This window comes from Alteromonas sp. Cnat3-28, assembly GCF_022348265.1.
GTDB classification, from domain to species: domain Bacteria; phylum Pseudomonadota; class Gammaproteobacteria; order Enterobacterales; family Alteromonadaceae; genus Alteromonas; species Alteromonas macleodii.
On record NZ_JAKREY010000022.1, the window covers coordinates 1 to 57671 of the forward strand.

Sequence of the window (57671 nt, forward strand, 5' to 3'; positions counted from 1 at the left end):
TCAGGCAAAACTGACACTGCGCAGTAAGAAACCTGAGATGGTTCGACAGGAACTCTGGGGGCTGTTGGTAGCCTACAACCTGATTAGAATGATGATGCTGGATGCCGTAAAAGACATGCCGGAATTATCTCCTTCCCGCCTTAGCTTCGGTCTCTGTATGAGACATATCATTGTATTCTTCCTGACCACATTGCCGGAGACAGTAACTAAACTGCCCGCTCACTATGAATACCTAATGGAATCGCTGAGGATGATGAGGCTCCCTGACAAACGACCTGACAGGTATTACCCCAGAGTAGTGAGGAAAAGACCGACTAAATACCCCACAAAGAAAAATGCCAGTCAGCTTAACTGACTGGCATTACACAATCAGACGGCTTTAGTCATTGGCCATATTTGTTCAACCTTGGTATCTGCTTTCGCGCACCAAGGTTGAACACCCCCCCTGTTTTGGTGCACCAAAACGAATTCATTCTCACTTTTCTCTTACCTCAATAGTGTAAATGTTCATAAATTTTAATGGCTTACATTTCTGGCACGATGGGTGCTAATTAATCCGTGCAACAGCAACGTTGCTGTACAAAGCAACGGGTGCAAACACAAATGCGATGGCAGAGTGGAGTGCACAACACTTACCATAGGGTAAACAAATAGGATTCAGCGGAGAACGGTAAGGAAGCATCATCATCTCCGGCATTTATGGCAAGTGCATAATAATAAAAAATAAAGATGGTTTTATAAGCTAAAGCTTTTAATAAACCTCCCTTAAAGATGAGGTGTGTGAGCGGGAATTCCTGACTTACCATTAACAACTTGATGTGTTTGTAAGAACTCCGATATTACAAACACGGCAACGAAGCCCACCATGCTCGACGGTTAAACGTCGTACGCTGGTGGGTTTTTTTTTGGCTACGAGGAACACGTATGACTGGGTTAAAGACAACATCACTGCTAAAACGCTTTCGAACGGCGAGTGCTGGAGTATGTGCAGCACTTGCCGTCTCTGTAGCAAGTTTTTCTGCGAGTGTGGCAGCACAAGCGCCAGCGGTAGGCTGGCCTGAGAAGGAAGAACTTAAGTTTGGTTTTATCAAGCTAACTGATATGGCACCGCTTGCTGTGGCGTACGAAAAAGGCTTTTTTGAAGATGAGGGCCTCTACGTTACATTGGAAGCGCAAGCTAACTGGAAAGTGCTGCTTGATCGCGTAATCGACGGCCAACTAGATGGCGCTCATATGCTGGCTGGCCAACCCCTTGGTGCGACCATTGGCTTCGGCACGGAATCGCATGTGGTAACAGCGTTTAGTATGGACCTCAATGGTAATGGAATTACCGTTTCTAATGAAATTTGGGACAAAATGAAGGCCCATATTCCACAGGAAAATGGCAAGCCAGTTCATCCTATTAAAGCTGATTATTTAAAGTCAGTGGTTGATGAATACCGCAATGCTGGAAAGCCGTTCAACATGGGAATGGTATTTCCAGTTTCTACACACAACTACGAGTTACGCTATTGGCTTGCGGCAGGTGGAATTCACCCTGGATATTATGCGCCGCATAAAGGCGATACCGCGGGCCAAATAGACGCTCAGGCTCTGTTGTCAGTCACTCCCCCACCGCAAATGCCAGCGACGATGGAAGCCGGCACCATCTATGGGTACTGCGTAGGCGAGCCATGGAATCAACAGGCAGTATTCAAAGGTATTGGTGTGCCTGTGATCACCGATTACGAAATTTGGAAAAATAACCCTGAAAAAGTGTTCGGCGTAAGCCAAGGCTGGGCAGAAAAATACCCTAATACGCACATTCGCGTGGTTAAAGCACTCATTCGTGCGGCAATGTGGCTGGATGAGAATGACAATGCTAACCGCCCTGAAGCGGTAAAGATTCTTGCCAAGAGTAACTACGTAGGTGCGGATGAAAACGTACTGGCTAACAGCATGACAGGTACTTTCGAATACGAGAAAGGTGACAAGCGCGACGTACCCGACTTTAATGTGTTCTTCCGCTACAACGCTACCTACCCCTATTACAGCGACGCTATCTGGTATCTCACACAAATGCGTCGCTGGGGCCAGATTTCAGAAGCAAAGTCTGACGATTGGTATAAAGAAACAGCTAAAAAAGTCTACAAACCTGAGGTTTATGCTCAGGCAGCTAAAGCACTAATTGCCGAAGGTAAAGCTAAAGCGTCTGATTTCCCTGAGTTTGGAACGGAAACAGGCTACAAGCCGCCTCAGAGCGAATTCATTGATGGCGTGACGTTTGATGGAAGCAAACCTAACGCATACTTAGAGCAATTTAAGATAGGACTTAAGGGCGACACTGTACTGTAAGTGTCAGGTTCAATGGCCCCGCCTTCAGTTCTAACTAGGGCGGGCATAAACCGCGCAATAGCGCACATCATGTGTCAGGAGCAAGCAATGAGCAAGATGACAACCATTCTTCGCCTTCCATCGTCGCCGTCAAACGCCAACTCTTTGTTGAGCCGTTTATATCAATCCACGCCTGCGTTGCTGTTGCCTGTTATCGGCTTGCTAATGTTCTTGGCGATTTGGAATGGTGTTGCAAAAAGTATCGACACGTCGCTGGGGCAGTTCCCAGGGCCAGCACAAGTTTTTGAGCAGGCCGGTGCGTTAATTGACGAGCATATCGCACAGCGTGAAAAGGCGGATGCATTCTATCAACGTCAAGAAGCAAGAAATGCAGCGCGTGTAGCGCAAGACCCCACTTATCAGCCAAAAATCAGAGAGTTCACCGGTGCGCCCACCTTCTTTGACCAAATTTGGACAAGCCTTTACACCGTCATGGTGGGGTTCCTTATTGCATCGGTTATAGCGGTTCCTGTGGGAATATTATGTGGTTTAAGTAAATCTGCTTACACCGCAATAAATCCACTTATCCAGTTATTTAAGCCAGTGTCTCCATTGGCATGGCTGCCGCTGGTGACTATGGTAGTAAGTGCCCTTTATGTCAGCGATGACCCGGCGTTTTCTAAATCATTTGTCACCTCTGCCTTTACGGTTTCGCTTTGTTGTTTATGGCCAACTCTTATTAACACCGCTGTAGGCGTTTCCAATATTGATAAAGACCTAATCAACGTAAGTAAAGTATTGCGTCTTACGCCCTTTGCTCATCTCACCAAAATAGTACTTCCATCTTCTATTCCCATGATTTTTACAGGACTTAGATTGTCGCTTGGTATTGGCTGGATGGTACTGATTGCGGCAGAAATGCTTGCCCAAAACCCGGGCCTAGGAAAGTTTGTGTGGGATGAATTCCAAAACGGAAGTTCGGAGTCGCTAGCGAGAATCATGGTAGCAGTGCTCACCATTGGCGCTATTGGCTTTGTGCTAGACCGCTTAATGTTATCGATTCAGCGCGCTGTAAGCTGGGACAAGTCGAGCGTACTACGCTAATTTTGAGGAAAATTTTATGCACACTAAACACTTAGAGTTAGAGCAGGTAGGTATCGACTTCCCCACACCGAAAGGGCCATTTACTGCGCTTCAAGATGTGAATCTTAAAATCAGTAAAGGTGAATTTGTGTCGTTAATTGGCCATTCGGGCTGCGGTAAATCAACGGTGTTGAATATCGTCGCAGGTCTACATCAAGCTACCACGGGCGGCGTAATTTTAGATGGCGCAGAAGTGAAGCAGCCTGGACCTGAGCGCGCTGTAGTCTTTCAAAACCACTCTTTATTACCTTGGCTTACGGTATACAAAAATGTTGAACTGGCCGTGAAATCTACCATGCGAGACAAGAGTAAAACCGAGATGCGTGACTGGATCATGCACAACCTAGAGCTTGTGCACATGACCCACGTCCTTGATAAATTACCCAGTGAAATATCAGGTGGTATGAAACAGCGAGTAGGCATTGCGCGAGCATTGGCAATGGAACCAAAAGTGCTGCTAATGGACGAACCGTTCGGTGCGCTAGACGCCCTGACTCGCGCTCATCTTCAAGACTCGCTCATGGAAATTCACGCTGACTTGGGCAACACGGTTATTATGATTACCCACGATGTGGATGAGGCAGTATTGCTATCTGACCGCATTGTTATGATGAATAACGGCCCAGCGGCCACCATTGGCGAAATTCTAGATATTGAGTTGCCGCGTCCACGAGATAGATTAGCACTTGCAGATAACAAGCAGTACAACCAATACAGACATGAAGTCTTAACCTTTCTTTACGACAAACAAAAGAAGGTTGAAACCGTTTCGTCACGCGCAAACCAAGCGCCAACTACTAACAAACAATCGCAACAACAAGCAAAACCCAGCGGGGTGTCATCTGAAAAAAAAGACGCTAAGAAATCAGATGCCGCCTAGCTTTATCGGCACCTGACTAGGGCGGAAGCCTTTTCCGCCACCAACCAAAACCAGTACTTTTCAACCGGCATTCTAATGCTGGCTGGGTAAGTTTTGACTTCTGGGCCTGTTGGCCTTTGTTGTACAAGTTTTGGTCTAAATGGAAGCCTTTTAATCGCGAAACAGTCCTGCAAGCCTAGTGGGCTAAGTTAAAGGACTGTGACAAAGAGTAAAAGGCTTCCATAACGACCCCTTCGGGCAGCGCCTGTGTGCCATCTATACTGCGTTGAATGTTTTCGATTTAGAACCACTAAACCGTCAAACATCCGCCTTGCCTAGATGGCACACAGACCGCTGCAAAAAATGTACAGCAAAAGCCAGCAGGCCCTCATCAATACCAATAGGGGATACACATGAATACGTTACAAAACTTTGGCATCAAGATGCTGGCGGCATCTGTTATGACAGTACTAGGCGGCAGCGTAATGGCTGCCGATATTCACGCCGCCCTTAGTGATTCAAAAGCATGGGCGGACCTGAATTTACGTTATGAATCTGTTGATCAAGACAATGCATTAGAAGATGCAAGTGCACTGACTTTGCGCACCCGTTTGGGCTTTAGCTCGGGTAGTGTTAATGGCTTCTCGTTTACTGCCGAGGTTGAAGATAGCCGCATTGTATTGGGGCAAGATGAGTTTACTGTGGGGCCTACTGGCTTTAACGTGGGTGAGTACTCGGTCATTGCCGACCCTGAAACCACCGAAGTTGACCAAGCTTTTATTCAATATAAGACGGATAATTTTACCGCCAGAGTAGGGCGCCAAGTAATTACACTTGATGACCATCGATTTGTTGGCCACGTTGGCTGGCGACAAGACCGCCAGACCTTCGATGCGGTAAGCGCAAAATATGCGGCGACCGACAATCTAGCGCTATTTTATAGCTATCTGTACAAACGCAACCGTATTTTCGCAGAAGCGGCAGATTTAGATTCTAAAGATCATATTCTTCATGCCACCTATACATCTAAAATCGGTAAATTTGTGGCTTATGCTTACCTATTAGAGGTGGACAACGATACAGACAACGCGTTGGATACATATGGTGTGAGCTATGATGGAAAGATGAAAAGTGACAGCGTGAATTGGGCTTACGGTGGTGAGTTTGCCACGCAATCAAGCGAAGCTGGCGCGGGCGAAACGGCCACCGACTTTGACGCCTCCTATCTAAATGCGTATGTCGCAGCCACGTTTTCTGGTGTGACGGCTAAGGTCGATTTCGAAATACTAGGTTCTGACGATGGGTTGTACGGTTTTGCAACGCCGCTAGCTACGCTGCACAAATTCAACGGTTGGACTGATCAGTTCTTGGGCACGCCAGCACAGGGCTTAAAAGATCTTAAGTTATCTCTATCAGGTGGGCTAGCCGGTGGTAAATGGCTTTTGGCTTACCACGATTTCAGCGCTGACGACAGCAGTAACGGTGCTGACGATTTAGGCAGCGAAATTAATGTGCAGTATACGAAGAAGTTTGCAGGTAAGTACAATTTTGGCATTAAGTACGGTACTTACGATGCGGGAGATATAAAGGTGGATACCAATCGCTTCTGGATGTGGATTGGTACACGCTTCTAATTGCAATACACTATTACAACGTTATGTTGTAATTAATACTACAGGTCTGGCTGAGTCGTTACTGACTTAGCCAGCCTTTTTCAACGGCCACATCAAGCTGCTGCATAACGTAGTCCCATAAAGCCGGTGCGCAAGATTTAAGGTGAGCATTACGCTTCTCAATTTTCTCCCTTGCAATACCGTGACGCTTCCAGCTTCCTCCGTTGTCTTTCATATTTTGAAATACGGGAAGTACGCGGTCCATTGATTTTGCAAATTCTGCATCGGCGGTTTCCGCTGCTTCAAACTCAAGCCATAAATCGAGCATTTCACTACTAAGTGGACTCGGCAATAAACCAAAAATGCGCTTAGCGGCAGCTACTTCTTTCTCGGCTTGTGCGTCGTGATCTGTTTGATGATTGAAAGCAAACATGTCGCCAGCATCAATTTCCACAATATCGTGAATAAGGATCATGCGAATAACGCGGGTCACATCTATGGGTTTAGCCGCATATTCGCTTAGCATATTTGCCATTAATGCAACATGCCAGCTGTGCTCTGCGGAGTTTTCCTGTCGATAGTTATCACAGGGGAGGGTGATCTGGCGCTTAACTGCTTTTAGCTGGTCAAGTTCACAGATAAAGTCAGCAAAGTCACTTACTGCATACATTGGGATGCTCCAAGGCGTAAAAATGGGCGCCTGAGCGCCCATTTAATTATTCAAGGTCTAATGAGTGTATTGGTTATTAACCAAATTATTTTTGCTCAGATAGCCACACGATTAGGTCAGCGATGTCGTCGAAGGTCATGTCAGCAGTGAAAGTAGGCTGATATTTACCGTTGATAATAAAGCTTGGCACACCAGTTAGGTGCTCACGATACTCATCAATTTGCTGTTGATTCTTGCGCACCATGCTATTTACGCCGAAGCTTTTAGCCATTTTGTCAAACTCTTCACCGTCTACACCGTTTACAACGAAGATATTGCGAAGGTCTTTCAAGCCAGTGATAGATGCACGTTGCTTGTGGATATAGTTAAAAATAGCGCCGTTCATCGCGTCTTCTTGCTTCATAGCGCGCGCAATTAGCATGGCTTTAGTTGCATCGTCTTGAACTTCTGGTCCAGTAAAACGCATAAAGTTTACATGCACCTTATTGAATTTCGTGCCGTCGCTTTTCTTTTCTTTAATTTGCGCAACGATAGGTTCGAACTGGAAGCAGTGAGGGCACCAAAATGAGAAGTACTCAGTAATAACAGGCTTATCTGTGGCTTCTTTATCAAGCACAGTATAGTGCGTACCTTCTTTCCATTTAGACGCTGGCTCCTGAGCGCATGCTGTTAGTGGCAAAAGCATTGCCATGACAAACATTACTGCAAACTTTTTCATGGAATATAATCCTATGTTCAAAAAACTATTATCGATACCGAGATTATCACAGGCTTGTTCGCTTAACTAGGACCTGTTCTACTTCAATGCCTTACTACGCGACAAGCTCACTAAAAAACGCGACTCAAGTTTTAGGTAAATGCAGTATTTTATATACGCATGATGAACAGAGTCTGAATCATCAGGTCCTAACAGAAACTCAAAGAAAAAGGGCTATAACCATGTATAGCCCTTTATTGTTTGTTGATTTCACGTTGAGTTTTGCCTTTAAGCAACGCTCAACAGAAGGTTCATTAACGTTACATCACTTACATGCTGTAGTTAACTGAAAGTAGAGCGCGACGCTCTTGGCCTGCATAACCTACAATGTCTTCATAATCAGTATCAAATACATTGTCGACCTTCAACGAGACCTGCCACTGCTTATCTATCTGATAGCCTAAATTAACGGTTGCAAGCGTATAGGCTGACAGCGCCAGAGTCTGAGACGAATCAGGGAAAGGAGGGAAGAAGGTGTCGTAATGACTCCCTGTGTAAGCTAGCTTGGTGTAAAAGCTGAACTTCTCCGTTCCAAAGTCAGTGTTGTAGGTTAATGAGCCTTGGTGACGGGCACGACGCAGTTCAGTGGTGGTTATACCATTGTCGGTTTGTTCCGCATCTAGATAACTATACGCTGCGGTAAAATCACCATAGCCACTGTCCCAGTTAAGTTCTAGATCAATACCTTCTCGTGAGCTTTCACCGTCGATATTATCGGCACTATATGCACCCAAGTCTGACACAAATACGAAGCCATTGATTTCATCTTCAAGGTCGGTAGTGTATGCGCTGATTTGTGCAGACAGTGATTTCCAGTTTGCCTTAACGCCTATTTCCCATTCTTCACTGGTTTCAGGTTCTAAGTTTGGGTTGCCGATGAAGCTTGCAGGGAAGTAGCCAAAGCGCTCGGTGAAGGTGGGGGTTTTAACAGCTTTACCATAGCTGGTAAAAACAGCGTAGTAATCGTTAAGCTGCCACGTAAGGCCACCGCGATAACTTACGGCATTGTCGAACTCACTGTTGTTGTCGAATCGTGCGCTTAGTGTTGCGGTTAGCGACTCGGTTAGCTGGCCATTTGTCTCGGCAAATACGCCATAAGTATTGTCGTGCTGCTTCTGGTTCGGATCGCCAAATGCAATTGGGCCGCGCTGGGTAAAAAGGCGCTGTAGGTATTCAACACCGCCAGCAAAATCCCAGTTATCCATGGTATAGAAACCTGTCCAGTTTAACTCTATGCGCTCACCAGTGGTGCCGCCAGTGTCTGCACCTGACTCGGTGTTATCGTTATTGTCTTTGCGATAATGCGCACTTAGCGCTGAGCGATAACCTGTATTTTCCGGAGCAAATTCCCATCTTAATTTCGCACTAATTTGTGAACCATCCGTCACGTTATCTGAGTCAGCAGGAAGGCCTGTCGTCACAAAATCAGTGCCGTCGTAATCATTCTCGTACTGAACCGTGCGAAGGTTAGCTATTAACGTATGCTCCGACGTTGCGGCATAATTAATATTAATACCAGCGGTCATGTTATCGTAGCCATCATCTTCGTTACCAACACGAGATACGTTGTCGCCGTCGGTGCGAATGTAGCTGGCGTATGCTGAAACACCCACGTTATCGCTTTGCGAGCGCGCGTTCATGCTGCCCTGCAATGTACCTTGTGTGCCAACGCCAGCAGAGAAGTCTACGTGTGACGCATTATCGGCAAACTGGCCTGACTTCGTAGTAATGCTCAATACACCACCGATAGCGCCGCTGCCCCATCTTGCGCTTTGCGGGCCTCGAAGAAGTTCTATGCGCACCACGTTTGTACTAGTTAAGTGAGCAAGGTCAACCAGGCTTCCTTGGCCTACGTCGTTGGCAACAACGCCATCAATTAAAACAAGTAGATGGTTGGTTTCACCGCCGCGCACGCGCAGCTCTGTTAAGCCACCAGGACTGCCTGACTGAGACAAGCTAACGCCAGGTAGGCCGCGAATTAGATCGGTAAGTTGAAGTGCGCCCGAAGCTTTAATGTCGCTTTCAGTTAGCACCGAAACTGAACCAGGAAGTTTGGTTAACGAAATAGGCAAACGCGTGCCTGTTACTGTTAAGGTTTCAATATCTTGGTCAGAAGTTTGAGCAAAGGCAGGTGTGCTTAAGCACGAAATAACTGCAGCGCTAAGGGCTGCTTTAGTAAAATGTGTACGCATGGTTTTTATGTTGTCTTTGATGCGCTCCACCCGAGCACATGATTAGGGAAAGTGCACGTTTTTGCTTAATTATGGATGTGAGCAAGCAAACGACACCATGAAGTACAGGCCGGTATCCGGGCTTACTCACCATTACTAAAAATGTAATAGCTCTTTTGCCTTCCCATCTAATGGCGTTAAATACCTAACGCATAAAAGACAGTGGCGTATGAAAAGAAAACGACAACGCGTTGAGTTTACCGTTGCGGGGGCAGCATCAGTTTTTCACTGATTTCCCGTTTAACCCTTGTCGCCGTAGTTAATACCAATCCGCATAGATAATTGCCCACTCAGAAGGCGCTGGCAAGCTTCATAGCAAAGCGTGGGAATTCAGGAATGGCTGTTCCCTTTCAAATTCCCAGAATGCAGCTAGGAAGCTTGCCAGACCTTCCCGAAGGGCGAGTTTAAAATGTTCGTACTCTTTGTTGTGTTACCTTGATGTAGAACCACTATACCTACGGTAACACGCCGCGATTACGAACATTTTAACTCTCGCTGAGTGGGTAATTATCTATGCGGACTGGTATAATACGGAGCTAGACAAGAGCACCTACACACTGTCGATTATATCTAAGTTAAAAAGTGATAGCGAATACGGTTTCTTATACCTTACGCTTTTTCGTAACCGCCATAAGATTATCGACAACGGTCATCGAAAAAGCGTTTTTTCAGCAGTAAAGGAGCTGGCTCAATATCCTAATTTCAGTGGAGGCTCTTGAAGGGCCGATAGCTGTTCTTTCAGAGCAAGTATTTGGCCTTCCCAGTATTTGTCTTCAGCAAACCAAGGAAATGCCCGCGGAAAAGCAGGGTCTTCCCAGCGTCGTGAAAGCCATGCCATGTAATGCACCATTCGCATAGCGCGCAGGGGCTCAATAAGTGGCAACTGTGCAGTGTCAAACGGGTGAAACTCCTCGTATGCTTCAACCAAAGTATCGAGCTGCAATAGCTGTTGCTGACGGTCACCGCTTAACATCATCCACAAATCTTGAATAGCGGGCCCCATACGGCAATCATCAAGATCAACGAAGGTCGGACCGTCGCGCCATAGTATATTGCCCGGGTGGCAGTCACCGTGGAGTCGAATACTCGATGTTGGCTTGTAAGCTTTTTGGGTGGCTTCAATCACAGGATTAAGTATGGCGAAAAAAGCTGTTTTTAAATGCTCTGGCAATAGTGTGCTTTGAGCAAGAACTTGCTTTGGCTCGTTGAGATAACTTTCAATGTCAATCGAAGGGCGGTGCATAAAACCTTTCGCTGATGCAACGCGATGAATACGGCCAATGAAACGCCCCATCCATTCGAGTTGATCAAGGTTGTCATTTTCGAATTGTCTACCGCCCACCGAAGGAAATAACGCAAATCGATAGTCAGTTTCGGCCACGGTGTGATGATGCAGCGTGCTGCCATTGAGAGAAATGGGCGCAGCCAATGGAATTTCGTTATCGATTAGCTCTGCAGCAAACGCGTGTTCTTCAAGAATTTGAGCGTCGGTCCATCGACCTGGGCGATAGAATTTTGCTACATAGCGCTGACCGTCTTCAGCCAAAAACTGGTAGACGCGGTTTTCATAACTATTTAGTGCTAGCAAACCGCTTTGAAGAAAAATGCCCTGACTTTCCAGGGCATCTAATATGGTATCTGGGCTAAGCCCAGAGAATGAAAAATCTGTCATCGATAAAGGAACTTAGTTGGCTCATCAACGGTAACCGTTTCGCCATCAATAGTGGTGGTTACACTGATAAAAATATCGGTAACCGTATCTTCCAGATTATAGGCGTCAGTTGCAACTGAAATTGGCGTGCTATACACCGCACCGCCTTCAACTGTTACAGTTTGCTCACCAATGTACTTGTAGTCAGGCAAACCTTTTACAGCAATAGAGTAGGTTTGGGTTTGCTGAGTTTTGTTAAGTACTTTTATTGTATAAACGTTCTCAATTAGCCCTTCATTCGTTTCGCGGTATAGCGAGTTTCTGTCGCGGATAATGTCAACTTCGGTGGGGCTGCGCATCCAAATATTGGCAAACAGCAAGCCTATCATCACCACTAAAACCACAAAGTAACCAATTAACTTTGGACGTAAAATGTGAGTCTTACCGCCAGCTAGTTCTTCTTCAGAAGTAAAGCTGATCAGGCCTTTAGGATAACCCATTTTATCCATAACACCGTTACAGGCATCAACACAGGCGCCGCAGTTGATGCATTCGTATTGTAAGCCATTTCGAATATCGATACCGGTTGGGCATACCTGAACACACAGGTTGCAGTCTATACAGTCGCCTAACCCTTTTTCTTTTACTTGCTCGTGACTAAGTTTGCGTGGTCGCGGGCCGCGTTGCTCTCCACGCTTTGCATCGTACGATACAGTAAACGTGTCTTTGTCGAACATGGCAGACTGAAAACGCGCATACGGGCAAATGTGCGTGCACATGATTTCGCGCATGTAGCCAGCGTTTCCGTACGTACATACGGCAAAGAAAATAACCGATAAACCTGCCCAGAAGCTGGTGTTAAATGTTACAAAATCGATAAACAGTTCATCAATTGGCGTAAAGTAGCCAACGAAGGTTAAAGCCGTTAACAGCGCTACCAATACCCAAGCGGTGTGCTTAGCTGTTTTACGCAAAAATTTATCTGCATCCATTTTGCGTGCATCTAGCGCTATACGCTTGTTGCGCGGGCCTTCGAATTTCTCTTCGAACCACGTATAAATGTATACCCACGTTGTTTGAGGACACATAAATCCACACCACACTCGACCAGCGAAAGTGGTGACGAAGAACAGCGCAAAGGCGGAAACAATAAATATATAGGCCAGTAAAGTGAGATCTTGAGGCCATAAGGTTAGAGAGAATATAGTAAATCGCTGCTCACCAATATCGAGTAGCACGGCTTGATGCCCGTTGTACTGAATCCATGGAATGATGGCAAAGAGGCCCAAAAAGAAAAGGCCAAACATGCGTCTAAACGTCTCCAGAGGGCCTTGTACAGCCCGCACATAAATACGGCTACGAGAGTCGTGGCGTTTACCCTCAGGTCCACCTTTGGGTTTATGTACTTTTACCGGTGTAACGGTCTTTACCGGTATTTGTTCATTCATAGCTTAACCTTATGTGACGTAACGAACTGCCTGTGCAGTATAACTGCGTTCAAAACGTCATATTAAATGTAGATCAATAATGCGGCGTATGGTGTATCTTTTTAAAGTTTCAGTCAATACTGAAACTTCAGAACGTAAGTCGTTTTTTGTTTTGATTTCCTCAGTCTATGTAACTTTGTAAATAGTTAAATACAGCTACGTGAATAATGAGGATTAATATAACGGCCAGATGCCATTTGATGCCCAACATCGACGATTAGGCTTTACCTACTATACATGAGTATAGTTTGCTGTATTTACAGGTAAACCGATATGACCCTATTATCGTCGATAATAATGTGGTCAATTACCGTTTGAATCGTGTACAGTGAGCATTGTGAAAATGTAAATTGGCAAAGTGTAGTTGAGCACATAGTGAGAAAGGTGCTAAAAAATTGGCGCTATTTGTAGTAAACGTCTGTCAAAGTTAGCTGAGAAGTCATGTTAAGGTTCTTTATCATCGCTGCTGAAATTATTGTTTTGGTAATTGTGCTGCGGTCTCCTTTTGTTCAGTATCTCTTTGAAGATATCCAGAACTCGCTTTCTGAATGGCTAGTTTCAATTGCCACCTTACCGGAGCGAGAAGAACTGCGTAGTTTACAAGATAAAATTAATATCCAGCTGAGTCCCTTAAAGCCTTACCAGCAAACATATGTTCAGCAAATCACCGCTGATAGCGCAAGCGTTAAACGTTTTTATCACACCTATTGTGAAAAGGACGATATAAACCCCAACTTTACGGGAACTAAACGCGTTCAACTATGCCTAATCATTAAACAGTCGTCAGTTATGCAAGTAGCAAAGCGAGACTAGCCAATTTTAACAAGGCTGGTTAAATATAAAGCTGATATAAAAGCCGACAATTGCTGCATGCTAAGCTTTCTCTAAATGTCTTGCTAACTCATAGTTTAAACGACTGAATTTAGGAGCATAAAAGTGAATAAATTACGTACTTTTTCTTGTTTAAGCTGCGCCACAGCGGTGGGACTCCTTACCGTTTTTGCTCCCACTCAAGCCGCTGAGGTGAAGATAACGTGGGAAGAACCTGAGTCTTATAGCGATGTAAGACCAACCAATGAATCTCGTAAACGGTTCCGCGAACGAACGCTACAAGAGCTTGAAGAACATATTGTAGATTTGGCCAGTGATTTACCTGAGTCGCAAGTGCTGTCAATGACAGTAACAAATGTTGATTTAGCTGGCCAAGTTTGGCCAAGCCAGTTTGTCGGTTTCGGTAACGGCGCCGGTAGCGACGTCCGTATCATTAAGCGCGTTGATATTCCTAGAATGACATTTAGCTACTCGTTGGCTAATGCCGACGGTCAGGTCATTTTAAGTGGTGAAGATGTGAAACTTAAAGATATGGATTTTATGGAGTCGAATATTCGTCGCAATCGCACGGAATCGCTTTCTTATGAAAAAGCGATGCTTAACGATTGGTTTTCAGATACCTTTTCAACCCAAGTAGCAGCGAACGACTAATAGTTTCGTTCAAGTCATAATAAAAAAGGTCACATATAGTGACCTTTTTTGCATTCATAGCCCATATTTCACGGGCTATAGCAATATAAGCTGCCTACAGATAATCAAACTCATTACCTGATATTGCAAGGGTGCTTTCAGGGCCAGCTTTATAAGCGGCTTTGTGCGCATCGCGACGTACCAAGATACGTTCCATATAGAAGTCACGTGTCTTCATCTTAGACGCTGCAAGTACCGCATTACCTGATGCCTGCGCTTTGTCAGCCATGCTATACCACAGTACCCCAATCAGTGAATAGGCGCTGTACGCCAAATAATCACAGGCAGCTGCCGCAGCAGTGGTTGCATCCATACCTAAGCAATCGGCTGAAGATGCACGCCAGTCATCAAGAATTCCTTGAGCCAGACCCTTCGCCTCACTGTCTTGAATGTCGCTAACTAAAGCGTTAAACGCATTATAGGTCGCTTCCATCATTTGACCGCCATCTCGGGTAAGCTTACGACCAATAAGGTCTAGCGCCTGAATACCGTTGGTGCCTTCATATAACATAGCAATGCGCACGTCGCGCATAAGTTGTTCCATACCCCATTCACGAATAAAGCCGTGACCACCAAATACTTGTACACCTAGGCTGGTGGTCTCAAGGCCCATATCCGTCATAAAAGCTTTGCAGATTGGAGTTAAAAACTGAAGTATCTTGTCGGCATCTTCTTTTTCTTGACCTTCACCAAGCTTCTCAACGTCCATAAACTTGGCATAGAAAAGTGAAAGTGCACGGCAGCCTTCAATCAGTGATTTCTGCGTAAGTAACATACGCGCTACGTCAGGTTGAAAGACGATTGGGTCTGCTTTGCCTTCTGGATTTTGAATACCCTGAGGTGCGCGAGACTGAACGCGCTCGCGGGCATAGGTCAGCGCGCCTTGGTAAGAGGCTTCTGCCGCCCCTAAACCTTGCAGACCTACTTGGAAGCGTGCATCGTTCATCATGGTGAACATGCATGCCAGCCCTTGGTTTTCTTCACCTACAAGGTAACCCGTTGCACCGTCAAAATTCATCACACAAGTCGGGCTCGCTTTGATCCCCATTTTGTGTTCGATGCTTCCCACTGACAAGCTGTTCGCCTCACCAGGCTCATTGCTGGCATCTGGAAGGAACTTGGGCACTAAGAATAAGCTGATGCCTTTAACGCCTTTAGGGGCGTCAGGTAGACGAGCTAGAACAAGGTGAATAACGTTCGAACTCCAATCGTGATCACCTGCGGTAATAAAGATCTTATTACCGGTGACTTTATAGCTGCCGTCGCCTTGTGGCTCTGCTTTGGTACTAAGCAAGCTCAAATCTGTTCCTGCATGAGGTTCGGTCAGGTTCATGGTACCTGTCCACTCACCGCTGATTAGCTTAGCAAGGTAGATATCTTTTAATTCTTTACTGGCGTGTTTAGTAACCGCAAGTGTTGCGCTTTCAGTAAGCATGGTGGTTAAACGCCAGCTTAAGTTCGCCGCGTTTAGCATTTCGTGAACAGGCACAGCCATGGTGTACGGCAAGTCCTGCCCGTCGTACTCGGCAGTACCTAGCATTGCATTCCAGCCGTTAGCAACATATTCCTGATAGGCATCAGCGAAGCCTTTAGGCGTGGTAATGCTGCCGTCTTTTAGCGTACAGCCTTCTTCATCGCCTTCACGGTTAAGAGGGGCAACCACATCCAAAGCAAACTTTGCACCCTGTGCAATAATTTCGTTGGCAAGTTCGCTATCAAAGTCGCTGATACCGAGCTTTTCGTAGTGAGCATCAAGTCCAAGCCAGTCTTTTAACAAGAACTGAAAATCAGTCGTAGGGGCGTGGTACAGAGGCATGGATGACTCCTTTTTTCAAACAAGTGTTTTAATTTTGTCTATTATAGTCACAAAAAGCGTAGTCCGAATAGTCCGTTAAAGGAAAGTTAATAATAAATTTGGATGATGTGGGTAATGATCTATGCGGACTGATATGAGAGAAACACATAGGTTTACCAAGATTCGTTGACTTTTAATGCGCAGCAAAGGTCACACAGGCTCTGGTGATGATGTCTGACGCATTGGTGTTAATATAGAAAAGTGAACTCAAGTAGTAAGCTCGCTTGCAATCCAAATTTTCACTGGCATGCTTAGCCTACATTGAAATAACCCGTTCACATACGCACAAGCAACACGGTACATAAAAACATGAATTCAGAAAGCGCGAAGAAAAACCTTAAATATAGCAGTGATGATGCGCAGAGCCCGGTTTGCATTGTAACGGGGGGAAGCTTGGGTATCGGTTTTGCGGTATGCAAGCTGTTTAGTCAAAACGGTTATCAAGTCATTAATTTAGATATCAGAGACTTTGAGCAAGCGTTACCTAATGCTATCTGGAAGCCGTGTGATGTAAGTGTTGTGCGTAATATTGAAGCCGCGGTGAATGAGGTTATTAGTTCTTATCAACGCATAGACGCATTGGTATGTAATGCCGGTATACATGTTTCAGCAACCATTGAAGACACTGATGAAGCGCTGCTTGATAAGGTACTAAACTTGAACGTAAAAGGAGCGTATGGCGCGATTAAGTCTTGCCTGCCAACCATGAAAGAGCAGGGCAGCGGCGCGATTGTGGTGATGGGCTCAGATCAGTCCTTTATAGGAAAGCGCAATTCGTTCGCCTACGGTGTCAGCAAAGGTGCGTTGGCGTCTATGGCGAAAACCACCGCGCTTGACTACGCACCCTATAATATCCGCGTTAACGCGGTCTGCCCGGGTACCATCGAAACACCTCTATTTCATAACGCCATTGATAAATATGTGGCACGTTCCGGGGCAGATAAAAATGAAGTGGTAGCTGAAGAAGCCGCTGCACAACCTATTGGACGTTTGGGCCAACCCGAAGACGTAGCTGAATTGACTTATTTCCTATGCAGCAACAAAGCGTCGTTCATCACGGGTAGCTTGTATGCGGTGGATGGGGGCTACACAGCACAATAGAAAGAGCTGAACAGAAAAGCAACGCGAAATGCCTTATCAGCAATAGTATAAACCAAGGTTTTATAAACAAAGATGAGCAAGCCTTCAATCAATTGGATAGACCCTCATATTCACTTCTTTGCCTTAAACGAAGGGCACTATAATTGGCTGAAACCAGCCAATGCCCCTTTTTGGCCAGATAAAAAAGCGATTGCAAAACATACTACAGAGCACATGCTCTATTGCGCGTCGTTAGGGCAGTTAGGCGGTTTTGTTCACATTGAAGCGGGTTACGATAACGAAAGACCCTGGCGTGAAATTGCGTTCTTGGAGCGTCATTGTACGCTGCCATTCCGTTCAGTTGGGTGTATCGATTTAACAGGAAATAATGTTGGCAGTCATATCGATAAGCTAAAGCGGTACCACTCAATACGTGGGCTTCGTCACATATTAGATGACGATGCTAAAGTACTTTTACGCACCCCTAAAGTTAAATGGGGAGTTCATCATATGGCGTCGCAAGGCTTGTCTTTTGAAGCGCAGTTAAATCTTACAGATAGCAATGCTGTGCATGCGTTGCTAACGGTACTAGAACAAACACCCTCGCTAAAAGTGGCTATAAACCATGCCGCAATAGCGCCGATTGATGTAAATAGCTTTGCGTTTAAAACATGGCGGCAGAGTATTCGCGACTTGAATGAAACGCAGCAAGTTGTGTTTAAGTTCTCAGGATTAGAAATGCAAGATCGCCGTTGGCTGTGGCAGCGTGCGTCTTATATTTTTGAAACCTTGCTGGACACCGTTGGCACAGATCACATGATGTTTGCCAGCAACTTTCCGCTGTGTCAGTGGCGAATGCCGTATGCCGCGCTTTGGCATGGATTCATTGATATGACAACGCCGCTTTCTGTAACTCAAAAAGCGGCGCTGCTGTACGAAAATGCGAAGCGATGGTACGACATCGCATAAAGCTAGCTTAGTTGAGCTGCTGAACTAGCCTAGGGTTTATTGCCTTCAATAAACCCGTTGGGTTTCAGCTTTATTTAAGCTCAGTTACCGTCATGTGCGGCGAGCGATAAACCACCTCATCGTTTAGATCGATACCAATTCCCGGTGTGTCAGGCGCTTCAATGAAGCCGTTTACTGGCTGAGGATCTTGAATGCAAAGTTCACGGTTCCAATCTTTAATAGCGTAGGTATGGTGCTCGTGAATTAAGAAGTTTGGAATGGCCGTTTCTAGATGCAGGCTTGCCGCTGTCGCTACAGGGCCTCCGCAAACGTGAGCCTGAATACGTACATCGTAAATGTCGGCATAATCACACACCTTTTTCGCTTCGGTGAAACCACCACAAAGGCCAACGTCAGGCTGAAGTACATCAATAGATTGGTCTTCAAGGTAAGGGCGTACATCCCAGCGGTGGTACAAGCGCTCACCGCCCGCAATAGGCACATTCACGTTCTTCGCTACTTTGTCGTGAAGCTTCGAGTTAAGGTAATTCACTGGCTCTTCGTAATATAGACAGCCAATTTCTTCAACGATGTCACCCAGCTGGATAGCCGTTGATGCACCTAATAAGCTGTGACATTCAAAGATGATGTCGCCATCTTCGCCCATTGTGTCTCTAATCGCCTGAAGACGGGCTTTGAAAAGTTTAAGCTCGGGCTTAGTGAATAGTTTGGTTCTGTCGAAATGGGTGTTGCCGTCTTTATCGTAAACGATGGGGTCAACTTTAACCGCATCGTAACCATCTTTAAGTGCTTTTTCAGTGGCGCGAGCATAGTCAGCGGGGTCGTTAAGCTTGGTTACTTCTTTGTCCCAATCAAACTGTAGCTGGCTAGCGTAGCTACGGAGCTTGCCATTAGTTTTGCCACCCAGTAATTCGTAAACCGGTAAGCCAAGCGCTTTGCCTTTAATGTCCCAAAGTGCTGTATCAATAGCGCTCATCGCAGCATAAATAACCGGGCCGCCGCCTAATCCCCAAAAGCCTTCGCGCAGCATTCTCGACCACAGCAGTTCAGTGTGAAAAGGATTAAAGCCAATCAGCATGGCTTCGGCAATTTCTTTAATCATGTGTGCAGCGGCGCTGTGACCCCAATCATAAGCCAGTCCTGCTTCGCCCACACCGGTAATACCTTCGTCGGTGTAAACGCGTACGAAAACCGGGTTCCACTGAGGGCGCTTAGGGCATTCGATATCAAAAATTTCTACTTTGGTGACTTTCATAATGTATAAACAATTCCTGTTTGAAATAAGTTGGCGTTTAGCTGGCTAAGCTAAATTATTCGCAGAAGCCCGGGTCTAGTTTGTAAGCTTTGCGAAGCATGGCAGGCCATGCTTTTTGGCCGCCTGTTTCGCCGCTGTGAACCACATTAGCCTGTGCGTATATGCCATCAATAATGCTTTGCGGTATCTCGATAACCTCTTCATTAGACTGCATCAGGGCAAGCTGAATTTCGCACGCACGCTGCAAATCGTAAAAGCGCATAAAGGCGTCACCGACGGTGGGGCCAAGGGTTAGACCGCCGTGATTAGGCAAAAGCATGTGATTAGTGTCGCCAAGATCGTCCTGCAAACGTTTCTTTTCACTATCATCAACGGCTAAACCTTCGTAGCTGTGATAAGAAAGTGATGGTAGCGAAAACATTGAATACTGGCTCCAGGGCTTAAGCCCGCCTTTAACAGATGCGACTGAGATTGTGGCTAGTGTATGCAGGTGAATAACGCATTGGGCATCGTGGCGCACTTCGTGGATAGCACTGTGAATGGTGAAGCCAGCGGGGTTGATGCCGTAAGGTGTATCGTCAAGGATGTTACCCTCTAAATCGACCTTAACCAGGTTAGAGGCGGTAACCTCGTCAAACGTCAGGCCAAAGGCGTTAACCAAGTAATGATCAGTGCCCGGTACCTTAGCTGAGATATGCGTGTAAATAAGGTCGCCCCATCGCATATCTGCCACTAACCGATAGCATGCTGCTAAATCGACACGAGTTTGCCATTCTTGTTCAGATACTTTGCCTTTGAGGCTTAAGGTTGGCAGTGAAAACAAGCCACTTCTCCTATTCTTTTCATGGTGACAATTTACCAATACCCGCAACAATGAACAATGCTTTGTCAGTGCTGCGTTATATCGAATTGGGTATAGCCATCGCGCAAGGGAATAAGATCGTCAGCGAAACGCATTGCGTCGTGGTCAAGGGTAAAGGGGTCGGCTTTTACGAGTTTTTTTATCTCTAATTTGGCCCAAGGAGGCGCATCGAAGGCGTCTTTAAGGGTCTCAATACCAGCATCTAAATCACAACCAAATATAGCCAATCCATTAGGTGTGGTGGATAAATATTGGGTAACTTCAACATTGAACCCAGTTTCTTCCCACGTTTCTCTGTGTGCAGTACAGGCGACCGACTCATGTTCAAGCAACCCTCCACCAGGAAAATCCAATTTACCTGAAAGACGGTGTTCTACTAACAGTACCTTGTTATTTGTTTTGACTAGGCACGCGGCAGCAATCAAAGGGGCTGGACTGTTTTCTCCGACTTGGTTTTGTTGAGATAAAAGCCTATCGGAAACGCGACAAACCGGCGCGTTGGGTGAAGACTGTGAACATGCGAAAAGCGTTAAAACAGCGAATATAGCTGATAAGCGAAATAAGATGACCATCGATTTGGGTAAAATACTCTAGAAGCTGTTTGTGATTGTTTTAAAAATAATCAATATTAAACGACAGACTCTACGCAAAAATAACACAACTAACAATAATAACGCAGTACACAATCTTAACGTATAGCGGCGCTTGCGAAGAATCGTAAGCGGATTTTGTGTACTTGAGTATCCTAAACGTTTTGAAAAATACGTGATGGGATACTTTTTTACCTATAGGAAAGGTTATGTCTTCACGATTATCTTTATCGCCTTTGTTGCTTGGCGTAGTACTACTTGCAGGTGTTGTAGTGTATTTGAATATGCCCGAAGAAGAGAGCGCGAGTAATAGTAGCGTGCGGGCGACGCCGGTAAAAACAGCCTTGGTATCATCACAGGCATTCCCCATTACGATTGAGTCATTAGGTACTGCTACCGCCAATGAGTCGGTGAATATTACCGCACAAGTCACCGATACCGTAAAAACGATTAATTTTGAAGACGGCGATAAAGCCACCGAAGGCGAGTTACTGGTTCAGCTAAACAATACGGAAGAACGCGCCAGGGTAGAGGAACTTAAGGCGAATATTGATGAGGCCAAACGCCAGTTCACGCGAATTTCTGACTTGCGTCAGTCAAACGCTACCTCTGAACAACTTCTTGACGAGCAGCAAGCACGGGTTAAAGCCTTACAAGCTCAGCTAGATGTTGCGCTAGCTCAGCTAAATGACTTGCAGATACGCGCTCCATTTAGCGGACTATTAGGTAATCGCGAAATCAGTATCGGCTCTTTGGTGCAACCTGGTGACACTATCACTACTTTAGATGACATCAGTCTAATTAAGGTCGATTTCAGTATTGCTGAAAATCACCTTGCAAGCGTGGCGAAAGGGCAGACATTAAGTGCATCTTCGGTGGCTTACCCTGGAGAAGAATTTACAGGGAAAATCACCAACATTGATACGCGCCTTGACCCAATTAGCCGCTCTATTCGTGTGCGTGCCACAATTGACAATAAAGACAATCGCCTGCGCCCCGGTATGCTGCTTACTGTGGTGGTAGAAAAGCGCGTGCTTAACACCTTGGTATTGCCGGAAAAGGCACTGGTTCCTGTACAAGACAAGCAATACGTGTATGTGGTTAATGATAACGTTGCACAGCAAACCGAAGTGGTGATTGGAGAGCGTCGTCCTGGGCTAGTACAAATTGTGAGTGGGCTAAACGAAGGCGACGAAGTCATTACCGAGGGCACACTTCGGGTGCGCGACCAATCTCCGGTTAATGTGTTAAACCGCTAAGGGAGCTTGCCGTCATGTTACTGTCAGACGTTTCTGTAAAGCGCCCCGTTTTTGCAACAGTTATCAATTTACTGCTGATCATTTTCGGTATTGTCGCTTTTACCATGTTGAGTTTGCGTGAATACCCTGATATCGACCCACCGATTGTCTCGGTGAGTACGACCTACACAGGGGCATCGGCTAATATTGTTGAGACTCGGATCACCCAGCTATTGGAAGATAGAATATCGGGTATAGAGGGGATAAAAAACGTTACCTCGACCTCTCGTAATGGTCGTTCAGACATTACTATTGAATTTAAGCTCTCTCGTGACATTGATGCTGCCGCGAATGACGTGCGCGAGCGAGTAAGTCGCGCACTCAATAACTTGCCTGACCAAGCTGATCCTCCTGAGGTGTCTAAAGCAAATTCCGATGAAAGCGCCGTGGTATGGTACAACCTGCGAAGCACAAACCTAAATACCATGGAGCTAACTGACTACGCCGAGCGCGTATTAGTGGATAGGCTTTCAATTGTCGATGGTGTCGCCCGAGTTCAAATTGGGGGAGGCAGGCGCTATGCCATGAAAGTGTTCTTAGACCGCAATGCAATGGCGGCAAGAGGTATTACGGTAAACGATGTAGAGCAAGTCATTCGCGCCGAGAATGTGGAATTACCGGCGGGGGAAGTGGAAAGTACTGACCGTAACTTTGAAGTACGGGTTGCGCGAACCTTTCTTACACCTGACGACTTTGCCGCGCTGACGGTTGCGATAGGCGACAACGGCTATCTTGTGCGGCTTGGCGAAATAGCCCATGTTGAATTAACCGCCGAAGATGACGAAACCGAGTTTCGTGGTGATGGGGTCAATATGATTGGACTCGGTATTATTAAGCAGTCCAAAGCCAACACCTTAGACGTTGCCCGTGCAGCGAAAGCGCAAATTGAAAGAATTGAAGCCACCCTTCCTGATAATATTTTTATTGTACCCAGCTATGATTCGTCGGTATTTATTGAGGCGTCGATTGATGAAGTATATGAGACTTTAGGTATAGCGATGCTAATGGTGGTGATCGTTATTTACCTTTTCCTAGGTAATATTCGCGCCACGTTGATTCCGGCAGTTACCGTACCCGTTTCTATTATTGCCGCTTTTATCGTGATGTATGCACTGGGGTTTTCGATCAACCTTCTTACCCTGCTTGCTATGGTGCTAGCCATCGGTTTGGTGGTGGATGACGCCATAGTTGTGCTTGAGAACATCTACCGACGCATAGAAATGGGCGAACCACCTATTTTGGCCGCCTACCGCGGCGCTAAAGAAGTTGGGTTTGCGGTTATTGCAACAACGCTGGTGCTTATTTCTGTGTTTGTACCGTTGGTTTTCCTTGAGGGCAACATTGGAAGGCTATTTACGGAGTTCGCATTGGCCATAGCTGCTGCGGTAGCGTTTTCAAGCTTTACCGCACTTACGTTGTCGCCTATGATGGCGTCGAAAATCCTTAAAAAAAGAACCCGATCATCTGGCTTTGGAAGTTGGATGGACAAGCAGTTCTCTAAACTTGAGAACTGCTACTTCAATACGCTAGGTAAAACGTTGCATCAGCCTATTTTGATGCTCCTTATGCTTGCTATTGCTATCGTTGCATTGGTACAGCTTTCTGAAAAAGTGCCTAGCGAGTTCGTTCCCAAAGAAGACAGAGGCAATTTCTTCATTTTGATGAACGCGCAGGAAGGGGCTAGTTTCGAAAGTAACGCAAAGAATCTCGAAAAAATTGAGAGTATCTTAATGCCTTACCGCGAGAGTGGGAAAATTAATCGCCTTTTGGTTAGAACACCTGGTTTCGGCGGTAATGCGGGTATCGCAATTGTGGGGTCTGCAGACTGGGATGAGCGAGATTTCAGTACATTTTCGCTCATGGATGAAATTAGCGCCAAACTTAACAGCGTGCCTGACGTTCGTGCTTTTGCCATCATGCGCAGCGGGATTTCCGGAGGAGGCCTCGGCCGTCCTGTTCAGTTTGTCTTACAAGGCGATACCTACGAAAATCTGGTTGAATGGCGAGACATTGTTCTACAAAAGGCAGCGCAGAACCCAAGGCTCATTCGACTAGACTCCGATTATAAAGAAACCTCTCCACAGCTATTGGTGAATATTAACCGCGACAGGGCCGCTGATCTTGGGGTATCAATTAGTGATATTGGCGGCACACTGGAAGTGATGCTGGGTCAGCGTAGGGTGTCAACATTCCTTGATAGGGGCGAAGAATACGATGTCATCATGGAAGGTATAGAGGAAGATTTTCGAAGCCCTAACAGCATAGAAAATTTGTACGTGCGTTCATCCCGTACTGGCGAGCTCATTCCTATGGACAATTTACTCACGTTTGAAGAGCAAGCCACGTCAGCACAGTTAAATCGCTACAACAGAATGCGTGCTGTCACTATTTCCGCCAACTTGGCGGACGGTTATACGCTAGGGCAGGCACTTGAATATTTAGAAAACATTGTAAGTACAGAACTGCCTGACAATGTATCAATAGATTACAAAGGCGAGTCACAGCTGTATCAGGAAGCGGGTAATTCATTTGTATATGTATTTATGCTGGCACTCGCTGTCACTTACTTAATATTGGCTGCGCAATTTGAAAGCTGGGTGCACCCGCTAGTCATCATGCTGACCGTGCCGCTGGCGCTTGTTGGAGCCTATATCGGGCTATTCTTTAGCGATATGACGATCAATATATACAGTCAAATTGGTTTGGTTATGCTAATTGGACTTGCCGCAAAAAACGGTATTCTTATTGTCGAGTTTGCAAACCAGCTACGGGATGCCGGTATGGAGTTTGAATATGCGCTTAAACGCGCAGCCGCGCAGCGCCTACGTCCTATCGCAATGACCGGCTTCACTACGGTATTTAGCTCCTTACCACTTGTACTCGCGTCTGGACCAGGAGCAGAAAGCAGAATGGTTATTGGTATGGTCATTTTCTCTGGTGTTCTCGTTTCTGCCTTCATGACACTTTATGTTGTTCCCACCGCTTATAGTTGGCTGGCAAGAAACACCGGTTCTCCACTTCAACGAACAATGGAGATAGAGACGCTGGAGCAGTCAATCCCTTATAAAAAAGGCGAATCGTAACCATTATAGCGGGTTAAAGCCCGCTTAGCCTTTATTTTCGTTAATACACGCTCAACAAGGGTTGATTAAAAAATATACAGGAAGGGGCTATAAGGGTTATCTTTCCGTATGTTTTTACATACGTAAATATCAGCGCTTATCACTAAGTGTTTTGTGGTGAAACCCCTTAACTTACTGAAAAAGATAAAATAATTTTCTTTTCACTGCTCTCATCATAAATTCTTATTTGTGGTCATAATGCATAAAGGAATGTATTAGACATTTGTATAGTTGCTTAACTTACAACTTCTTCTACACTTCACGCCAAAATCAAACGCTTGTATAAGTCATTAATTTTTAAATGCTAAAATTTTCACGCTCAAATTGGCGAATATGGCAATTGTGACCAATACTTACCCCGTTGTATGAGTATGAGCACACACGCACATGTTTGTCGCAAGCCGTTTAAAAGCTCCACTTTCCGTGCAAACGGGTTAGCAAGAAAGTTAAAAGCGAAGAGCAAGCATTCAACAGACTCTAGAGGACATATCATGAAGAAATGGATACTTGCAGCAGGATTGTGCTGTAACGTAGCTTTTGCCGATGTAGCAGTTATTGTTCATCCAAGTAACGCTGACACCCTCGACAAAGATAGTATTAGCCGTTTATTTCTAAATAAAGCAAAGGCGTTTCCAAGTGGTACGCAAGCCGAGCCAGTTGCGTTAGCTGAAGGCCAATCTGCCACTGATGAATTTAACGGCAAGGTATTAAACAAAACCGCAGCACAATTAACCGCGTTTTGGTCAAAACTAGTATTTACCGGTAAAGGTCAACCACCAAAAGCTCTGGGTAGCGATGCAGAAGTTGTATCTGCTGTAGCCGGAAACCCTGGCGCAATTGGTTACGTCGACGCTGGCGCTGTTAACGACAGCGTACGAGTAGTCGCTACCTTTTAACTGACCGTTTATACAAAGAATTTAAGGAACACGCATGAAAACCAAACTTGCTATCTTATCTATGGCTGGCCTGTTAGCTACTCCGGCACTGGCTGATATTCAAATCAACGGCTTTGCAAACCTTATTGGTGGTATGACACTAGACGATGACGAGTCAGTATACGATTACGACAGCGACTTTAACTTCGACCCTGCAAGTGTATTTGGCCTTCAGGTTCGTGGTGATGTTAGCGATAAGCTCTCTGCGACCGCCCAGCTGGTTGGTCGTGGTAGCGAAGATTACGACGCCGATTTTGAATGGGCGTACATGACCTATATGTTGAACAACAACTTCAACATCAGTGCAGGCCGTCTTCGCATGCCTTTATTTAAGTATTCTGCTTCATTAGATATCGGTTACTCGTATCACTGGCTTACACCACCAGATGCTGTATACGGCATTGACTTCAACAACATTGACGGTGTTCGTGTTGACTACATGAACTACTCAGGTGACTGGGAATATGGTGCACAGTTTACCGTTGGTCGTACTGAGGCTGATACCACCATTTCAGGAACACCTGCTGCGTTAGAATTGGAAAACGTGGTCGCTGTTTCATTTGAAGCAACACGAGATTGGTTCAGTGCGCGTACTTTGCTTGCACGTGCTAAAACAAGTGCTGCGAATGCTGACTTTGACACATTTGTTGGTGGTTTAAATCAATATGGTGCCTTTATTCCTGCGGCGTCTTTAGCCGCTGAAGGCCTGAGTGTTAACGAAGATACAGGTACCTTCTTTGAAGTGGCTGTTGATATCGATAAGTACGATTGGTTTGTGGGTGCAGAATTTACCCAAACAGAAGTTGATGGCTCTGTTATTGCCGATAATAAAGCATGGTACGTTACGGCGGGTATGCGCTTTGGCAAGTTTACACCACATATTACTTACGAAGTTGAAGAAGCGGATAATGGTACTCAGCTAGGTTTAATTGCTGCATTACCAGCTACGATTGCGACAGGCGATGCCGTGGTAGATGCTACGTGGAACGGCGCAAATGGCTCGCCGGGTATTTACCAAACTGCGGCAGGTATTGCTGCTCAACAGGAGCTAGACGTGTCTGCAGTTACTGTTGGTCTTCGTTACGACGTTGAGCCAGGTTTTGCACTTAAAACTGACGTGACTTGGTATTCAGATGATCTAAACGATCTAAATGATGCAACACTGCTTAAAGTAGGCGTAAACTATACGTTCTAACTACTCGTTATGGCCTTGCATTTTGGTGCGAGGCCATAATTTCATTAAAGATTTTAGCTAATGGGTAGATAAATTAGATATGATGTTTTTTCAGGTGAAACTGAAACGTAGTTAAGCAATTATAAAAAACAGTGGGATAGCTGATGAACTTTCTAAAAAAAATGCCAATTGCGACAAAGATTTTCCTCATTCCGGGGATCGCAGCGCTAAGTTTTATTATTTACTTGCTTATCACTGTCTATACCGCACTCAATAATGGTGCAACGCTAGAAAAAGTTCAGAAAGTTCAATTTCCTGCCCTTCAACTATCAGCATCGACCTTGGTTGATATGCAAAAGGTTCGCGATACCCTTGCGAGCGCAGTGACCACTGGTGATGAAGACACCCTTACTATGGCGCAAGAGCTCGCCGAAGAAGCAAAAAGCGGCTTAAACCACATTGCTTCTATTAGCCCTGAGTTTCGTAGTGAGATTTCCCGCATCTCCTCAGGCTTTGATAATTATTTCGATGTTGCCTACGACGTATCACAGTCTATGGTCAAAGGCACTGCCGACTTCAGTCGTTTAGGCGAACTCTCAGCCCAAATGAATCAGTCTTACGATGGTGCCATCGCTGCGATGTCTCAATTTCGTGATGCTCAACAGGCGGCATTTGAAGAAGCATTTAAAAACACAGACAGTGCCAATACCTCGCTAATTAGTACAGGCGTCATTTTAGCCGTGGTTGTGACTATATTGTTGTTTGGGACCGCGGTACCTATTGTTCGCGGCATTAAGCAAAGTATTGATGACGTGGTTCGTTCCCTGAAAGATATTGCTCAAGAAAACGGTGACCTAACGGTTCGTATAGAAACCAAAAGCGAAGATGAAATTGGCGAATTGGTGTATTGGTTCAACCAATTCATGGACAAACTGCAAGGCGTAGTGCGTGATGTGGTAGAAGCGAGTTTACCGCTATCAAACCTAGCGCAGAACTTACGCGGTGTAACGGAAGAAACTCAGCGCACTATTGATGTACAGCAAAAGTCCGCAACCAATGCTAAGCGTGCGGTAGATACGATGAGTGGCTCTGTTGACGGTGTTGCACATAGCGCAGCGCAGGCGGCAAGCGACGCTAACAAAGCGACAACAGCGGCCAGTGAAGGACGTCAAATCGTACAGCAAACCGTTACCAGTATTCAGCAGCTTGCTGAGAACGTACGCGAAACCGCTGACGTTATAGCCCGTTTAGAGTCTGATTCTAATAAAGTTGGCTCGGTGCTGGATGTGATAAAAGGTATTGCAGAGCAAACCAACCTGTTAGCACTAAATGCCGCCATTGAAGCCGCAAGAGCGGGTGAGCAGGGTAGAGGCTTTGCGGTAGTCGCAGATGAAGTGAGAACGCTAGCATCGCGCACACAGCAGTCTACGGAAGAAATTCAAAGTACTATTGAACAGCTTCAAAATGCTGCTCACTCAGCGGTAGAGGTAATGTCTCGTGGTACCGAACAAGCAACTAGCAGTGTAGAGACGGCTAATAAAGCGGGAAGCAGTCTAGAAACCATTACCAGTACTATTGGGCGCATCAACCAAATGAACGAGCAAATTGCGCACAATACCGAAGACCAGCGCACTGTAGCGGTTGACATAGTTCGTCACGTTGATGAAATTCATGAGCGTACCGAGCAAACAGCGAGCCGTTCAGGTGAATTAGGCAGCATGTGTAATGAGCTTGCTGACCTGGCGCAGCACCTTGAGTCAATTGCGAAGCAATTTAGAGTATAACACCTTATCAAATGCTATTTAGGGCCTCCGCAAGGAGGCTTTTTTGTAGGCGCCAATTACATTTCAAAAGTCATTGTTACTAGCGTTAAGCGGAATTAGGATAAAACGAAGGCATAAAAAAATCCCCAGCCAAGGCTGGGGATTTTTAGTCAAAGCAATGCTTTTTCTATTCGTCTAAGAAGCTGCGTAGCTGCTCAGAACGGCTAGGGTGGCGAAGTTTGCGAAGTGCTTTCGCTTCAATTTGACGAATACGCTCACGGGTTACGTCAAACTGCTTGCCTACTTCTTCAAGGGTGTGGTCAGTATTCATGTCGATACCGAAGCGCATACGAAGTACTTTTGCTTCACGGGCTGTTAGGCCTGCTAATACTTCCTGCGTTGCATCTTTCAAGCTACCGCCAGTTGCTGAGTCGAGGGGCTGAATAATCGTGCTGTCCTCGATAAAGTCGCCAAGATGTGAATCTTCATCATCACCGATAGGGGTTTCCATCGAGATTGGCTCTTTAGCAATTTTAAGTACCTTACGAATTTTGTCTTCAGGCATTAACATGCGCTCTGACAACTCTTCAGGAGTAGGCTCACGACCCATTTCCTGAAGCATTTGACGAGAGATACGGTTAAGCTTGTTGATCGTCTCAATCATGTGAACAGGGATACGGATAGTACGCGCCTGGTCAGCAATAGAGCGAGTAATCGCCTGACGAATCCACCACGTTGCATAAGTTGAGAACTTATAACCACGACGGTATTCGAACTTATCCACCGCCTTCATTAGACCAATGTTACCTTCTTGAATAAGGTCTAGGAATTGAAGACCACGGTTGGTATACTTCTTAGCAATTGAGATAACAAGACGTAAGTTGGCTTCAACCATTTCTTTCTTCGCGCGGCGTGCTTTCGCTTCACCGATTGACATGCGACGGTTGATGTCTTTGATATCTGCGATCACCAAGCCAGTTTCCTGTTCAACTTGGTTCATCTTGCTAATACAGCGCTCAATTTCTTCCTGATTTACAGCAAGGTCAGCGGCGTATGGTGCACCTGATTTAACTGCTTCATGTAACCATGCATTAGACGTTTCGTTGCCCGCAAATGCTTTGATGAAGTCTTTCTTCGGCATTTTTGCGTTAACCACGCAGAACTTCATTACTAGGCGCTCTTGAATACGCACTTTGTCCATCATCTCACGCATGTTCTTAACCATGCGATCGAACTGTTTTGGAACTAGGCGGAATTCTTTGAAAACATCGCTTAATGCATTGATTTGCGTGCGAGAGTCAGCATGAGCTCGGCCTTTCTTCTCGATAACTTCACGAGTTTTAAGGTATTGCTCACGAAGCTCAGTGAAACGCTCACGGGCTAACTCTGGGTCAACACCGCTATCGTCTTCGTCGCTATCGTCATCATCTTCATCGTCGTCTTCATCATCTAACTCTTCTTCAGATAATTCAGAACCAACGTGAGTAGCCGTTGGAGCAAGGTCTTGCTCATCGTTAGGATCAACAAAGCCAGAGATGATGTCGCTCAAGCGAATTTCTTCTGCTTCGTAAAGATCCCACTGGTCTAATAGATAAGTGATAGCTTCTGGGTATTCAGCAACTGAACATTGTACCTGGTTGATACCATCTTCAATTCGTTTAGCGATTTCAATTTCGCCTTCACGAGTAAGAAGTTCAACCGTACCCATTTCACGCATGTACATGCGAACTGGGTCAGTCGTACGGCCAATTTCACTTTCTACAGTAGCTAGTGCCTGAGCTGCCGCTTCTGCAGCATCTTCATCAGCATTCGCTTCTTGCATGAGAAGTTCGTCTGCATCAGGAGCTGATTCAGAAACTTGAATTCCCATGTCGTTAATCATGCGGATTATGTCTTCGATTTGATCAGAATCGACAATATCTTGCGGCAGGTGGTCGTTTACTTCTGCAAAGGTTAAGTAACCTTGCTCTTTACCTTTTGCAATCAGGAGTTTAATCTGAGACTGCTTGCTTTGCGCCATATAACCTACACTTCTCACATTCAATTAGTTTGCAATAGAAAAGACAACATACGTCTAGGTATGTTCCCCGTTCTGCTGTAGTACTGCTTTTGTATCAAGGCCGTTAATGCTCGATGCCACGCTGGTCTAAACCATTATGTTGCGATGCACATCTGCTCGGGTTCGGATCTGCCCGTTATGTTCGGCTATATCTTTGCTACTCGTGCTGCTGTATTTTTGTTCACTTTATAGTGAATGAGACACGTTTATCTGTGCCCACAGCGAATTAGCCAGTATAGCAGAATAAACGGTGGTTTTACCAGATTGATGGCCGATTTTTTAGCCAGTGTTTTTAAGCTATAAAACAGCGCGTATTCCAGACAGCGCGTATTCTTGCTAAAATAATCTCGTTAACTCAATCTCACTAACATAAGCGTTTAAAAAAAGCCTTATGCAAAAGCCTACAGAAGAACAGGCTAACCTCTAGGTCAGTTTGCCCAAGGTTAACTCTTCTGTCTTTCCCTCATAAGCAGGTTCAATTCCTGTTTTTCCGCCTGTGTCAGCGGCTGAACCCGCGAGCGTGAAATTAAGGTTTCAATGCGGCTATCGAAATGCCCGTCCAGTAAGCGAGCGAAGCTGTCGTTGTAAACCCGTTCAGCATCCTCGTCTTTAACCAAGTGTTCTTGTAACAATAATTTCGCGATAGTAGAAGAATGGGGATGGTCGCGGAAATTTTCAACAAGCTGCGCGGTTTTTGCTTGAGGGTGACTCACGCAATAGCGATGCACATCGCGTAATAAATCCATGCCAGCAGCGTTGCTGCCCGCAAAAATATCAATTTGAACGTCTTCACATAGTGTGGCTAATTCAGGTTTATCAAGCAGCAAGCGTATCAGCATGCGGAGCGGTGATAGTTTAGGCTTGTTTACTTGATTGCGATTCGGAGAATAAGCTTGCTTCGAACCTTGATTGGCTTTGGTGATATCTTGCTGAAGTTTAAACCGATCGAACTCGCCAGTGTGCTTGGCTAGTTCTTCCAGCAGCATTTGCTTTTGATCATCACCTAATGTGCTTTCGATAAGCGGCATTGCCGCTTTCTTAAGGGCAATTTTACCTTCCGGCGTGCCCACATTGTGCGTCTTTAATAAGTTTTCAAAGAAGAAGCGGGATAACGGCATAGCATCATCTAGCATTTCCATAAACGCATCTTTCCCCACCTGACGCACCATAGTGTCAGGGTCCTCGCCGTCGGGTAAGAATAAAAACGATATGCGCACGCCATCTTTTAGCGCCGGTAAGGCGTTCTCTAGCGCGCGCCATGCAGCTTCGCGCCCTGCGCGGTCGCCGTCATAACAGCATACAATATGAGACGTAGCACGAACCAGCATTTGAATATGTTCAGGCGTGGTAGCTGTACCTAAGGCTGCGGTAGCAATATTAATGTCGAACTGACTCAATGCCACAACATCCATATAGCCTTCAACAACAACAACCGTATCTAGCGTTCTATTATTCTGGCGCGCTGAGTAAAACCCGAAAAGCTCGCTGCCTTTATGAAAAATACGGGTTTCTGGTGAGTTTAAGTATTTAGGACCGCCATCATCTAAAACACGACCACCAAAGCCGACAACGCGACCTCGTTTATCCCTGATAGGAAACATTATGCGGTCGCGGAAGAAGTCGTAGGTACGTCCTTGGTCGTTTTTATTGACAAGCTTTAAATCGACCAGCTGCTTGATGCGCTGTGGGTCTTTACCAAAGGTATTTAGCAGCGCATCCCAGCTGTCAGGGGCGTAGCCAATTTCCCATTGCTTGACGATATCACCACTTAGCCCACGGTTTTTTAAATAGTCGATGGCTTTTTTACTATTTCCGTTTTGGCGCAACTGGTGCTGGAAAAAGCGTGTGACTTGTTCCATCACTGCATAGTCGTCTTGCTGTTGCTGCTTTTTCTCTTCGCTCATGGCAGGCCGACTGCCTTTTTCACGGGGGACTTCAAGCCCGTGATAACGGGCTAGCTCTTCAATCGCCTCGACAAATTCTAAGCGGTCGAATTCCATAATAAACGAGATAGCGTTACCGTGAGCGCCACAGCCGAAACAGTGGTAAAACTGTTTGTCTTGACTAACAGTGAAAGATGGCGACTTTTCGTTATGAAAAGGGCAGCACGCTTGGTAGTTTTTACCTGCTTTTTTAAGTTTAACTCGGCTATCTACCACTTCTACCACATCGGTACGTGACAGCAAGTCGTCTATAAAATCGCGAGGTATCTTTCCAGCCATGAGGGTACTTTCAACAAGAGTAAGTTAAAAAAGAATTAGAAAAGTACAAGTCGCAACAGCGTTTGAGACGACAAGTTACAACGTAATAAAAACAGTGAAGTACTGTAACAGGGAAGTGTTAAAATGAGAACAATGAAGGTGTGACAATGCACACCTTCAGGGTAATTCACTTTGACAAAAGTGCCGAGTTTAAGCGTTCAAGCGCGCTTTAATTTTTGCACTCAAAGCGCCCATGTCGGTGCGGCCTTGAACCTTGGGTTTCAAGGCGCCCATTACTTTACCCATATCCTGCATGCCCGATGCGCCGGTCGCTGCCATGGTTTCGTCGATAAGTGCATTTAGCTCATCGTCAGTCAAAGGCTGGGGTAAGAAATCTTCAATGTAAGTGATTTCTTCACGCTCTTTGCTAGCTAGGTCGTCGCGGTTTGCTGCGTCATATTGTGCAGCCGCGTCTTGGCGCTGCTTAACCATTTTGGTTAGTACTGCTAAGATTGCGCTGTCGTCTAGCGTAATTTGTTCATCGATTTCTTTTTGCTTAATGGCTGCCATTGCCATACGAATAGTACCAAGACGTACTTTTTCTTTTGCACGCATCGCATCTTTTTGCGCTGCTTTTAGATCATCAATTAGTGCCATGATGTTTCCTGATTTTTTATTAGTAGATTGAGCTTATATCAATCCGCATAGATCATTGCCCACTCAGAAGATAATGATCTATGCGGACTGGTATTATTAAGCCCCAGGTTGAAAATCAAATGCAACCATTTGAAAAGGAAAAAATGGAGTCGATAAGAATAAGGCCAAAAAATAGAGGCCCAGAAACGCGAAAGGTGCTGCAATTGCAACACCTTTCAGACTCGTTACTTAACCCTATATTAGTAGAGTTTTACGCGACGTGCGTTTTCACGAGCTAGCTTCTTAAGATGACGCTTCTTAGCGGCAGCTTTCTTGCGCTTGCGTTCCCAAGTTGGCTTTTCGAAGAATTCACGACGACGAACTTCAGAAAGAACACCTGCTTTTTCACAAGAACGCTTAAAACGACGCAGCGCCACATCAAACGGCTCGTTTTCTCTAACTTTAACGATAGGCATTAAACACTCACCTCAAAACTTTTACTGTGTAAATCCGGGTAAAATTGTGCGCTAAAAAGGCCACCCGGGTTAAAAATGGTGCGAAATTCTAATCATATCTACAGAGAAAGTAAAGGATGAATTGCCAAAAAATAGCCAATATTGTGCATTTACCGTTCATTTACCTGTTCACTGGCATTCCATGAATGCAGGATTAAAGGTAAACTCTGCGCTCGTTAAGCACCGTGTTGTTTAACTCGGCTTGTATAAGCGCCCTTTTCAGAATGTTTTCTTGCTCAATTCCCTTTTGAAAAATGAGTGATCAAAAGTGTGGAATCAGATGATCCTGACTAGGGTAGTGTTATGATCGCGGCGGGATCATAAAGATGATCGCATCAGATCGCCAGAATTATTTTCTCAGTTTTTGATATTTGCTTAGTCATTATGGTTCTCAACAATTGTGTGAACACGTGTTGTGATAAAAAGGCGACAGCAAATCCAAAAACGAAGCATTGAAGTTAGTAGTAAAAGGGTTACTCCCCATGCGTATTTTAGGAATAGAAACATCTTGTGACGAAACTGGCATCGCCGTTTACGACGATGAAAAAGGGTTGCTGTCGCACGAACTATATAGCCAAGTAAAGCTGCACGCAGACTATGGTGGTGTTGTGCCTGAACTTGCGTCACGGGACCACGTGAGAAAGATCATTCCTTTAATTGAAAAGGCTATGGAAGACGCTAACACCCAACCATCAGAGATCGACGGCGTTGCTTTTACCCAAGGCCCCGGTTTAGTGGGCGCATTGTTAGTGGGTTCGTCTGTCGGGCGTTCATTGGCCTACGCTTGGAATGTGCCAGCAGTGGGCGTTCATCATATGGAAGGGCATTTATTAGCGCCTATGCTTGAAGACGACTCTCCTGAATTTCCTTTCGTTGCTTTATTGGTTTCAGGTGGCCACTCAATGCTAGTTAAAGTCGAAGGCATTGGTCAATATGAAGTACTTGGTGAGTCTATTGATGATGCCGCTGGTGAAGCCTTTGATAAAACCGCCAAGTTACTTGGCCTTGATTACCCAGGCGGCCCTCTTTTAGCAAGATTGGCTGAAAAGGGAGAAGCGGGACACTATAAGTTTCCTCGCCCGATGACCGACAGACCAGGACTAGATTTCAGTTTCAGTGGTTTAAAGACCTTTGCGGCGAACACCATTCGCGATGCTGACCTAACCGGTGGTGATGCTGAGCAAATAAAAGCGAATATTGCCTATGCGTTTCAAGAAGCCGTCGTTGATACGCTTATTATAAAATGTAAGCGAGCATTAAAGCAGACTGGTATGAAGCGTTTGGTTATTGCTGGCGGCGTAAGTGCAAATACAATGTTGCGCAGTGAGATGAAAGCCCTGATGCAAGAGCTAAAAGGTGAGGTGTTTTATCCTAGCTTAGCGTATTGTACAGACAATGGTGCCATGATTGCCTATGCGGGCATGCAGCGTTTGAAAGCTGGGGAAACCTTGGCCTTGTCTTCACAAGCCAAGCCGCGCTGGCCCCTTGATACTTTATCGGCGATTTAGATATTCATAAAAAACCGGTAATTAGGCGCCACACCTCGTTGTAAACGCTACTATGTCTTCCCTAAGTTCACTGGGGAAATATTGAGCATAGCAAGCAGGTAAAACAAAAAAGCATAAATAAAAGGCAATGGGAGCGCATTCCATTGCCTTTTGTTTTACTAAAATGAACATTGAGTAAGGACGTTAAACACCATGCGCTTAGCAACAGACGGAACAAAACAAAATGCACCGCTATTCTATTTAGCATTGTCGTTATTTATTTTCCTTACCTTTGCAGCGCTCACTGCGTCCAATGCATTTGCATCAAGCAAAGCACCCTTGAATGACTTTGTAAAAGGCCTGAAGCAAGAGCAGCAAGATCAGTATGTCGTGCTCATTTCTCTTGATGGATTTCGCCACGACTATATCGAATTACACAACGCGCAACACCTTGGTGCTATTGCAAAAAAAGGGGTAAGAGCGTCGTCTATGACCCCTGTTTATCCTTCAAATACCTTTCCCAACCATATTTCACTTATCACTGGGTTATTACCGAAACACCACGGCATCGTGAACAATCGATTTTTTGATAAGTCTCGCCCAACGAAAGAAGGCTACGCGCAGTACAAGCTGGGTTACGGCGGCATGGACAGCACGTGGATTACGGCAACGCCGCTATGGAACTTAGTGGAATATCATGGCATGAAGGCAGCTACCTTCTTCTGGCCAGAGTCTGATTCACGCATATCAGGTACCTTGCCTAGCTACTTCTATCACTACTCTAAATACGCCGATTACCAGCAGCGGGTAGATCAAATTATAACTTGGTTGAAACTGCCTGAGGTGTCGCGCCCTCGCTTTATTGCGGGTTATTTCTCGCTTACCGATTCGGTTGGACACGACGAAGGACCTTTTGCCGACAAAACCAATGATGCGGTGCAGGAAGTGGATGCGCTTATTGGTCAACTTTATGAACGCATTAACGCATTAGATTTGCCGGTAAACTTGGTAGTGGTGTCGGATCACGGCATGACACCCATTGATGAAAGTCAGCTTATAGAAGTTGAGTCTTTATCTATACCTGATAGCTTCATTATTGAAAATGAGGGAGCGCAAGTTCATCTTTACGCCAAAGTGGGCGTGAACGATAAACAAATCACCGAAGAAACAGAACGTCTTACCCATATAGCCGAAAACCGTTACATTGTGCTTAACGATACCCAGCGCGCTGAGCGACATATGGAAGTGGGAAATAGAACTGGCGATATTATTATTGAGATAGCCCCGCCAGCACGCTTTAAAAACGCCAACAGCATGCATATTAGCAAAGGTGGGCATGGCTACATGAACACGCTGCCTGATATGGGGGCGACGTTTGTTGCAGTGGGACCTGCGTTTAAAACGAATACCACCCTACCTGTGTTTAGCAACCTGGAGGTTTATCCTGCGTTGGCCAAAATACTTGGCATTGCGCCGGTTACGCCGATAGATGGTAAGTTAGATGTGCTGGAAAAGGCGCTTACTCTTTAACTTTTCCCTTATCCCATACTTTACTTTCATTGCCCGCTAAAAGACGGGCAATGTTGTCTTTGTGGCGTAGAATGATAAGCAGCGAAAGCATTGCCACGGGCACGGTATATAAAGGCTTAATCAAAAATGTAAATAACGGCGCAAGAGATACTGCGATAAGCGCGCCCAATGAAGAATAGCCTGTAAGAAACACCACTACTACCCAACTCAAAATAAGCAAACCTGCTAAATCGAGCCCAATAGGCAGCATAGCGCCAAACGCAGTGGCGACGGCTTTTCCACCTTTGAAACCAAAATAGAGCGGAAAGATATGCCCTAAGCACGCAAAAATAGCAATGACGCCTAACATAATTGGCTCTATGCCCAGAAAGTAACTGCCGTAAACGGGAATAGTGCCTTTTAGTATATCCATGACAAGCACGAGGAGTGCTGGAACACGACCGCCTAGTCGATATACATTGGTAGCACCTGGGTTTTTAGAGCCGGCGGTTCGGGGGTCTGGTAAACCAAACAGCTGGCTTATTACCACAGCACTTGAAAGTGAACCGAAAAGATAGGCAACAGCGATCATCAAAAGAGTTAGCGAAATCATTTTGTCATTCTAATTATTAAAAATATTGCCTTTTATTACGTTAAATTTGGTGTGTGCAAGTTCAACGGGGGGGTAGTCGCATTAAATTGTGAAACCTTGGTTGCTCCCAGTTGTCATACAGCGGTATAGTTGTGCCACACAAGCGTAAAGCTACTCCATCCAAACGCGATATACCACCGTTTACCAGCAATATGTGGGTGAAAGCGCAGTAGTAAGACCAGTAGTAGGACCAATAAAAACGGCGAAAAACTGGTTTGATAACAGTACAAGATGAAAAATTCCATGGGAAAAATTTATATAACAGGGCTTGAAGTAGACACCCTGATTGGTGTTTATGATTGGGAGCGAGTAAGAACCACCCAGCTACTTCTTGATGTAACACTTGATGTTGATTTAAGCGCTGCGATGCAAAGCGACGATGTTGCAGACACTGTAGACTATGCAAAAGTGGCAGAGTGTATTGTAGAAGTAGGCAAAGAAAGCACATTTGAGCTACTTGAAGCTCTAGGTAATAAAGTGATGGACGCCGTTCTTGATAATTTCACCGTTGCGTCAATAACGCTTAAAATTGTTAAGCCTAATATCCTTCCCAATGCGCAAACGGTTGCTGTTGAAATGCGTAAAGAGCGCAATTAATGTCACAACACACCATCTTAATCAGCATTGGCTCTAATATTGAACGTGAGCATTACACCAAGCAATCTTTAGTTGCCCTGAAACAGCACTTCTCAGATGTCGCAGTGTCTTCGGTCTACGAGAGCGAAGCGGTGGGCTTCAATGGAAGCCCTTTTTATAACGCCGCTGCTCGGGCGACGACGTCAAAAAGTATTGAGGAAGTGTGCGCAATTCTTAAAGCCATTGAAAAAGACAATGGCAGGGTGCATACAGACAAAAAATTCTGTGCCAGAACCCTTGATCTCGACTTGCTTACCTATGATAGTAAGGTGACCACAACCCCTGTGGTTTTACCTCGCGAAGAGATTTGCTACAACGCGTTTGTGCTTTGGCCGTTAGCTGAACTTGTTCCCAACGACATTCACCCTGAAACGCAAGAAACCTATGCCAAAATGTGGCAAAACTTTGATAAACAGAAACAGCAATTATGGCCGATTGACTTTACTTGGAGTTAAGCAAAGGAATGACACTTTTTGAAATTATTATTTTAGCAATTATTCAGGGCGTTACTGAATTTCTTCCTATCAGCAGCTCTGGACACTTGTTGTTGCCCGCTGAACTTTTTGGTTGGGTAAGTCAGGGCTTAGCGTTTGATGTCGCCGTTCATGTGGGAAGCCTGCTTGCGGTTATGATCTATTTTCGTCAAGAAATCGCTCAGATGACCGTAGCTTGGGTAACACAAGGGTTTAGCAAACAACAATCTACCGACAGTAAGCTTGCTTGGTACGTTATTGTGGCAACTATTCCAGCGGTTATTATTGGCTTTTTAATGAAAGGCTGGATAGAAGAAAACGCACGTACGGCGCTGGTAATAGCGGGTACCACTATTATTTTTGGTTTGCTGCTATGGTACGCCGATGCCACTGCAAAACGCGAACAAGAGCTTGAAGGACTGACACTTAAGCAAGCCATCTATATCGGGTTAGCCCAAGTATTGGCACTCATTCCTGGTACATCTCGCTCAGGTATTACGATGACCGCAGGTTTGATGTTAGGCCTTAAGCGCGAAGCGTGTGCACGCTTTTCCTTTTTGCTGTCTATTCCAGTTATTTTAGGCGCGGGGCTTTTAGCCACTCTCGACCTGCTTAATGCCAACGAAGCGGTAGACTGGTATGCGTTGCTTTATGGCGCGGCGTTTTCATTCGTAAGCGCCTACCTTTGTATCTATTTGTTCCTAAGCTGGATATCGCGTATCGGCATGCTGCCTTTTGTTATCTATCGCTTGGCGTTGGGCGTAATACTACTGTGGTTTGTTTTCGCTTAAGTAAAGAAAAAGGGCGTTGTCCTTCGTATGAGGGGGCTTCGTATGAGGGTGCTATTAGCATGAGATGCCCCTGCGCCGCACAATAGCACTTAATTTTTAATTATGTTCGCAGGCAAATGTTTTAACACTGCTAACATAATTGGTAATCACCTAATTGGTAAGGGAAGTGAGATATGGCAGAAACAATATTTGACAAAATCATCAGCAAGGAAATTCCAGCGGACATATTGTACGAAGATGAATTGGCGCTGGCGTTTAAAGATATAAACCCTCAGGCACCGACTCACTTTCTGGTTATTCCGAAAAAGCAAATTGCAACGGTAAATGATATAGCCGAAGAAGATCGCGAAGTGGTGGGGCACTTGTCATTTGTTGCAGCAAAAATTGCAAAGGAGCAAGGGTTTGCTGACCAAGGCTTTCGTACGGTAATGAACTGTAATGAATACGGTGGTCAAACGGTATATCACATTCACCTTCACGTGTTGGCAGGTAAACCGCTAGGCTGGCCTCCTTACACTGAAAATATGAAGCAACACGTAGAGTAGCGTGGAAAGATAAGAATACAAAAATGCCGCCCTTGATAGTTATCTCAGGGCGGCATTTTTATTTTATGAGTACAGTACTTACTTAGTTAGCAAGCCCCAGTACTTTCTTACCTTGGTTGAAGTGAATATCAACTGGAATGCTCGCTGCCTCTAGGCGCGCTAAATCTGAAGCAAGATCGGGTTTAATTACACCCATAGTTTCTACTAGCTTCGCTACGCCATCGTAATCGCCGTCACCTTGTAACGTAAGGATTAGTTCAGATAGTGCTTCTACTGCGGCGCCCATCTTCTCCATATTTACGCGATACATGCCGTCTTCTGTTTTCTCGAAGGCGCCTTGCTGGGCAAAGAAGTTAAAGCGGATCATGTTCGCTTTTCCGTGTGCAGAGCTTGCGCCGAAGCGCACAGAACGGAAGATGCCAGCCATAAAGGTAACGTAATAATCTTCTAGTGTACCTTCAGTGATTTCACCTTTTTCAAGAAGACTTTGTACCATGTACAAACCTAGAATATCCGCTTTGCCTTCTTCAAGAGCCGACGCATGCTCTTTAAGTGCTCCGCGCACAGTCCCTGAACCATCTAGAGTATTCTTAATCCCTAAACCGTGTGCCACTTCATGAAACATGGTGTTCGCGAAAAAGGCGTCGAACGTAATGTGTTCACGTTGCTCTGGTACAATTAACGTATCCGCAATAGGCACCAAAATTGTATCGAACTTTGCACGCATTGCGTTTTTAAGCTGCAGACGGCGGGTACCTTTTTCTAGCTGTACTCGCTCGTCATTGGGCAAGTTAATTGCAATGGTCTTACTGCCTGCATTAGAGTGGCCGGCATAATAAATAACATCATAAGCGTTAAGGTCTGCATCAGAACCTGGCATTTCCGCTTTATATGCCTTAGCAACCGGAAGGCCTTGCTGTAATTCAGGTAAGAAGGCCGCGTATTTAGCTAGCTTTTCACTCCATGCTAAGTCTTTAATAAGTACATAGGCTTCAAACGCTGCGCGATAGCCAAAGAGTTGATCTTCGTAGCTTTCAATAGGACCGATAACCAGCTCAACCGGGTTGGTTTTCATATCCATCCACGCCATGTCAGAAGCCAGGTAGTCGTTTGATAGTAGGGCTTCAGAACGCAGCTGCAAATATTGTTTAAAGCTTTCATCTTCAGCAAGCTCTGACGCTTTTTTAAGTAAGTCAGACGCCTTCATTAATTCGCTTTTAAAGGCTTCAGAATAAGGCATCGAATAAAGGTTGCCCGCTTCATCGCGCTTCACCATGGAATAAAGGCCTTGTTTGTCGCCAAAATCTGCCGTGGCAAATTCCTCTTTTTCCATATCATGGGGGTAGAACTCAGCGCCCAGCGCTTTGTCTTCATAGCCACTTAAAAAAGGTGTATCGCCATTTAAGCGATCCCAAGGTCCATAATTTATCGCTGCAAAGTGGCGAACTTTTTCGTCACTAATTGACGAAAGAAATGCATCTTTATCTTCAAAGAACGCTTGTTTCCAGAACAAGTCGTCCATGATTTTCGATGCATCAATTAACAGTGAAAGCATTTTGTGTTGATTGTCACTAAGGTGTGACAAATCGCTGGTAAGATCTACGCCGTGATAAATAGACAAGCGAGACTCATCAACAAGTAAGGTTTGCTCGGAAGCGGTTTCAGGCTTTGCTGTCTGAGTTGGTGTTGTATCGGCGCTTTTGCTGCACGCGGTCAGCATAAATAAACCCGCTACTGCAGCTGCAATAGGAGAATAAGTTGTAATTGTTTTTTTCATAATGACTCTTACCGTGTGGTTTAACCGCATTGATTTACAGTATGCGGGGCGGTGAATAGATAGCTCACTATAGCTATGCTTTTGATTTAATACAAAAGTATGAAAAATATTTGCTTAATATCAATAGTGGTTTGCTACCAGTTGACTATACTTTAAAAAAAGCTCTGGTGGTTCTACCGTTGCTAATAATTCGCATCGACACTGTATTTTTTTAGTTGGTCGAAACTAAAGAGCTACTATAGTATGGTGATAGAAATACCATAATAAAACAATAAACGGTTTGTATTTTAGCGTGAAGCATAGAGGCCTATGTAAGTTAACGCACGGAATGCAACGCACAAACATCGAATCTATTTTAGTCATCAGTTTTGCTGGTGGTCGAGATGATTAACTGGTAAAGCAACCTATCGCCTTCACGAGGCTATTTGGAACTTTCTAAGGGTAGAAATATGTCTACACAGAACGCGCTTTCAACCATTTTGGTTGAAAAAATTAACAATGACACACTCGTCCTTCCCACGCTTCCTGCTATTGCATTGAAAGTCCGCAAAGCGGCAGACGATCCCGATATTAACTTAAACGCGATGGGTGATGTGATTGGTCAAGATCCATCACTTAGCGCAAGAATGATCAAAATTGCGAACAGTGCTTATATGGGACGTAGCGTAAAAGTTACTTCTATCAGCCAAGCGGTGACTCGAATTGGTTTACGCCAAATTAAAAACATCTCTACTGCACTCGCTATGGAGCAATTATTCGTCTCTAAAAACGATGTAGTTGCACGCTATTTACAACAAGAGTGGGCAAATACAGTTAATATCGTGGCTAACTCTATGGCGGTGCTTCAGCTTTACATAGCGCGTACCAAAAAACGTGAAATGAGCATGGATACCATGACACTAGCGGCACTGGTTCACAACATTGGTGTTCTGCCTATTTTGACCGAGGCTGAGCGTCACCCTGAAGTCTTTGCGAACCCTTCATTCCTTGAAGTGGCAATCGATAAATTAGCTGGCCGTATTGGTGCAAGCATTATGACAGAGTGGGGCTTCGGAGAAACCTTCGTTAACGTTTCAAAAAATTGGAAAGACCTAAGCTACATGCCAGAAGAGTTAACCTACATTGATTTCGTTCGTGTTGGCGCTGCAGTCTCAGGTGCGGTAGACAGTCAAAAAGATGCGATCTTAAACTTAGCTATTCAGCGCGGTGTGGTTGAAGATATGGGCGAGCTTCACTCTGGTGAGTTTGAAGAGCTTGCAAGCGCAGCGAAGCAAATCTTCTTGTAAGTATTTTAAGCGACAAAATACTGCAAAGGCCGGTACAGAAGCACAACTTCAGTACCGGCCTTTTCGTTAGGGGAAGCTGACAAATGAAAAGCTGACAATGAAATAGCACAAAGCAAACAAATGCTGCTACGCGCTAACAGGCTTCTTTTGAACGTAAAGCAGCAATAAACCTAACCCTAATCCCCACACCGCTGAAGTCATGGAATATAAACTAAATCCTGACGCCGTACACAGCATGGTAAGCAACGCAGGAGCCCTGTGGTGCTCTACTTCCATGGCGCGAACCACCGCTCCTTGCAGCGTAGCTAATAGGGCTAGTCCAGCAAGCAGATGAATAATGATACTGGGCATACTCACAAATAGCGCAACGACCACAGACGCTAATAACCCCATGAACAAATACGCCACCCCCGCTGCTATAGCGGCTTTATAGCGCTGCGACTTTTCATTATCCGCTTGCTCGCCCATGCATAGCGCTGCCGTTATCGCCGCTAAGTTAAAGGTAAAACCACCGAAAGGTGCCAATAAGGCTTGAACAATGGCAATGCCTGAAAAAATGGGTTTGTGGTCGGGCGTATAGCCATGGGCGTGATGAATAGCTATGCCTGGCAAGTTTTGAGAAAGCGTGGTGATAAGAAAAAGGGGAAATGCTAATCCAATGGCAGCACTCAGTGAGAAAGTGGGCGTTACCCAAATAGGCTCGGGCAGAGTGAATATTGATGGCAGCCCTGGTGAGTCGCTTGATAGAGCAACCACACCATCTGCACTACTCATAAACAAGCTAATGGTCACCGACATGACCAGCAACAACAGCATAAGATAGCGGGGAAATAGTCGGCTTCCTACTAAATAAGCCGCGATAAATAACGCAACTAAGTACGGTGCGTCATTAACATCACTGAATATCGCAAGGCATATAGGTAAGAGAATGCCGGCCAAAAGCGCCGATGAGATTGCAGGGGGAATCCGACTTATTTGTTTAAGCAGGTTACGGCTTTGCGCAGTTACAAGAGAAAGCAAGGCACATAGTATAAATGCACCAATGGCTTCACTTAAACGGTAGTCACCGATACTGGTTAACAAAAAGGCCGCGCCAGGGGTAGACCACGCGGTAACAACGGGCAGTTTGGATAGCCACGAAAACAGAATACAGGTAATGCCCATACCGAGCCCAAGCGCCAACAACCAACTCACTACCATGTCGTCGCTGGCGCCGGCTTTGCGCGCTACATCAATGATAATGACAACAGAACTACTGTAACCTACTGTAACCGCGGTTAGCCCTGCGCTGATATGACTTAACTTCCACTTGCTCATGAAAACCCTCGTGATGGAATTTCGATTTGGAATCGACCGAGCGATGAAACACGCTTTTAGTGTCTATCGAATGTGCTACTCTACCTTTTTGTGCGCTATAACGTACAATAGCTAACTTAACATCTGTGCGTTATAGCGCACAACTGGTTTATTAAACTCAGCGTCAAAATAAAAGGCCTTCATTACATGACAAAAGCAAATGCGCAGCCTTCTGCTATTTCAAGAAGTATTGCACACCACCTGCAGTCTGTTCGTAAAGCTCGGGGGCTTTCCCTTGATAAAACCGCGCAGTTGACGGGAGTGTCTAAAGCCATGTTGGGGCAAATAGAACGAGGCGAGTCTAGCCCCACAATCGCTACCTTGTGGAAGATAGCAACCGGTCTTGCGTGTTCTTTTTCTTCTTTCTTGTCAGGTGATGAAACCGCACCTACGTCCCAACATGCCGACAACAAGTTCGCTAACGACCCAAACGTAACCATAAAAACGCTATTTCCGTTTAACTCAGCCACCCAGTTTGAAATGTTTGAACTATGCTTAACGGACTTTCATGAGCAGCACTCTTCGGCGCATCAAATAGGCGTCACCGAACATATTCACGTACTACAAGGAAAGTTAGGGGTTTTGCAAGATGGTCAATGGCAAACTTATCAAGCGCAAGAGCAGTGTATATTACGCGCAGACCAGCCCCACGGTTATCGAGATGAAGTAGGAGAAACGCGCTTTATTGTGGTTATTCACTATCCCACTTAAAGCGGTTGGGCAACTTTCTTGCAAAAGCTAGAAGAAAGGCTAGGAAAAAAGCTAAGAAGTATTAGCGCTAAATGACGGTTGCCAGTTCAAACAAGCAAGTTAATTAACAGAACCTAATAAAAAGCCTAATTACCCCAAGGTAATTAGGCTTTTCGATAGCGCTAGGCTATCTTTTTCATCGGCTTAATATTTATTTGCCATAAGTTTATAAACTATCGTCGTTAAGATTAAGCGCACCACGAAGGAAGTTAAGCAGTGTACAAATTTCGGCTGACATAAGCGCGAACTCTGCATCAAGGCGCGCTTCAACCTGATCTTTTGGCACATCGTCAGTTTCTTCTTTAATGCGATCGGTGAACTTAACACGTTTAATGGCGCCATCCTCACACATAATAGCCGTCAACGTCTCTGCATATTCGAATGCAACCTTTTGAACCAGCTTACCGGCATCCAAATGAATACTAATTTCTTCGCTGTCTAGCGGCTGGTTCTTACAACGAATAACGCTGCCAGTGTCATCGGTAGATTTAAGCTCAGCTTCTTCAAGTAGACCTACACCTTCTGGTGTTGACTCAGTAACCCAGTGCGTAAGCTCGCTTTGAAGGCTTCTGCGCGTAAATGGCACTACTGGAAGTGAGCCTATGGCTTTTCTTACCATGGCCAAAAAGGCTTCGGCTTTGCCATCAGATGATGCGTCAACTACGACTAAGTTGTCAGCAAGCGAAATAAAGCCGTGAGTGTAGGTGTTTTTTGTAAATGCCTGGGGCAGCAAACGGGTTTGAATTTCTTGTTTAAGATCTGCTTTGGCTTTTTTACCAACTGGCGAACCGGTTTCCATTTCAATTTTGGCCACCATTTCATCAAGCTCGGCATTTACCACTGCGCCGGGCAAGATCTTTTCCTGTTTTTTTAGGGTTATCCAAAAACGCTGTTGAACAACATGGAACATGGTGCCTTGCTTACCCGCCTGAGAAAACGGAGAGGCGAACCCCATGGTTGCTAAGTCCTGGCTACCGCACGGGCGAAAAGCGTGTTCGTTAAGGGCACGTTCTAAATCGCCCTCGTTTAGCGATAACGGCTGAGTAATTTGATAGGCTTTTACATTTTTAAACCACATAGTGTAAGCATTCTCTTGATAAAAATAGGGCGCAAGCCTACCAACGTAAGACTCGCGGTGCAATTGAATAAAAGGCCCTAGAAAGCGGGCACCTTAGATGGATAGTGGCAAGAAAGGTTAAGCACTCTTTTTCGGAAAACGAATGGTGTACTGTAAGCCGTTGCCAAGCGTACTGTCGGCCTCTATATGCCCATGCAGTGACTGTGTAACCAGGTTGTACATAATATGTGTGCCTAGACCGCTACCACCTTCTCCGCGTTTGGTAGTAAAGAAGGCATCAAACAACTTACTGAGCTCTTCTTCGCTTAAACCTTTTCCGTCATCTTGGTAGTGGATCACAACATTATTACCATCTTCTTTTACATCTAGTGTTACAGAGCCGGCCGCTTTGCCTTCAAAGCCGTGCGTAATTGAGTTAACCACCATATTGGTAACGATTTGAGCGATAGCGCCGGGTGCACAGGTCACAACTAAATTGTCGGGGCAGGATACGTTAATTTGATGTTCAGTATGCTTAAAACTTGGCTTAAGCGACTGAATGATCTCGTTAATATAGTCGCCCAACACAAATTCGCGCTCGGTTTCACTGGTCTGGTCAACGGCCACCTGTTTAAAGCTGGCGATAAGATCAGATGCGCGCTCCAGGTTACTTAAAAGTAATAGCGCAGTTTGTTCCGCTTCATCGATGAAGCTTGCCATGTTCTTACTGGTCAGGCTTTTATCTTCGAAGTCGGTCTTTAAATTGTTCAGTCGCTCTTGTAGAAAGCTGGCTGCGGTCACACTCACGCCCAATGGCGTGTTTACGTCATGCGCGATGCCGGCCACCAGACCGCCAAGCGACGCCATGCGCTCCGACTCGACTAATTGCTCTTGCGCTTGATGAAGTGTATCCATCGAACTGGCTAGCTCTTGGTTTCGTTTGCGCAGTTCGGCTTCTATATACTGACGATTTTCGTTTTCTTGGCGAAGCTCTCGCTGGTGGGCAATAAGCTCGTCTTTTTGCTGCTCTAAGTCGAGCATGATCTGAGACAACGACGCTGTTTTCTTTGCCACTTCTTGTTCTAAAATCAGGTTTTGGTCGTCTAGCTTCTTGTTGGCAAGAGTGAGTTCATTCTGCGCGTCTTTCAGCTTATTGTTTGAAATAATAAGGTCGTCAATAACGTGGTTGTAAGATTCCTTAAGCTGTAATAGCTCGTTGTCATCATCGAGCTTTATGCTGAGTTTGCTCTCTTCTGGGTGCTGAGGATCGAAATTACCCATTTGCTCAGTAATGGTTTGCAGCGGTTCAGAAAGCATGGTGCGAAATGCGGTCATGAACAAGAAGACCAGAAAGGTGGTTTTTACTAACGCATTACCGATAAGAAAAAATACGCCTACTTCAATACGGCTAAAAATAGTATCAAAGCTAGAATACAAGGTAACGTCGCCAACCGTAGATTCGCGACCTGAGAATTTAAATACTAGTGGGAAGCTGTAGCTAAATACGCCGCCGGGATGATCTTCAATTATTTCACGGTCAACCGGAGCAGGAGAGCGCTGAGCACGGATGCCGTACTCGGCAATGTAGTTACCGTTTTCACCACGAACTTGAAGCCCTTCAACAATAGGCAATGACATAAGGCCTTCGGCGATGGCACGCACTTGGTCGTGGTTAAGTTCCCACAAAGCGCGGGTCAGGCTAGAAGAAAAGGTGTTTTTTAGCGTTTGAAGCTCGCCTTCAACGTGATTTTTCGTGCTGAGGTATTCTGTAAAGATCTGTCCAACCGTCACTAGCAGCGTGAGAGAAAAGTACACTGACAACACTCTGGCTAAGAGTTTCCTTGATAACCCTGTCTTGACCGCAGCCATCGATAAACACACCCCTGTTACATCAGACCTTTTAAATCACCGACAACGCTTGGTAGTTGCTCACCTTTGCAACAATAACAGTCGGTTTTATGTAATTTCAAGAATATGCGTAATCGTATGAATAAACAAGATTATGTATTTAAACTTTGGAACAAGCTTGTATTAAACTTGACACATAAATGTAATCGTTTTAATAAAACTGTCACAGACCACATTAATAATAACGGCGTTTAAAAATGAGCAGGAATATTACGATGTCTCGTACAGTGTTGGTGGTTGAGGACGAAGCGCCTATCCGTGAAATGCTTAAGTTTGTGCTTGAGCAATCTGGTTTTAACATTATTGAAGCCGAAGATTTCGACATCGCGCAAGAAAAAATTTGCGAACCTTACCCAGATTTAATCTTATTAGATTGGATGTTGCCGGGAGGAAGCGGTGTACAGCTAGCTAAAAGTTTAAAGCAGCACGAGTTTACTCGTGACATTCCCGTCATCATGCTTACAGCCCGTGGCGAGGAAGAAGACAAAATTCGCGGCCTGGATGCAGGTGCTGATGACTACGTTACTAAACCATTCTCGCCGAAAGAGCTTGTGGCAAGAATAAAAGCAGTGATGCGAAGAGTTACGCCTACATCAAGCGAGGAGCCCATTGAATTTAATGGTCTTAAACTTGAACCGGTATCACATCGCGTAATGGCGAATGAAGAACCGTTAGACATGGGGCCGACTGAATTTAAGTTGTTGCACTTCTTTATGACGCACCCAGAACGTGTCTATAGCCGAGAGCTACTGCTAGATAATGTTTGGGGAACCAATGTTTACGTTGAAGACAGAACGGTAGATGTACATATTCGACGTCTACGCAAAGCTATCTCTCGCCACGGACATGATGCTATGATCCAAACAGTACGCGGCGCGGGTTACCGTTTTTCTACTAAGCTGTAATAGATGTAGTGTTTAGGGAGTAACATGGTGTTATTCCCTTGATGTCGCTGCGCCATCTGGGCATGCGCCCAATTCCACCTTTAACAACGCGAGCTATTTCATGTATTACCCGTTCTCTTGGTTGAGAAGTACATTGCGCTTAGTGCTATTCCTTGTGGTTTTTGCGCTAGTCGGGTGGTATCTAGATGATATGTTATTCGCCGTTGCTATTGGCGCAACCCTGCTACTGCTATTTAACTACTGGCATCTTTACAAGCTAAATCGCTGGTTATGGCATAGTCGTAAAATGTCTCCACCTACCGTGCGTGGCGTGTGGGAACATATTTATGAAGGTATTTATTACCTGCAGCGTCGTAATCGCAATAAGCGTAAAGAGCTTGGTGAATTAGTAAAACGCTTCAGAGAGGGTTCTGAAGCCTTGCCTGATGCGGCGGTAGTGGTTGATGCTAAGGCTTGCATTATTTGGTGTAATCGCCTTGCTCGCTTGGATTTAGGGCTAAAATGGCCGCAAGACTCTGGGCGTCGAATCGACAACTTGTTGCGCCACCCGGAGTTTATTCAGTATTTTCATGCAGGGAATTATAAATACCCCATTGAAGTACCGTCGCCTACTAACCCCAACAAAACCTTTGAATACCGGATTATGCCGTATGGCGATGAGCATCTACTGCTGATTGCCCGTGACATAACGCGGGTGTCCCAGCTTGAAGAAATGCGTAAGGACTTTGTGGCAAATGTGTCTCATGAATTGCGTACACCGCTAACGGTCATTAACGGATACCTTGAAATTCTTCCTATTGATGAAGACTCCGATCCTTTCATGCAAAAAGCGATGAAAGAAATGACATCGCAAACCCACCGTATGCAAAACTTGATAGAAGACTTGCTGGTGTTGTCGCGCATTGAAGCAAGTTCGGAGCGCATCTACGAAAATGTTGTGAACATTCCTGTGGTCCTTGCTCAGGTGGAAAGAGAAGCGCAGGCGCTTAATAAAGAGAAAAACCACACAATAAACTTCCACATCGACAAAGAACTCTGTATTTTCGGCGTTGAGACCGAACTGCGTAGCGCTTGTTCAAACCTAGTGTTTAATGCGGTGCACTACACACCTGCTGGTGGTGAAATTAATGTGTACTGGCGACGTAAACCCAATGGCGCGCAATTTTCTGTGGTAGATAACGGTGATGGTATTGAGCCAAATCATCTAAACCGCCTTACCGAGCGCTTTTATCGCGTGGATAAAGCGCGCTCTCGCAAAACCGGTGGCTCTGGCTTAGGTCTTTCCATTGTAAAACATGTACTAAGTCATCATAATTCTCGTTTAGATATAACCAGTACATTGGGTGAGGGCAGCAATTTCTCGTTTGTGCTGGATAACGAGTTGATTGCAGAGCAACTGTAACCCTAAGAGGCGAGAAGTGTTGGTGAGCAAAAAGCATGACAAGATGAAAGGGCAACGCTACCGCCTTTCAACGTTACTTTTAGTAATAGGCTTATTGTTACCATTTGGAGCCCTGGCTGATTTTCAAAATACTCAAAGCTCGTCATCTGCTTCTGGTAGCTATCAAGTACCTGCCTATGAACGTAAGCCTGGGGTGGCAGGAAAAATATCCTCTGTTGGCTCAGACACGCTGGCAAACTTAATGACCTTTTGGTCACAGGAATTCAAAACCCTTTATCCTCAGGTCGGCTTTCAAATACAGGCGTCAGGTTCATCTACCGCTCCGCCGGCACTTATTGAAGGTACTGCCACCATAGGCCCTATGAGCCGAGAACTAAAACCCAGTGAAATACGGGATTTTACGCGAACCCACGGTTACCCGCCTACGGTATTAAAAGTGGCAATGGATGCCATCGCCATTTTTGTGGATAGACGCAATCCGCTGCCGGGTATGACCCTTGAGCAAGTTGACGCGGTGTTTTCTGAAACCCAGTTTTGTGGCAGCAATACAGCCATTACCAATTGGTCTCAGCTCGGCGTTGACGATATAGGCTATCGTTCTCCTATCAGGCTGTACGGTCGAAATTCAGTATCGGGTACTTACGGCTTGTTTAAAGTGATGGCGCTGTGCGATGGTGACTTTAAGAATACGGTAAACGAACAACCTGGCTCTGCATCTGTAGTATTGTCCGTGGCCAGCGGTACAGGCGCGATTGGCTATGCCGCTTACGGCTATAAAACCGCAGGAGTTCGCGCTCTGCCTTTAGGTGAGTCGCTAGATAGCTTAATCCCTCTTTCTATTGATACGGTGCGCAACGAAACGTATCCGTTTGCCCGTTTTCTTTATTTAGTGATAAATAAAAAGCCTGGTGAGCCTTTACCTACTCTGGAAAGAGAGTTTTTGCGCTATATCTTGTCACAGGAAGGGCAGCAGCAGGTGTTAAGAGACGGATATTTCCCCATTCGTGAAGACGTACTGGTACGCCAACGCCGACTGCTTGACGAATAAAAAGTGCCATTCAGAATAACGCTAACCACTCTAATGCCGCTGAACAAATCAACAAGTTTTTTAGGTGGAAGCCTTTTTAAAGTCTACTTCACTCTACCTGCTATGTCATAATTGCGTCACAAATCAAAAGAGTATATTGACAAAAACTGACTAATTGGGATTGAAAGAAGGGGGCGGTTGACAAAAAATAGAGTCTACGTTCGGTCAATAAATTCAGGTTTTTACCAATTAAGTTTTGGAAAAATATACAAAAAACAAATCCCCAGTTGCCAAAGTAAGTCTTCTAAACGTTTTTTTAGCCCAAAATTGAACTTTTTCTATGAAACTTTTGTTACAGCGACTTAATGTAACAAATGTGTCATCTACCTCAGTTAAAGTTTCCGCGTTTTCAAAATCCATAACTATACCGTACCTGGAGAAACACATGGAACTTAAGCAACTTTTCAAGGCTTCAGCTATTGCTACTGCACTTGTTCTAGCAGGCTGTGGCGGCGATATTAATATCAGTGAAGGTGATATTGATAACAGCGTAACTAATAATAACGGTGGAAACACTGGTGGCGATACTGGTGGCGATACTGGTTCAGATGATACAGCTCCAGGTGAAGTAAGCTCTTTCCTAAGTGGTGAAGTTTCTGATGCGTTCGGCCAGTCGGTTGAAGTACGCGTTCTTTCTGGTCGTTTAACAGCTGATGATGCTGACGATCAAGGCGTTATCACGCTAACTAATGACACAGTGTGGGCACTTGAAGGTCCAGTATTTATTGGTAACGACAAAGCAGACAGCGTAACGCTAGCAATCGAAGAAGGTACAGTCATCTTTGGTCGCACTGGTGCAGATTACCTTGTAGTTAGCCGTGACTCTAAAATTGAAGCAGAAGGTACAGCATCTTCTCCAATCATCATGACTTCATTCAATGATGTTGTAGGCGACGAAGTTGGTGCTGGTCAATGGGGTGGTGTGGTTATTCTTGGTAACGGTACATCGACTAAATGCCCGCAAGACGGTTCTGATTGTGCGCTTCAGGTTGAAGGTGCAGAAGAGGGTGCAGTATTTGGTGGTACAGACGATACAGACAGCTCTGGTATCCTTAAATACGTAGTAGTGAAATACGCTGGTTTTGAAATTGCGCCAGACAACGAACTTAACGGTATTACGTTTGGTGGTGTTGGCTCAGGTACAGAAGTTGATTATGTACAAGTACACAGCAACGCTGATGACGGTGTAGAATTCTTCGGTGGCGCGGTAAACGCGAAACACTTAGTTTTAACAGCTAACCAAGATGACTCAGTAGACTGGGACAACGGTTATAAAGGTAAGCTTCAGTATGTTTATGTTCAGCATGCCGCTGACAACTCTGACGCAAACCGCGGTATTGAAGGTGACGGCGACGGTGGTGACGGTCTAGAATTCTCTAAGCCAATGCTCGCTAACATGACAGTTATCGGTAACACTTTCGACACTGCTGACGCTGACTCTGAAGGTCTTCTACTTCGCGACCAAACTGGCGCAAACCTAATGAACTTCCTAATCACTGGTCCAGAAGCAATGGGCGAGTGTTTAGAAATGGACACAGACGAAACGGTTCAAGCTAACCTTTCTGACGGTGATCTAACCATGACTTACTCAGCGATTGCTTGTTCTGAGCCGTTCAACACGCCAGAGGGTGCAGTAGACCTTGAAACATGGTTCACAGGCCAAGAAGGTAATCAGCTAATCGCATTTGAAGACCGTGCAAATCTTGGTCTTAACCCAGACGGTACACTTACAGCAGAAAGTGCGCTTCTTACTGCTGGTGGCGACGCATCTACATTGCTTGATACTTTCTTTGAAGCAAACACATTCATCGGTGCGATTGGTGAAGATGACTGGCGTCAAGGTTGGGCTTTTGGTTTTGGTGGCGGTAACATCGAACTAGCACAATCTGCTTCTGGCTGTCCATCAGGTACAACGTCAATTACGCCAGTAGACGGTTCAACTACTACGTGTGAAGTGTCTGGTACTATCACGTCTGACCTAACGCTTACAGAAGGTAATTTCTACGCGCTTTCAGGTGCAGTATTCGTAGGTGGTGATAAAGAAAACAGCGCAACCCTTACTGTTGAGCCAGGCGTAACTGCTTATGGCGCATCTGGTAACGACTACCTAGTAATTAGCCGTGACTCAGAAATCAATGCAAACGGTACTGCTGAAAACCCAATTACTTTCACATCACGTGACCACGTTGTTGGCGGCCTTGAGGCGGGTGAAGCTGGACAATGGGGCGGCATGATCGTTCTAGGTAACGGCGAATCAACTAAGTGTCCTCAAGACGGTACAGATTGTTCACTTCAAGTTGAAGGTGCACAAGAAGGTGCAGTTTTCGGCGGAACTGACAACACAGATAGCTCTGGTACACTTCGCTACGTTCGCGTAATGCACGGTGGTTTTGAAATTGCACCAGATAACGAACTAAACGGTATTACGTTTGGCGGTGTGGGTTCTGGTACTACTGTTGAGTATGTACAAGTTCACAAAAACGCAGACGACGGTGTTGAGTTCTTCGGTGGTGCAGTAAACGTTAAGTATCTTACGCTAACAGGCATTCAAGATGACTCAGTAGACTGGGATAACGGCTACGTAGGTAAGCTTCAGTTTGTACTTGTTAAGCACGCTGAAGATAACTCTGATGCTAACCGCGCAATTGAAGGCGACGGTGACGGCGGCGACGGCACAGCGTTCTCTAACCCTATGGTTGCTAACATGACTATCATTGGTAACGAGTTCGACACTGCTGATGCAGACTCTGAAGGTGTTCTACTTCGCGACCAAACTAATGCACAACTTTACAACTTTGTTGTAACTGGTCCAGCGGGTATGGGTGAGTGTTTTGAAGCCGACTTAAGCGATGGCGATACTACGCTACTTGCTAACATGGATGGTACCAACACGCCTCAGCTTACTTTTGAAACATCTGTACTAGCGTGTGCTGAAAACATCAAAGACTCTGGCGACTTTAGTCAAGAAGATTGGTTCACTGCGCAGGCAGGTAACAGCCTACTTGATAACACTGCAACAGTACTTAACGGTATTTACACAGTAGATGCAACAGTAGCGACTGACGTATCGACGCTAGACAGCTTCTTCTCTTCAGTAGACTTTATCGGCGCAGTTAAAGACGCTGATAACGACTGGACTGCGGGATGGACTGTTGGTCTTGAATAAGACTCAGTTCGCATAGCTAAAAACAAGCAAGTGCGTTGCAAAAGTGGCGCACTTGCTTTTAAGTTTGTAAAACACGAATAATTATCGTGAAAGTATTCCTTTCTAAAGAGGTTCATCATGAACAGACCTGCTAACAGGTTTCTTCTAAAGCCCATTAGCTTAGCCGTTGCAGCAAGCATTTTGTTTCCAACGACTATAGCCAACGCTCAATCAAACGAAGAAGAAGTGATTGAGGAAGTTGTCGCTACCGGTACGCGCTTAAAAGGTACCGCGACAGCAGTAATGGAAGAACGTAAAAATCAAGCCTTCGTAGCTGACATCATGGGTGCTGAGCAGATAGCTCGTACTGGTGACAGTGACGCTGCGGGCGCACTTCGCCGTGTAACTGGTCTAACACTTGTAGATGGTCGTTTCATCTATGTTCGTGGCCTTGGTGAGCGTTACTCATCAACACAATTAAACGGCGCAATCGTGCCAAGCCCAGATCCAACGCGTAACGTTATCCCTCTCGACTTGTTCCCGTCGAGCATTATCGAAAGCCTTGCGGTTCAGAAATCGTATTCACCATCTATGCCCGCGGCATTCGGTGGTGGTAACGTAAATATCCGATTGAAATCTATACCTACACAGCGTGTTTTCAACGTATCGGCTGCGGTTGGTATCGATACGGAAAACTCTGGTGATGTGTTAGATTATGCTGGTGGTGGACGCGATTGGACAGGTGAAGACGACGGTACTCGTGGCGTTTCAGCAGCTATTCAAGAACGTTGGGATTCAAAAAATTTCTTAGACGATCTTGAGCCAGAAGAAGCATTAGAACTATTCAAAGGTGTTAATAGAGAATACGGGCTAGAAAGAGAGTCTGCCGATCCTGACATGCGCGTTAATGTCACTTATGGTGACAGCTATGATTACGATGACGACTGGCGCTTTGGCTTTTTGGTAACTTCACGTTATTCAGCCCAAACCCGCTCTTCTGAAGAATACGAGCTACAAGACCCTGACTTAGTCGGCGATGACATTATCAATGTACGCTTCTTTGATGATATCCAAGGTACAGAGCAAACGGTGACTTGGTCTTCACTATTAACACTAGGTGTAGACTATAACCGTCAACATCGTATTGATTATAGCCTTATCGTGCTAAACGATACGCGCGACGAAATCCGCGAGATGTTCGGTAATACTGAAAACCTGAACCAAGCAGAAGGCTTGCGTATTAGAGATATTGATGTTCAGTACGAAGAACGCTCGCTATATACCAATCAACTTAAAGGCCAGCATACAATCCCAGAGCTAAACTTCATGGGTATTGACTGGACATACTCATTAGGCCGCTCGGTACGCTATGCGCCAGGTAACTTCAATGCACGCTTCGTTATGGAAGATGTGAATGAAGATGGTATTTTTGACGATGAAAACGAAATCTTCTTATCTGATGCACAAACTGCTGCTCGTTATACTTTCCAAAATCTTCACGACCGCTTGGAGAACTTTGGCTATAACGTGACTTACCCGATGACAATGGGTAAGTGGGAAACTGAGTACAAAGTGGGTGCAAGCTTTGTAACCAAAACTCGTACTGCAGAAAACCGCCGTTTCGATATCAATACGTTAGGTGTTGAAGACCGTTCAATATTAGATGGTAACGACTTTAGCGAAATCTTCAGCGACAGCGTTTTAGACACCCTGTCTTTGTCTAGCCGACCTATCATTCGTGATACGACTATTGCTGGTGATGACTATGTAGCGGGTCAAAAAATTGATGCGTACTATCTAGAAGCTGATTTCTTCTATGACAACAAGTGGCGTTTCACTGGTGGTGCCCGTTATGAAGACTTCCGTCAGGTAGTGGCGCCATTGGATCCGCGAACAAACCAATTTGACTTGAGTGATGAAGCAGATCGTTCACAGCTAGCGTTTCAAGAAGACGGGTTTTATCCAGCGCTTGCTGTAACTTACTTCTTAGAAGACGATATGCAGTTAAGAGCGAGCATCGGTCAAACAGTTGTGCGTCCTGATCTTCGTGAAGTGTCATCAGCAACTTACCTAGACCCATTAACTAACTTCCCGATTGCAGGTACACCTGGTGTAAGCACAACAGATATCATTAACTATGATTTACGTTGGGAATGGTACCGTGAAGCAGGCAACAACGTATCGGTAGGCTTATTCTACAAAGACATGGAAGCGCCAATTGAATCGGTACAGTCTCCAGCTCAGGATGGTCCACCGCTAATTCGTATTGCTAACGCAGAATCTGGTGAGGTTTATGGTGTCGAAGTTGAATTCCTACAAGATTTGGCCTTTATTGGTGACGGTATC

The 57671-nt window shown here is 45.3% G+C and carries 44 protein-coding genes, 1 pseudogene and 1 riboswitch (1 of these 46 running past the window's edge); of the genes and pseudogenes, 27 read left to right on the forward strand and 18 right to left on the reverse strand.

The annotated features are described in order from the left end of the window. The 5 genes and pseudogenes from MHM87_RS17260 to MHM87_RS17280 all read left to right on the forward strand — a co-directional run. Nucleotides 1-355, forward strand: a pseudogene (locus MHM87_RS17260) (IS4 family transposase); the annotation flags it as partial. Nucleotides 356-924: 569 nt separating this feature from the next. After that, nucleotides 925-2334, forward strand: coding sequence for a CmpA/NrtA family ABC transporter substrate-binding protein (locus MHM87_RS17265; protein WP_239260382.1), 1410 nt, complete (start codon nucleotides 925-927; stop codon nucleotides 2332-2334). A gap of 87 nt (nucleotides 2335-2421) precedes the next feature. Then, the gene (locus tag MHM87_RS17270; RefSeq protein WP_239239795.1) at nucleotides 2422-3417 is read left to right on the forward strand and encodes an ABC transporter permease; all 996 of its coding nucleotides are present in this window, start codon (nucleotides 2422-2424) and stop codon (nucleotides 3415-3417) included. Between the two features lie 16 nt (nucleotides 3418-3433). After that, nucleotides 3434-4336: an ABC transporter ATP-binding protein gene (locus tag MHM87_RS17275; RefSeq protein ID WP_239260384.1), complete on the forward strand. Its 903-nt coding sequence runs from the start codon at nucleotides 3434-3436 to the stop codon at nucleotides 4334-4336. Nucleotides 4337-4728: 392 nt separating this feature from the next. After that, nucleotides 4729-5949, forward strand: a complete 1221-nt coding sequence (locus MHM87_RS17280) for an alginate export family protein (protein ID WP_239260386.1) — start codon at nucleotides 4729-4731, stop codon at nucleotides 5947-5949. Nucleotides 5950-6007: 58 nt separating this feature from the next. On the opposite strand, the gene MHM87_RS17285 is transcribed toward MHM87_RS17280, so the two are convergent. The 5 genes from MHM87_RS17285 to ccoG all read right to left on the reverse strand — a co-directional run bounded on the left by MHM87_RS17285 (nucleotide 6008) and on the right by ccoG (nucleotide 12685). Continuing rightward, nucleotides 6008-6598, reverse strand: coding sequence for an HD domain-containing protein (locus MHM87_RS17285; RefSeq protein ID WP_014948247.1), 591 nt, complete (start codon nucleotides 6596-6598; stop codon nucleotides 6008-6010). Between the two features lie 85 nt (nucleotides 6599-6683). Continuing rightward, complete coding sequence (locus tag MHM87_RS17290) at nucleotides 6684-7316, reverse strand: thiol:disulfide interchange protein DsbA/DsbL (protein ID WP_014948248.1); 633 nt, start codon at nucleotides 7314-7316, stop codon at nucleotides 6684-6686. A 308-nt stretch (nucleotides 7317-7624) separates the two neighbouring features. Continuing rightward, a complete protein-coding gene (locus MHM87_RS17295; protein WP_239260388.1) occupies nucleotides 7625-9547 on the reverse strand; it encodes a TonB-dependent receptor in 1923 nt (640 codons plus the stop codon). 89 nt (nucleotides 9548-9636) lie between these two features. After that, nucleotides 9637-9871, reverse strand: a riboswitch (cobalamin riboswitch). Nucleotides 9872-10274: 403 nt separating this feature from the next. Beyond that, nucleotides 10275-11258: a serine/threonine protein kinase gene (locus tag MHM87_RS17300; protein ID WP_239260390.1), complete on the reverse strand. Its 984-nt coding sequence runs from the start codon at nucleotides 11256-11258 to the stop codon at nucleotides 10275-10277. Beyond that, nucleotides 11255-12685: a cytochrome c oxidase accessory protein CcoG gene (gene ccoG, locus MHM87_RS17305; RefSeq protein WP_014975671.1), complete on the reverse strand. Its 1431-nt coding sequence runs from the start codon at nucleotides 12683-12685 to the stop codon at nucleotides 11255-11257. The genes MHM87_RS17300 and ccoG overlap by 4 nt, the downstream gene beginning before the upstream one ends. A gap of 480 nt (nucleotides 12686-13165) precedes the next feature. On the opposite strand from ccoG, the gene MHM87_RS17310 reads away from it, so the two are divergent. Then, on the forward strand, nucleotides 13166-13537 hold the full coding sequence (locus MHM87_RS17310; protein WP_014948251.1) for a hypothetical protein: 372 nt from the start codon (nucleotides 13166-13168) through the stop codon (nucleotides 13535-13537). A 123-nt stretch (nucleotides 13538-13660) separates the two neighbouring features. Then, entirely contained in the window at nucleotides 13661-14206 is a 546-nt protein-coding gene (locus MHM87_RS17315) for a DUF3016 domain-containing protein (protein WP_014948252.1), read from the forward strand. A 94-nt stretch (nucleotides 14207-14300) separates the two neighbouring features. Here MHM87_RS17315 and MHM87_RS17320 read toward each other — a convergent pair whose 3' ends face one another. Then, a complete protein-coding gene (locus tag MHM87_RS17320; RefSeq protein WP_039224500.1) occupies nucleotides 14301-16061 on the reverse strand; it encodes an acyl-CoA dehydrogenase family protein in 1761 nt (586 codons plus the stop codon). Between the two features lie 348 nt (nucleotides 16062-16409). On the opposite strand from MHM87_RS17320, the gene MHM87_RS17325 reads away from it, so the two are divergent. Both MHM87_RS17325 and MHM87_RS17330 read left to right on the forward strand, forming a co-directional pair. After that, a complete protein-coding gene (locus MHM87_RS17325; protein WP_168533557.1) occupies nucleotides 16410-17201 on the forward strand; it encodes an SDR family oxidoreductase in 792 nt (263 codons plus the stop codon). 72 nt (nucleotides 17202-17273) lie between these two features. Next, on the forward strand, nucleotides 17274-18149 hold the full coding sequence (locus tag MHM87_RS17330; RefSeq protein ID WP_239260392.1) for an amidohydrolase family protein: 876 nt from the start codon (nucleotides 17274-17276) through the stop codon (nucleotides 18147-18149). 70 nt (nucleotides 18150-18219) lie between these two features. Here MHM87_RS17330 and MHM87_RS17335 read toward each other — a convergent pair whose 3' ends face one another. The 3 genes from MHM87_RS17335 to MHM87_RS17345 all read right to left on the reverse strand — a co-directional run bounded on the left by MHM87_RS17335 (nucleotide 18220) and on the right by MHM87_RS17345 (nucleotide 20838). Continuing rightward, entirely contained in the window at nucleotides 18220-19404 is a 1185-nt protein-coding gene (locus tag MHM87_RS17335; protein ID WP_120960909.1) for a mandelate racemase/muconate lactonizing enzyme family protein, read from the reverse strand. A gap of 55 nt (nucleotides 19405-19459) precedes the next feature. After that, a complete protein-coding gene (locus MHM87_RS17340) occupies nucleotides 19460-20227 on the reverse strand; it encodes a class II aldolase/adducin family protein (protein ID WP_014948258.1) in 768 nt (255 codons plus the stop codon). Between the two features lie 65 nt (nucleotides 20228-20292). After that, complete coding sequence (locus tag MHM87_RS17345) at nucleotides 20293-20838, reverse strand: NUDIX hydrolase (RefSeq protein ID WP_061094210.1); 546 nt, start codon at nucleotides 20836-20838, stop codon at nucleotides 20293-20295. Nucleotides 20839-21065: 227 nt separating this feature from the next. Between MHM87_RS17345 and MHM87_RS17350 the strand changes: the two genes are divergently transcribed. The 5 genes from MHM87_RS17350 (at nucleotide 21066) to MHM87_RS17370 (ending at nucleotide 29169) form a co-directional block, all read left to right on the forward strand. Beyond that, nucleotides 21066-22115 carry an efflux RND transporter periplasmic adaptor subunit gene (locus MHM87_RS17350; RefSeq protein ID WP_239239765.1) on the forward strand — a complete coding sequence of 350 codons (1050 nt, stop codon included), beginning with the start codon at nucleotides 21066-21068 and terminating at the stop codon, nucleotides 22113-22115. A 14-nt stretch (nucleotides 22116-22129) separates the two neighbouring features. Continuing rightward, nucleotides 22130-25237, forward strand: coding sequence for an efflux RND transporter permease subunit (locus tag MHM87_RS17355; protein ID WP_239260394.1), 3108 nt, complete (start codon nucleotides 22130-22132; stop codon nucleotides 25235-25237). A 530-nt stretch (nucleotides 25238-25767) separates the two neighbouring features. Continuing rightward, nucleotides 25768-26172, forward strand: a complete 405-nt coding sequence (locus tag MHM87_RS17360) for a phosphate ABC transporter substrate-binding protein (protein ID WP_039224509.1) — start codon at nucleotides 25768-25770, stop codon at nucleotides 26170-26172. A gap of 34 nt (nucleotides 26173-26206) precedes the next feature. Then, nucleotides 26207-27406, forward strand: coding sequence for a topoisomerase IV (locus MHM87_RS17365; RefSeq protein WP_239239758.1), 1200 nt, complete (start codon nucleotides 26207-26209; stop codon nucleotides 27404-27406). A gap of 143 nt (nucleotides 27407-27549) precedes the next feature. After that, a complete protein-coding gene (locus MHM87_RS17370; RefSeq protein WP_168533565.1) occupies nucleotides 27550-29169 on the forward strand; it encodes a methyl-accepting chemotaxis protein in 1620 nt (539 codons plus the stop codon). A gap of 166 nt (nucleotides 29170-29335) precedes the next feature. Here the strand turns inward: MHM87_RS17370 and rpoD are convergent, their stop codons facing one another. The 4 genes from rpoD to rpsU all read right to left on the reverse strand — a co-directional run bounded on the left by rpoD (nucleotide 29336) and on the right by rpsU (nucleotide 34520). Beyond that, nucleotides 29336-31168, reverse strand: coding sequence for an RNA polymerase sigma factor RpoD (gene rpoD / locus MHM87_RS17375; protein ID WP_014948265.1), 1833 nt, complete (start codon nucleotides 31166-31168; stop codon nucleotides 29336-29338). A gap of 482 nt (nucleotides 31169-31650) precedes the next feature. After that, the gene (gene dnaG / locus MHM87_RS17380) at nucleotides 31651-33429 is read right to left on the reverse strand and encodes a DNA primase (RefSeq protein ID WP_156077894.1); all 1779 of its coding nucleotides are present in this window, start codon (nucleotides 33427-33429) and stop codon (nucleotides 31651-31653) included. Nucleotides 33430-33618: 189 nt separating this feature from the next. Then, entirely contained in the window at nucleotides 33619-34065 is a 447-nt protein-coding gene (locus tag MHM87_RS17385; protein ID WP_012517256.1) for a GatB/YqeY domain-containing protein, read from the reverse strand. A gap of 239 nt (nucleotides 34066-34304) precedes the next feature. Beyond that, on the reverse strand, nucleotides 34305-34520 hold the full coding sequence (gene rpsU / locus MHM87_RS17390) for a 30S ribosomal protein S21 (RefSeq protein WP_012517258.1): 216 nt from the start codon (nucleotides 34518-34520) through the stop codon (nucleotides 34305-34307). A gap of 521 nt (nucleotides 34521-35041) precedes the next feature. Between rpsU and tsaD the strand changes: the two genes are divergently transcribed. Both tsaD and MHM87_RS17400 read left to right on the forward strand, forming a co-directional pair. After that, entirely contained in the window at nucleotides 35042-36067 is a 1026-nt protein-coding gene (tsaD, locus tag MHM87_RS17395) for a tRNA (adenosine(37)-N6)-threonylcarbamoyltransferase complex transferase subunit TsaD (RefSeq protein WP_168533567.1), read from the forward strand. A 192-nt stretch (nucleotides 36068-36259) separates the two neighbouring features. Then, nucleotides 36260-37576, forward strand: a complete 1317-nt coding sequence (locus tag MHM87_RS17400) for an ectonucleotide pyrophosphatase/phosphodiesterase (RefSeq protein ID WP_168533569.1) — start codon at nucleotides 36260-36262, stop codon at nucleotides 37574-37576. Here the strand turns inward: MHM87_RS17400 and plsY are convergent. After that, on the reverse strand, nucleotides 37566-38168 hold the full coding sequence (gene plsY, locus MHM87_RS17405; protein ID WP_014948270.1) for a glycerol-3-phosphate 1-O-acyltransferase PlsY: 603 nt from the start codon (nucleotides 38166-38168) through the stop codon (nucleotides 37566-37568). The two genes, MHM87_RS17400 and plsY, sit on opposite strands and share 11 nt — an antisense overlap. A gap of 282 nt (nucleotides 38169-38450) precedes the next feature. On the opposite strand from plsY, the gene folB reads away from it, so the two are divergent. From folB to MHM87_RS17425, 4 genes are all read left to right on the forward strand, one after another. After that, nucleotides 38451-38804 (forward strand): dihydroneopterin aldolase, encoded by a 354-nt coding sequence (gene folB, locus MHM87_RS17410; protein ID WP_014948271.1) that lies wholly within the window; start codon nucleotides 38451-38453, stop codon nucleotides 38802-38804. Beyond that, nucleotides 38804-39298, forward strand: a complete 495-nt coding sequence (folK, locus tag MHM87_RS17415) for a 2-amino-4-hydroxy-6-hydroxymethyldihydropteridine diphosphokinase (RefSeq protein ID WP_014948272.1) — start codon at nucleotides 38804-38806, stop codon at nucleotides 39296-39298. The genes folB and folK overlap by 1 nt, the downstream gene beginning before the upstream one ends. An 8-nt stretch (nucleotides 39299-39306) precedes the next feature. Next, on the forward strand, nucleotides 39307-40107 hold the full coding sequence (locus MHM87_RS17420) for an undecaprenyl-diphosphate phosphatase (protein WP_014948273.1): 801 nt from the start codon (nucleotides 39307-39309) through the stop codon (nucleotides 40105-40107). Nucleotides 40108-40280: 173 nt separating this feature from the next. Then, nucleotides 40281-40652, forward strand: coding sequence for a histidine triad nucleotide-binding protein (locus tag MHM87_RS17425; RefSeq protein ID WP_014948274.1), 372 nt, complete (start codon nucleotides 40281-40283; stop codon nucleotides 40650-40652). Nucleotides 40653-40734: 82 nt separating this feature from the next. Here the strand turns inward: MHM87_RS17425 and MHM87_RS17430 are convergent, their stop codons facing one another. Further along, the gene (locus MHM87_RS17430; RefSeq protein WP_168533573.1) at nucleotides 40735-42429 is read right to left on the reverse strand and encodes a Zn-dependent hydrolase; all 1695 of its coding nucleotides are present in this window, start codon (nucleotides 42427-42429) and stop codon (nucleotides 40735-40737) included. Between the two features lie 449 nt (nucleotides 42430-42878). Here MHM87_RS17430 and MHM87_RS17435 point away from each other — a divergent pair, with 449 nt between their 5' ends. Continuing rightward, nucleotides 42879-43715 carry an HDOD domain-containing protein gene (locus tag MHM87_RS17435; protein ID WP_049587051.1) on the forward strand — a complete coding sequence of 279 codons (837 nt, stop codon included), beginning with the start codon at nucleotides 42879-42881 and terminating at the stop codon, nucleotides 43713-43715. A gap of 126 nt (nucleotides 43716-43841) precedes the next feature. On the opposite strand, the gene MHM87_RS17440 is transcribed toward MHM87_RS17435, so the two are convergent. Continuing rightward, nucleotides 43842-45032, reverse strand: coding sequence for a benzoate/H(+) symporter BenE family transporter (locus MHM87_RS17440; protein ID WP_168463382.1), 1191 nt, complete (start codon nucleotides 45030-45032; stop codon nucleotides 43842-43844). Between the two features lie 186 nt (nucleotides 45033-45218). Here MHM87_RS17440 and MHM87_RS17445 point away from each other — a divergent pair, with 186 nt between their 5' ends. After that, on the forward strand, nucleotides 45219-45782 hold the full coding sequence (locus MHM87_RS17445; RefSeq protein ID WP_014948278.1) for an XRE family transcriptional regulator: 564 nt from the start codon (nucleotides 45219-45221) through the stop codon (nucleotides 45780-45782). A 205-nt stretch (nucleotides 45783-45987) separates the two neighbouring features. Here MHM87_RS17445 and rdgC read toward each other — a convergent pair whose 3' ends face one another. Beyond that, on the reverse strand, nucleotides 45988-46899 hold the full coding sequence (rdgC, locus tag MHM87_RS17450) for a recombination-associated protein RdgC (RefSeq protein WP_168533574.1): 912 nt from the start codon (nucleotides 46897-46899) through the stop codon (nucleotides 45988-45990). Nucleotides 46900-47016: 117 nt separating this feature from the next. After that, entirely contained in the window at nucleotides 47017-48747 is a 1731-nt protein-coding gene (locus MHM87_RS17455) for a HAMP domain-containing sensor histidine kinase (RefSeq protein WP_041449809.1), read from the reverse strand. Nucleotides 48748-49001: 254 nt separating this feature from the next. Between MHM87_RS17455 and phoB the strand changes: the two genes are divergently transcribed. The 5 genes from phoB to MHM87_RS17480 form a co-directional block, all read left to right on the forward strand. Then, on the forward strand, nucleotides 49002-49691 hold the full coding sequence (gene phoB / locus MHM87_RS17460; protein ID WP_014948281.1) for a phosphate regulon transcriptional regulator PhoB: 690 nt from the start codon (nucleotides 49002-49004) through the stop codon (nucleotides 49689-49691). Between the two features lie 100 nt (nucleotides 49692-49791). Next, nucleotides 49792-51093 carry a phosphate regulon sensor histidine kinase PhoR gene (phoR, locus tag MHM87_RS17465; RefSeq protein WP_061439558.1) on the forward strand — a complete coding sequence of 434 codons (1302 nt, stop codon included), beginning with the start codon at nucleotides 49792-49794 and terminating at the stop codon, nucleotides 51091-51093. 16 nt (nucleotides 51094-51109) lie between these two features. Then, on the forward strand, nucleotides 51110-52141 hold the full coding sequence (locus MHM87_RS17470) for a phosphate ABC transporter substrate-binding protein (RefSeq protein ID WP_080986402.1): 1032 nt from the start codon (nucleotides 51110-51112) through the stop codon (nucleotides 52139-52141). A gap of 424 nt (nucleotides 52142-52565) precedes the next feature. Next, nucleotides 52566-55346 carry a hypothetical protein gene (locus MHM87_RS17475; protein ID WP_239260396.1) on the forward strand — a complete coding sequence of 927 codons (2781 nt, stop codon included), beginning with the start codon at nucleotides 52566-52568 and terminating at the stop codon, nucleotides 55344-55346. A 117-nt stretch (nucleotides 55347-55463) separates the two neighbouring features. Then, nucleotides 55464-57671, forward strand: partial view of a TonB-dependent receptor gene (locus MHM87_RS17480; RefSeq protein ID WP_168533576.1) — the 5' portion only. 441 nt of this gene lie beyond the right edge of the window; the window shows 2208 of its 2649 coding nt (coding positions 1-2208); the start codon lies at nucleotides 55464-55466; its stop codon lies off the right edge, out of view.

Coding starts and splice junctions, on each gene's coding strand:
- MHM87_RS17345 (WP_061094210.1), bottom strand. CDS start 20,838: ATGGTCATCTTATTTCGCTTATCAGCTATATTCGCTGTTTTAACGCTT.
- phoR (WP_061439558.1), top strand. CDS start 49,792: ATGTATTACCCGTTCTCTTGGTTGAGAAGTACATTGCGCTTAGTGCTA.
- MHM87_RS17285 (WP_014948247.1), bottom strand. CDS start 6,598: ATGTATGCAGTAAGTGACTTTGCTGACTTTATCTGTGAACTTGACCAG.
- MHM87_RS17420 (WP_014948273.1), top strand. CDS start 39,307: ATGACACTTTTTGAAATTATTATTTTAGCAATTATTCAGGGCGTTACT.
- MHM87_RS17325 (WP_168533557.1), top strand. CDS start 16,410: ATGAATTCAGAAAGCGCGAAGAAAAACCTTAAATATAGCAGTGATGAT.
- MHM87_RS17475 (WP_239260396.1), top strand. CDS start 52,566: ATGGAACTTAAGCAACTTTTCAAGGCTTCAGCTATTGCTACTGCACTT.
- MHM87_RS17280 (WP_239260386.1), top strand. CDS start 4,729: ATGAATACGTTACAAAACTTTGGCATCAAGATGCTGGCGGCATCTGTT.
- MHM87_RS17440 (WP_168463382.1), bottom strand. CDS start 45,032: ATGAGCAAGTGGAAGTTAAGTCATATCAGCGCAGGGCTAACCGCGGTT.
- rpoD (WP_014948265.1), bottom strand. CDS start 31,168: ATGGCGCAAAGCAAGCAGTCTCAGATTAAACTCCTGATTGCAAAAGGT.
- MHM87_RS17360 (WP_039224509.1), top strand. CDS start 25,768: ATGAAGAAATGGATACTTGCAGCAGGATTGTGCTGTAACGTAGCTTTT.
- MHM87_RS17350 (WP_239239765.1), top strand. CDS start 21,066: ATGTCTTCACGATTATCTTTATCGCCTTTGTTGCTTGGCGTAGTACTA.
- rpsU (WP_012517258.1), bottom strand. CDS start 34,520: ATGCCTATCGTTAAAGTTAGAGAAAACGAGCCGTTTGATGTGGCGCTG.
- ccoG (WP_014975671.1), bottom strand. CDS start 12,685: ATGAATGAACAAATACCGGTAAAGACCGTTACACCGGTAAAAGTACAT.
- MHM87_RS17330 (WP_239260392.1), top strand. CDS start 17,274: ATGAGCAAGCCTTCAATCAATTGGATAGACCCTCATATTCACTTCTTT.
- MHM87_RS17370 (WP_168533565.1), top strand. CDS start 27,550: ATGAACTTTCTAAAAAAAATGCCAATTGCGACAAAGATTTTCCTCATT.
- folB (WP_014948271.1), top strand. CDS start 38,451: ATGGGAAAAATTTATATAACAGGGCTTGAAGTAGACACCCTGATTGGT.
- MHM87_RS17310 (WP_014948251.1), top strand. CDS start 13,166: ATGTTAAGGTTCTTTATCATCGCTGCTGAAATTATTGTTTTGGTAATT.
- MHM87_RS17385 (WP_012517256.1), bottom strand. CDS start 34,065: ATGGCACTAATTGATGATCTAAAAGCAGCGCAAAAAGATGCGATGCGT.
- MHM87_RS17355 (WP_239260394.1), top strand. CDS start 22,130: ATGTTACTGTCAGACGTTTCTGTAAAGCGCCCCGTTTTTGCAACAGTT.
- MHM87_RS17300 (WP_239260390.1), bottom strand. CDS start 11,258: ATGACAGATTTTTCATTCTCTGGGCTTAGCCCAGATACCATATTAGAT.
- MHM87_RS17320 (WP_039224500.1), bottom strand. CDS start 16,061: ATGCCTCTGTACCACGCCCCTACGACTGATTTTCAGTTCTTGTTAAAA.
- rdgC (WP_168533574.1), bottom strand. CDS start 46,899: ATGTGGTTTAAAAATGTAAAAGCCTATCAAATTACTCAGCCGTTATCG.
- phoB (WP_014948281.1), top strand. CDS start 49,002: ATGTCTCGTACAGTGTTGGTGGTTGAGGACGAAGCGCCTATCCGTGAA.
- MHM87_RS17275 (WP_239260384.1), top strand. CDS start 3,434: ATGCACACTAAACACTTAGAGTTAGAGCAGGTAGGTATCGACTTCCCC.
- MHM87_RS17270 (WP_239239795.1), top strand. CDS start 2,422: ATGAGCAAGATGACAACCATTCTTCGCCTTCCATCGTCGCCGTCAAAC.
- dnaG (WP_156077894.1), bottom strand. CDS start 33,429: ATGGCTGGAAAGATACCTCGCGATTTTATAGACGACTTGCTGTCACGT.
- MHM87_RS17430 (WP_168533573.1), bottom strand. CDS start 42,429: ATGAAAAAAACAATTACAACTTATTCTCCTATTGCAGCTGCAGTAGCG.
- MHM87_RS17445 (WP_014948278.1), top strand. CDS start 45,219: ATGACAAAAGCAAATGCGCAGCCTTCTGCTATTTCAAGAAGTATTGCA.
- MHM87_RS17455 (WP_041449809.1), bottom strand. CDS start 48,747: ATGGCTGCGGTCAAGACAGGGTTATCAAGGAAACTCTTAGCCAGAGTG.
- MHM87_RS17335 (WP_120960909.1), bottom strand. CDS start 19,404: ATGAAAGTCACCAAAGTAGAAATTTTTGATATCGAATGCCCTAAGCGC.
- folK (WP_014948272.1), top strand. CDS start 38,804: ATGTCACAACACACCATCTTAATCAGCATTGGCTCTAATATTGAACGT.
- MHM87_RS17365 (WP_239239758.1), top strand. CDS start 26,207: ATGAAAACCAAACTTGCTATCTTATCTATGGCTGGCCTGTTAGCTACT.
- MHM87_RS17435 (WP_049587051.1), top strand. CDS start 42,879: ATGTCTACACAGAACGCGCTTTCAACCATTTTGGTTGAAAAAATTAAC.
- MHM87_RS17295 (WP_239260388.1), bottom strand. CDS start 9,547: ATGCGTACACATTTTACTAAAGCAGCCCTTAGCGCTGCAGTTATTTCG.
- MHM87_RS17425 (WP_014948274.1), top strand. CDS start 40,281: ATGGCAGAAACAATATTTGACAAAATCATCAGCAAGGAAATTCCAGCG.
- MHM87_RS17290 (WP_014948248.1), bottom strand. CDS start 7,316: ATGAAAAAGTTTGCAGTAATGTTTGTCATGGCAATGCTTTTGCCACTA.
- plsY (WP_014948270.1), bottom strand. CDS start 38,168: ATGATTTCGCTAACTCTTTTGATGATCGCTGTTGCCTATCTTTTCGGT.
- MHM87_RS17265 (WP_239260382.1), top strand. CDS start 925: ATGACTGGGTTAAAGACAACATCACTGCTAAAACGCTTTCGAACGGCG.
- MHM87_RS17400 (WP_168533569.1), top strand. CDS start 36,260: ATGCGCTTAGCAACAGACGGAACAAAACAAAATGCACCGCTATTCTAT.
- tsaD (WP_168533567.1), top strand. CDS start 35,042: ATGCGTATTTTAGGAATAGAAACATCTTGTGACGAAACTGGCATCGCC.